Source organism: Halovivax asiaticus JCM 14624 (assembly GCF_000337515.1).
Taxonomy (GTDB): domain Archaea; phylum Halobacteriota; class Halobacteria; order Halobacteriales; family Natrialbaceae; genus Halovivax; species Halovivax asiaticus.
Genome location: NZ_AOIQ01000014.1, coordinates 280756 through 338426, shown reverse-complemented (window position 1 = coordinate 338426; position 57671 = coordinate 280756). Strand labels below are relative to the sequence as shown.

50 protein-coding genes and 1 pseudogene are annotated in these 57671 nt (G+C 65.4%); 22 read left to right on the top strand and 29 right to left on the bottom strand.

The annotated features are described in order from the left end of the window. The first annotated feature begins 228 nt into the window (after positions 1–228). Positions 229–396: a hypothetical protein gene (locus C479_RS09195; protein ID WP_007701338.1), complete on the top strand. Its 168-nt coding sequence runs from the start codon at positions 229–231 to the stop codon at positions 394–396. A gap of 152 nt (positions 397–548) precedes the next feature. On the opposite strand, the gene C479_RS09190 is transcribed toward C479_RS09195, so the two are convergent. Together C479_RS09190 and fni are read right to left on the bottom strand one after the other, a co-directional pair. Beyond that, complete coding sequence (locus tag C479_RS09190; RefSeq protein ID WP_007701334.1) at positions 549–1922, bottom strand: hypothetical protein; 1374 nt, start codon at positions 1920–1922, stop codon at positions 549–551. Positions 1923–2176: 254 nt separating this feature from the next. Beyond that, complete coding sequence (fni, locus tag C479_RS09185; protein ID WP_007701332.1) at positions 2177–3238, bottom strand: type 2 isopentenyl-diphosphate Delta-isomerase; 1062 nt, start codon at positions 3236–3238, stop codon at positions 2177–2179. Between the two features lie 214 nt (positions 3239–3452). Here fni and C479_RS09180 point away from each other — a divergent pair, with 214 nt between their 5' ends. Beyond that, positions 3453–4721 (top strand): RNA-guided endonuclease InsQ/TnpB family protein, encoded by a 1269-nt coding sequence (locus tag C479_RS09180; protein WP_007701329.1) that lies wholly within the window; start codon positions 3453–3455, stop codon positions 4719–4721. A gap of 158 nt (positions 4722–4879) precedes the next feature. Next, positions 4880–5344, top strand: coding sequence for a hypothetical protein (locus C479_RS09175; protein ID WP_049907186.1), 465 nt, complete (start codon positions 4880–4882; stop codon positions 5342–5344). 11 nt (positions 5345–5355) lie between these two features. Here C479_RS09175 and rpiA read toward each other — a convergent pair whose 3' ends face one another. Next, the gene (gene rpiA, locus C479_RS09170; protein WP_007701324.1) at positions 5356–6039 is read right to left on the bottom strand and encodes a ribose-5-phosphate isomerase RpiA; all 684 of its coding nucleotides are present in this window, start codon (positions 6037–6039) and stop codon (positions 5356–5358) included. Positions 6040–6110: 71 nt separating this feature from the next. Here rpiA and C479_RS09165 point away from each other — a divergent pair, with 71 nt between their 5' ends. Next, entirely contained in the window at positions 6111–7082 is a 972-nt protein-coding gene (locus C479_RS09165) for a DMT family transporter (protein ID WP_007701321.1), read from the top strand. Positions 7083–7112: 30 nt separating this feature from the next. On the opposite strand, the gene C479_RS09160 is transcribed toward C479_RS09165, so the two are convergent. Next, positions 7113–8771 carry a thiamine pyrophosphate-binding protein gene (locus tag C479_RS09160; protein WP_007701317.1) on the bottom strand — a complete coding sequence of 553 codons (1659 nt, stop codon included), beginning with the start codon at positions 8769–8771 and terminating at the stop codon, positions 7113–7115. A 116-nt stretch (positions 8772–8887) separates the two neighbouring features. Between C479_RS09160 and C479_RS09155 the strand changes: the two genes are divergently transcribed. After that, positions 8888–9316 (top strand): DUF6069 family protein, encoded by a 429-nt coding sequence (locus C479_RS09155; protein ID WP_007701314.1) that lies wholly within the window; start codon positions 8888–8890, stop codon positions 9314–9316. A 234-nt stretch (positions 9317–9550) separates the two neighbouring features. Here the strand turns inward: C479_RS09155 and C479_RS09150 are convergent, their stop codons facing one another. The 8 genes from C479_RS09150 to C479_RS09115 form a co-directional block, all read right to left on the bottom strand. Then, entirely contained in the window at positions 9551–10513 is a 963-nt protein-coding gene (locus tag C479_RS09150) for a glycosyltransferase family 2 protein (protein ID WP_007701312.1), read from the bottom strand. Positions 10514–10857: 344 nt separating this feature from the next. After that, the gene (locus tag C479_RS09145) at positions 10858–12348 is read right to left on the bottom strand and encodes a hypothetical protein (protein WP_007701309.1); all 1491 of its coding nucleotides are present in this window, start codon (positions 12346–12348) and stop codon (positions 10858–10860) included. 84 nt (positions 12349–12432) lie between these two features. Continuing rightward, complete coding sequence (locus C479_RS09140) at positions 12433–13029, bottom strand: metal-dependent hydrolase (RefSeq protein WP_007701307.1); 597 nt, start codon at positions 13027–13029, stop codon at positions 12433–12435. Next, positions 13029–14099 carry a DUF1616 domain-containing protein gene (locus C479_RS09135; RefSeq protein WP_007701305.1) on the bottom strand — a complete coding sequence of 357 codons (1071 nt, stop codon included), beginning with the start codon at positions 14097–14099 and terminating at the stop codon, positions 13029–13031. Before C479_RS09135 ends, C479_RS09140 begins: the two co-directional genes overlap by 1 nt. A gap of 53 nt (positions 14100–14152) precedes the next feature. After that, a complete protein-coding gene (locus tag C479_RS09130) occupies positions 14153–15574 on the bottom strand; it encodes a hypothetical protein (RefSeq protein WP_007701302.1) in 1422 nt (473 codons plus the stop codon). A gap of 321 nt (positions 15575–15895) precedes the next feature. Further along, positions 15896–16081, bottom strand: a complete 186-nt coding sequence (locus C479_RS09125) for a hypothetical protein (protein WP_007701299.1) — start codon at positions 16079–16081, stop codon at positions 15896–15898. Positions 16082–16430: 349 nt separating this feature from the next. Continuing rightward, positions 16431–17120 carry a helix-turn-helix domain-containing protein gene (locus C479_RS09120; RefSeq protein WP_007701296.1) on the bottom strand — a complete coding sequence of 230 codons (690 nt, stop codon included), beginning with the start codon at positions 17118–17120 and terminating at the stop codon, positions 16431–16433. 43 nt (positions 17121–17163) lie between these two features. Continuing rightward, positions 17164–17346 (bottom strand): hypothetical protein, encoded by a 183-nt coding sequence (locus C479_RS09115; RefSeq protein WP_007701293.1) that lies wholly within the window; start codon positions 17344–17346, stop codon positions 17164–17166. A 201-nt stretch (positions 17347–17547) separates the two neighbouring features. On the opposite strand from C479_RS09115, the gene C479_RS09110 reads away from it, so the two are divergent. Continuing rightward, positions 17548–17892 carry a hypothetical protein gene (locus tag C479_RS09110; RefSeq protein ID WP_152415849.1) on the top strand — a complete coding sequence of 115 codons (345 nt, stop codon included), beginning with the start codon at positions 17548–17550 and terminating at the stop codon, positions 17890–17892. A gap of 745 nt (positions 17893–18637) precedes the next feature. Here C479_RS09110 and C479_RS09100 read toward each other — a convergent pair. Continuing rightward, complete coding sequence (locus tag C479_RS09100; RefSeq protein ID WP_007701288.1) at positions 18638–19549, bottom strand: hypothetical protein; 912 nt, start codon at positions 19547–19549, stop codon at positions 18638–18640. A 659-nt stretch (positions 19550–20208) separates the two neighbouring features. On the opposite strand from C479_RS09100, the gene C479_RS09095 reads away from it, so the two are divergent. Both C479_RS09095 and C479_RS09085 read left to right on the top strand, forming a co-directional pair. Further along, a complete protein-coding gene (locus C479_RS09095) occupies positions 20209–21576 on the top strand; it encodes a helix-turn-helix transcriptional regulator (protein WP_007701279.1) in 1368 nt (455 codons plus the stop codon). 677 nt (positions 21577–22253) lie between these two features. Continuing rightward, positions 22254–22895 (top strand): DUF7344 domain-containing protein, encoded by a 642-nt coding sequence (locus C479_RS09085; protein WP_007701273.1) that lies wholly within the window; start codon positions 22254–22256, stop codon positions 22893–22895. Positions 22896–23741: 846 nt separating this feature from the next. On the opposite strand, the gene C479_RS09075 is transcribed toward C479_RS09085, so the two are convergent. Then, complete coding sequence (locus C479_RS09075; RefSeq protein ID WP_007701267.1) at positions 23742–23981, bottom strand: hypothetical protein; 240 nt, start codon at positions 23979–23981, stop codon at positions 23742–23744. A 116-nt stretch (positions 23982–24097) separates the two neighbouring features. On the opposite strand from C479_RS09075, the gene C479_RS09070 reads away from it, so the two are divergent. After that, positions 24098–25342 carry a sulfatase gene (locus C479_RS09070; protein WP_007701264.1) on the top strand — a complete coding sequence of 415 codons (1245 nt, stop codon included), beginning with the start codon at positions 24098–24100 and terminating at the stop codon, positions 25340–25342. 96 nt (positions 25343–25438) lie between these two features. Here C479_RS09070 and C479_RS09065 read toward each other — a convergent pair whose 3' ends face one another. Beyond that, positions 25439–25795, bottom strand: a complete 357-nt coding sequence (locus C479_RS09065) for a HalOD1 output domain-containing protein (RefSeq protein WP_161607168.1) — start codon at positions 25793–25795, stop codon at positions 25439–25441. Between the two features lie 167 nt (positions 25796–25962). On the opposite strand from C479_RS09065, the gene glmU reads away from it, so the two are divergent. Together glmU and C479_RS09055 are read left to right on the top strand one after the other, a co-directional pair. After that, positions 25963–27144 carry a bifunctional sugar-1-phosphate nucleotidylyltransferase/acetyltransferase gene (gene glmU / locus C479_RS09060; RefSeq protein ID WP_007701257.1) on the top strand — a complete coding sequence of 394 codons (1182 nt, stop codon included), beginning with the start codon at positions 25963–25965 and terminating at the stop codon, positions 27142–27144. A 37-nt stretch (positions 27145–27181) separates the two neighbouring features. Further along, positions 27182–29296 carry an oligosaccharide flippase family protein gene (locus tag C479_RS09055; protein ID WP_007701254.1) on the top strand — a complete coding sequence of 705 codons (2115 nt, stop codon included), beginning with the start codon at positions 27182–27184 and terminating at the stop codon, positions 29294–29296. Between the two features lie 175 nt (positions 29297–29471). On the opposite strand, the gene C479_RS09050 is transcribed toward C479_RS09055, so the two are convergent. The 3 genes from C479_RS09050 to C479_RS09040 form a co-directional block, all read right to left on the bottom strand. Then, entirely contained in the window at positions 29472–31175 is a 1704-nt protein-coding gene (locus C479_RS09050; protein WP_049907218.1) for a hypothetical protein, read from the bottom strand. 11 nt (positions 31176–31186) lie between these two features. Further along, positions 31187–32998 carry a glutamine--fructose-6-phosphate transaminase (isomerizing) gene (gene glmS / locus C479_RS09045; protein ID WP_007701250.1) on the bottom strand — a complete coding sequence of 604 codons (1812 nt, stop codon included), beginning with the start codon at positions 32996–32998 and terminating at the stop codon, positions 31187–31189. Positions 32999–33762: 764 nt separating this feature from the next. After that, positions 33763–34380 (bottom strand): helix-turn-helix transcriptional regulator, encoded by a 618-nt coding sequence (locus C479_RS09040; protein WP_007701249.1) that lies wholly within the window; start codon positions 34378–34380, stop codon positions 33763–33765. Between the two features lie 373 nt (positions 34381–34753). Between C479_RS09040 and wecB the strand changes: the two genes are divergently transcribed. The 7 genes from wecB to C479_RS09005 all read left to right on the top strand — a co-directional run bounded on the left by wecB (position 34754) and on the right by C479_RS09005 (position 43889). After that, positions 34754–35854, top strand: a complete 1101-nt coding sequence (gene wecB, locus C479_RS09035) for a non-hydrolyzing UDP-N-acetylglucosamine 2-epimerase (protein ID WP_007701248.1) — start codon at positions 34754–34756, stop codon at positions 35852–35854. After that, a complete protein-coding gene (locus C479_RS09030) occupies positions 35851–37104 on the top strand; it encodes a nucleotide sugar dehydrogenase (RefSeq protein ID WP_007701247.1) in 1254 nt (417 codons plus the stop codon). The genes wecB and C479_RS09030 overlap by 4 nt, the downstream gene beginning before the upstream one ends. Beyond that, the gene (locus C479_RS09025) at positions 37101–38147 is read left to right on the top strand and encodes a DUF354 domain-containing protein (protein ID WP_007701246.1); all 1047 of its coding nucleotides are present in this window, start codon (positions 37101–37103) and stop codon (positions 38145–38147) included. The genes C479_RS09030 and C479_RS09025 overlap by 4 nt, the downstream gene beginning before the upstream one ends. A 253-nt stretch (positions 38148–38400) precedes the next feature. Beyond that, positions 38401–39747, top strand: a complete 1347-nt coding sequence (locus tag C479_RS09020) for a nucleotide sugar dehydrogenase (RefSeq protein WP_007701245.1) — start codon at positions 38401–38403, stop codon at positions 39745–39747. A 1-nt stretch (position 39748) separates the two neighbouring features. Next, positions 39749–40945 carry a glycosyltransferase family 2 protein gene (locus C479_RS09015; RefSeq protein WP_007701244.1) on the top strand — a complete coding sequence of 399 codons (1197 nt, stop codon included), beginning with the start codon at positions 39749–39751 and terminating at the stop codon, positions 40943–40945. Further along, on the top strand, positions 40942–41898 hold the full coding sequence (locus C479_RS09010) for a glycosyltransferase (protein WP_007701241.1): 957 nt from the start codon (positions 40942–40944) through the stop codon (positions 41896–41898). The genes C479_RS09015 and C479_RS09010 overlap by 4 nt, the downstream gene beginning before the upstream one ends. Further along, complete coding sequence (locus tag C479_RS09005) at positions 41898–43889, top strand: hypothetical protein (RefSeq protein ID WP_049907182.1); 1992 nt, start codon at positions 41898–41900, stop codon at positions 43887–43889. The genes C479_RS09010 and C479_RS09005 overlap by 1 nt, the downstream gene beginning before the upstream one ends. Positions 43890–44111: 222 nt before the next feature. Here C479_RS09005 and C479_RS08995 read toward each other — a convergent pair whose 3' ends face one another. From C479_RS08995 to C479_RS17035, 5 genes and pseudogenes are all read right to left on the bottom strand, one after another. Further along, entirely contained in the window at positions 44112–44306 is a 195-nt protein-coding gene (locus C479_RS08995; protein WP_007701233.1) for a hypothetical protein, read from the bottom strand. 97 nt (positions 44307–44403) lie between these two features. Further along, positions 44404–44832, bottom strand: a complete 429-nt coding sequence (locus C479_RS08990; RefSeq protein ID WP_007701230.1) for a CBS domain-containing protein — start codon at positions 44830–44832, stop codon at positions 44404–44406. An 81-nt stretch (positions 44833–44913) separates the two neighbouring features. Then, positions 44914–45474, bottom strand: coding sequence for a hypothetical protein (locus tag C479_RS08985; protein WP_007701227.1), 561 nt, complete (start codon positions 45472–45474; stop codon positions 44914–44916). Positions 45475–45548: 74 nt separating this feature from the next. Next, positions 45549–47951: an ATP-dependent DNA helicase gene (locus C479_RS16805; RefSeq protein ID WP_049907216.1), complete on the bottom strand. Its 2403-nt coding sequence runs from the start codon at positions 47949–47951 to the stop codon at positions 45549–45551. Positions 47952–48065: 114 nt separating this feature from the next. Further along, positions 48066–49097: pseudogene (locus tag C479_RS17035) on the bottom strand (amino acid--tRNA ligase-related protein); the annotation flags it as partial. Positions 49098–49255: 158 nt separating this feature from the next. On the opposite strand from C479_RS17035, the gene C479_RS16070 reads away from it, so the two are divergent. From C479_RS16070 to C479_RS08970, 3 genes are all read left to right on the top strand, one after another. Then, complete coding sequence (locus tag C479_RS16070; RefSeq protein WP_152415847.1) at positions 49256–49465, top strand: hypothetical protein; 210 nt, start codon at positions 49256–49258, stop codon at positions 49463–49465. A 345-nt stretch (positions 49466–49810) separates the two neighbouring features. Beyond that, on the top strand, positions 49811–50449 hold the full coding sequence (locus C479_RS08975; RefSeq protein WP_007701223.1) for a hypothetical protein: 639 nt from the start codon (positions 49811–49813) through the stop codon (positions 50447–50449). A 228-nt stretch (positions 50450–50677) separates the two neighbouring features. Then, positions 50678–51253, top strand: a complete 576-nt coding sequence (locus tag C479_RS08970) for a DUF1684 domain-containing protein (RefSeq protein WP_007701220.1) — start codon at positions 50678–50680, stop codon at positions 51251–51253. Between the two features lie 449 nt (positions 51254–51702). Here the strand turns inward: C479_RS08970 and C479_RS08960 are convergent, their stop codons facing one another. After that, a complete protein-coding gene (locus C479_RS08960) occupies positions 51703–52383 on the bottom strand; it encodes a class I SAM-dependent methyltransferase (protein WP_007701214.1) in 681 nt (226 codons plus the stop codon). 295 nt (positions 52384–52678) lie between these two features. On the opposite strand from C479_RS08960, the gene C479_RS08955 reads away from it, so the two are divergent. Next, complete coding sequence (locus tag C479_RS08955; RefSeq protein ID WP_007701211.1) at positions 52679–53257, top strand: DUF7090 family protein; 579 nt, start codon at positions 52679–52681, stop codon at positions 53255–53257. Between the two features lie 133 nt (positions 53258–53390). On the opposite strand, the gene C479_RS08950 is transcribed toward C479_RS08955, so the two are convergent. The 5 genes from C479_RS08950 to C479_RS08935 form a co-directional block, all read right to left on the bottom strand. Further along, positions 53391–54173 (bottom strand): DUF7089 family protein, encoded by a 783-nt coding sequence (locus C479_RS08950; protein WP_007701208.1) that lies wholly within the window; start codon positions 54171–54173, stop codon positions 53391–53393. Further along, positions 54173–54262 (bottom strand): hypothetical protein, encoded by a 90-nt coding sequence (locus C479_RS17030; protein ID WP_015299366.1) that lies wholly within the window; start codon positions 54260–54262, stop codon positions 54173–54175. The genes C479_RS08950 and C479_RS17030 overlap by 1 nt, the downstream gene beginning before the upstream one ends. A 401-nt stretch (positions 54263–54663) precedes the next feature. Further along, a complete protein-coding gene (locus C479_RS08945) occupies positions 54664–55413 on the bottom strand; it encodes an OapC/ArvC family zinc-ribbon domain-containing protein (RefSeq protein ID WP_007701206.1) in 750 nt (249 codons plus the stop codon). After that, the gene (locus tag C479_RS08940) at positions 55413–55805 is read right to left on the bottom strand and encodes a DUF2073 domain-containing protein (RefSeq protein WP_007701204.1); all 393 of its coding nucleotides are present in this window, start codon (positions 55803–55805) and stop codon (positions 55413–55415) included. The genes C479_RS08945 and C479_RS08940 overlap by 1 nt, the downstream gene beginning before the upstream one ends. Before the next feature lie 3 nt (positions 55806–55808). After that, positions 55809–56447, bottom strand: a complete 639-nt coding sequence (locus C479_RS08935) for an Era-like GTP-binding protein (RefSeq protein ID WP_007701201.1) — start codon at positions 56445–56447, stop codon at positions 55809–55811. Positions 56448–57671 lie beyond the last annotated feature (1224 nt).

The following is a 57671-nucleotide window of genomic DNA, read 5'->3' as shown; positions in this document are numbered from 1 at the left end:
GTCGAGTGGACGGATGCACCGATCCCTCGCTCGGCGGTGCACGGGCCAGAGCGCGCGCGAGGAGTCGACACGCGACGTGACGGGCCAAGACTCGGCTGCATTCCTCATCCATCATATAGGTTTCGGTGGAAACGTGCCCCCAGACACCCGCTCGTGCCATCCTCAGGGGCGCTATAGCGTGTATTAAACAGAACGCTTATAAGGGGGTGCGCAGAACGGGATAACCGTATGGCAGACCTTATCGTCAAGGCCGCAGTGAAGGAAGCGCTCGATGACAAGAACGTCGCCTCGGACTTCTACGACGCACTCGACGAGGAAGTCGAAGCCCTCCTCGACGACGCCGCACGACGTGCCGAAGCGAACGACCGAAAGACCGTCCAGCCGCGCGACCTGTAAGGTCACTTCGACTGCGTTTTCCGTTCACCGACTCCCGAGCGACGGGCGGTGGACGCGTATTTTTCCCCGGTAGCCTCGGCTCGGCCAGTTAGTGTGCACTCGTCCAATCGACCGGGTAGCAGCCACTCGAATAGGGAGGCCCACTCGATCAGTTAGCGCCGAGTCACCCACTTTCGGAGGCGACGCCAGAGCGATCGAAGCGGTCCACTCGTGTTGGCGGGTTCCCGTCCACGTTCCTCGGTCCCTCGTTCTCCAGTCGCCGAACTGGCAGGCGATTCGGTCGACGCCGATCGACGGCGCCGGTCGGTCACCACGGAGTTGCGATCACCGGACTGCTCGGCCGTCGGGGCGAGGACCGTATCGACACTGACCACGACGGTTGACGGACTCGACGGGGCCCCTGTGGCCTCGTCCGTCACCCCGCTCGCTTCCCCACTACGGGCCGGGCCGACCGTTCTCGGCTCGGCCGAGGCGGAGTGGCCCGTTGCCGCTTCGGCCGAGTCGGGACGAGTCGGCGTCGATTCGGGTTCCGAGACGAGCGCGGCGATCTCTTCGAGTTCGGCCCGGGTGACGAGCGCCCCTGCATCGTCGGGTGTCGGTGGCTGTTCGGTGGTAACCGGTCCCGGATTCGCGTCGGACACGTCGGCTTCGTCCCCCGTTTCGTGTGGACCCCACTCGAACGAGCAGTCGGTCGCTTCCGCACGGGAATCGTCGGCGCCGTGATTCGACTCGGCGATATCACCGCCGTCGCCCGGAGCGTGCGTTTCGAGGGCCGAGACGGCGGCATCTACCGTGTTCGACGGTTCGACGCTCACCGACGCCTCGTCCGTCGCCTGTGATCGCTCCGGTTCATCGCACTCGCTCGACGGTTCGGTCGACCCAGTTGGTGGCTCGGCGTCGGCGAGTAACGATGCCAGCGCGTCGCCGGCGTCGTCCGGTCTGAGATCGGCGGCAGCCGCGTCCGAATCGGTCGTATCCGGCTCCTCGTCGTCGAGCAGCGAGAGGATGTCGTCGACGCTCTGCTCGGAGACCGTCCGTCGTGGGCCGCCACCGGAGAGCGACGCGACCGTCGTCGCCTCCGCGTGCTGCTGGCCGTCCACTTCGGCGAGCGAGGGAGTAGTAGACTCACCAGCCGCGTCGGCAGGTTCGCTGGTCGATTCGGACTCATTCGCAGTCGTCGAGGCGTCGGGTTCGGTGGCCGATTGTGACGCGGCGTCGCGAGCCGAGGCCGTCGAGAGCGGTGGTGCCTCCGATTCCAGTGTCTCGAACACCTCGTCGATACCGGTCGTCGAAATCGTACGTGTGGGACCGCCGGAGAGCGCGAACGCATCGTCGTCCGCAGCCTGCGGGCGCGAAGCCGTCTCGAGGACCTCGTCGACGCTCGACTCGGAGACGTGCCGTCGCGGGCCGCTCTCACGGAGCGCCTCGACGATCTCCTCCGTGTCCCGATCGGTCGCCTGGAGCAACGCCTCCAGCGAGTCGGTGCGCCGAATCGGCCCGTCGTCGCCCTCGGTTCGCGATCCCATGCTCCGGCGGAGACGACAGGAGAGAGGGTTATAAATATTCCCCACTGTCCGAATTAAAGTATTCAGATAACAAGTTCAAGGAGGGATTGAGGCGGGATCAGTAGCCCCTGTATCGGTTCAACGCTTCGAAGAATGAAGTCAACTGCCGATCGAGCCACCGGTCGATCGGCGGACGGCGATCGATTTTGGTTGGCAGATTAGATAGGAGGGAGATCGCGCGCAGGGGGTGAGTTCGCACGGGTGAGCCGACCTGCTCACGGCGCGCGTTCGGACAGGTACGTCTTCGTTCGACCGAGCACGACGTGCTCCGCCGTCCGGAGATCCGCCACCTGCTGCGAGCCCGTGACGAACATCGCGGTCTCGAGTTCCAGTTGCAGCGTCTCGATCAGGTCGACGACGGCGTCAGTCCCCTCGGCCGCCGGTCCAAGGAACGGTTTCGCGAGTCCGCCAGCCCGGGCGCCGAGCGTGATCGCCTTCGCGATGTCGAGACCGGAACGAACGCCACCGCTGGCGATCACGCAGTCGTGGACGTCGGCCGCCTCGATCGTGCTGACGGCCGTCGGCAGGCCCCAGCGCCGGAATCGCTCGCCGACCGCTGCCTGCCGATCCGCGCCCACAGCCCTGGCGCGGTAGGCCTCGATGCCGGACCAGGTCGTGCCGCCCCGCCCGGCGACGTCGATGGCGTCGACACCGGCATCGGTGAGTCGCTCGGCCGTCTTCCCCGAGATACCGTTGCCGGTCTCTTTGACGACGACGGGCACGGAGAGCCCCTCGGCAACCCGCTCGATCGCCTCGAGACAGCCGCGTGCGTCGACGTCACCCTCCGGCTGGACAGCCTCCTGAAGGAAGTTGAGGTGGATCGCCATCGCGTCGGCGTCGATCATCTCGACGGCGCGTTCGACCTCGGCCACGCCGTACTCGTCGAGCTGAGCCGCACCGATGTTGCCGTAGAGAACGGCATCCGGGGCGACGTCGCGCACGACGGTGTACGATTCGAGCAGGTCGGGGTCGTCGAGTTCGAGACCGGCGCGCTGGCTGCCGACGCCCATCGCGATTCCCGTCTCCTGGGCGGCCGCGGCCAGGTTACGGTTGAGCGCCGTCGTGTTCGGGTGGCCGCCCGTCATGCTCTCGATGACGATCGGCGCCGACAGTTCGTGCCCGAACAGCGTGACAGACTGGTCGATCTCGTCGCGGTGGATCTCCGGCAGCGCCTCATGCACCAGTTCCACGTCGGCGAAGCCGGTCCCGCTCGTCTCGACGTCTTCTTCTTCGATGATCCGAATGTGGTCGTCCTTTCGATCGGCTGTCTCGGGCATCTAGCCCACCGATCGGTACAACCCGGCAAAAACCGTTCGTTTCGGTGCCAAACCGATGATTATGGAATTTGCGAGGCTAAAACCTCGCCCCAAAGGGCGAGGATACAGCCGACAGGCCCTACCCTACCCACGCTCGATAGCTTCGCCGGATATTCCACGCCCAGTCGTTACTTTTAATATTCCTATATTAATAAGTACTTATGAGCACAGTTCGATGCTGGAGACAACCCGGACCTATCGAGCGAAAATCGTCAACCACACCCAAGTGAGTGACGACCTCGACGAGTGCGGGCACTCAGCATCGAAACTGTGGAACGTCGCCCGCTACCACACCCAACAAGAGTGGGACGATACCGGCGAGATTCCGTCTGAAGACGACCTCAAGCGCGAATTAAAAGATCACGAACGCTATAGTGACCTGCATTCGCAGTCAAGTCAGCGTGTTCTCGAAGAACTCGCTGAGGCGTTCAACGGTTGGTTCAAAAAGCGCAAGAACGGTGACACAGACGCGAATCCGCCTGGCTACCGCAAGCGAGGTGACACCCATCCACGTTCCACCGTGACGTGGAAGCAAATGGGCATCAAACACGATTCTAAGCACAGTCAACTCCGCCTGAGTAAGGGTTTCAACCTCAAACAGCACCGTTCAGACTTCATCCTCGCGGAGTACGAAACTCGGCCCGACGTGACCGTGGAGAATATCCAGCAGGTCAGAGCCGTGTGGAACGGCAACCGCTGGGAACTCCACCTCGTCTGCAACGTCAAAATCGCCGTCGAGGACGCACCCGGTGATAATACGGCGGGCATCGACCTCGGGATTAGCAACTACCTCGCGATCGCTTACGATGATGGTAACGCTGCGTTGTATCCGGGGAACGTGCTGAAACAGGACAAGCACTACTACACGCGAGACGAGTACGATACCGAAGGCGAGAACGGCCCCTCCCGCCGTGCCCTTCGTACCCGACAGAAACTCTCGCGTCGGAAAGACCATTTCCTGCACTCTCTCACCAAACACATCGTTGAGCGGTGTATCGACCACGGGATTGGTCGTATCGCAATCGGTGACTTGAGGGAGATTCGAGCGGATGCGAACGGCGACTCTCGCAACTGGGGGCGTAGTGGGAACAAGAAGCTCCACGGGTGGGAGTTCGACCGCTTCACCAGTCTGCTCGAATACAAGGCGGAGGAACACGGCATCCTCGTTGACCGAAAGGACGAGCGAGACACGTCGAAGACGTGCTCGTGTTGTGGTCGGAAGCGTGACGCGAATCGTGTGGAGCGTGGCCTGTACGTCTGTAAGTCGTGCGGTGCGACGATGAACGCAGACGTGAATGGTGCGGTGAACATTCGCAGAAAGATAACTCAGAATCCTCCAACCGAGGATATGAGTAACGGCCGTTTGGCACGGCCAGTAGCCTACCTGTTCAATCAAACCTCGGGGCGTTTCGCACCGAGCGAACAGGCGGGTTGCGAACCGTAATATCCCAACGCTCGGGAATCCTCGCCCTTCAGGGCGGGGAGGATGTCAAGCAGACAAGAGGCGGAAATCACGGTAGTTTAGCCGATCCGTTCGGACGGTGTTCCGTAGGGGCGTTTCCGTGGTCGGGCTTTTTCGCGCGGGTCGTGGTACCGCGGCGTATGGCTCGCCATCCGCTCTCGCGAGGGGCCAGAACGGTGTTGATCGCGTTCGGGCTCGTCGAGATCGTCGCCCCGCAGCCGGTGATCGACGCCTGTGAACGGATCGGGCTCGAAAATCCTGGTGACGGCCGGTTGCGCTCCGAGGTGCTCGCGCTCGCCCGGCTGGAAGGCGCCCTGTTCGTCTGGGAACTTCGCCGCGGCCGCCGCCGGACGCCGGTGACCAGCGGCGCGCTCACGATCGCCGGCCTCCTCGCCGTGCTCGCACCGCGACCGCTGATCCGATTCAGTCAGTCCTTCGCCTACGAGAATCCGCACGAGTTGAAACTGAAGTCGTGGGTCGTCCCCGCCACGCGGGCCCTGGGCGTGCTCTACCTGGCCGTCGTCGCGCTGGCCGCTCAGCGCGATACGGAAGCGGACGAACGAGACGCACAGGCGGACACCCTCGTCGAACGAGTCACACAGTAAGCCGCCCGAACTCACTGCAGTACGTCGACGCCGTCCGCGCTGCCGACGTAGATCTCGTCGGCGAGATCGACGAACAGGCCGTGTTCGACGACGCCCGGGATCGCCGAGAGGTCGGTCGCGAGTGCCTCCGGATCGTCGATCGGACCGAAGTCACAGTCGAGGACGAGGTGGCCGTCGTCGGTGACGACCGGGCCGTCCTTTCGCTCGGCCTCGCGCAGCGTGGGATCGCCGCCGAGTTCCCGAAGCCGTTCGGCAACGACCGACTCGGCCCCCTGGAGGACGGCGACGGGGACCGGCCAGTCGAGCCGATCGGCCAGCTTCGAGTCGTCGACGACCACGAGGAAGCGGTCTGCCGCCGCGTCGATCAGCTTCTCGCGCGTGTGGGCGGCCCCGCCGCCCTTGATCAGGTCGCCGTCGGCCACCTGGTCGGCGCCGTCGATCGCGAGATCAATACCGTCGACGGCCGCCAGCGTGGTCAGCGGGATCCCACATTCGCGGGCCAACTGGACCGATTCCGCGGAGGTCGCGACGCCGCGGACGTCCAGGCCGTTCTCGACGGCCCGGCCGATCGCCTCGATGGCGTAGGCCGCCGTGCTCCCGGTCCCGAGGCCGACGACCGTCCCATCCTCGACGGCGTCGGCCGCCGCGTGCCCCGCCCGGCGCTTCGCCTCGGCCGATCCGTCACCCGCTTTCATACGCGCCTAGGGGAAGGGGACCGGCAAAAAACCAGTCGTCTCGCGGCGAGACGACGGACCGGCCGGCGTCGATGGCGGCGATCCGTGCAGCCACCGCCAGCGCCTTGGAACTCCCGGCCCAACTCGTCGCCGTGTCACGATCGCTCGACGTCTCGCTCTTTCTGGTGCTGTCTGTCCTGTGGGGGCTGTCGTTTCCCGCGATCAGCGTGGGTCTCGACTCCCTACCGCCGCTTTTCTTCGCGGGGTTGCGCTACGACGTGGCTGCGATCCTCCTGCTCGCCGTCGCCGCGATTCGCATCGACGGGTGGGTTCCGACGCGTCGGGACGACCTTGCAGCGATCGCCGCCGGCGGCTGTTTTCTGGTCGCCGGTAACGGCCTGTTGTTCGTCGCCCAGCAGACCGTCCCGAGCGGCATCGCTGCCATCTTGCAATCGCTGGCCCCGATCGTGACGGCCCTGCTGGCGATCGTACTGCTCGACGAACACCTGACGAGGGTCGGCGTCGTCGGCGTCGCGATCGGATTCGTCGGCGTCGGGCTGGTCATCTCCCCCGATCCGGGCGCGCTGCTGGCCGGTGACACGGCGGCGCGACTGCTCGTCGTCGGACAGGTGTGCAGCATCGCCCTCGGCGGCGTCCTCGTGCAGCGCTTTTCCCCCGCAATCGACCGCGTCGCCCTGACCGGATGGTCGATGGCCGTCGGCGCACTCGTCCTCCACGCGGCGAGCGAGGTCGCGGGTGAACACCTCGTCGGCGAAGGAACGAACCCGACCGCCGTCGGCGCCGTCCTCTACCTCGGCGTCTTCTCGACCGCGGTCGCCTTCCTGATCTACTTCGCGATCCTCGAGAAGTACGGTGCGTTCGAGGTAGCACTGGTCTCGTACCTCGTCCCGGTCGTCGCGACGGTCGCCGGCGTCTTCGTCCTGGGCGAGACGATCGGCCCGGGCGCAGTCGCCGGGTTCTCGCTCGTCGCGCTCGGATTCGCTCTCCTGAAACGAAACGCGCTGGTCGATGTCGTCGACGTGGTAGCCGGGATCAGACCGTAAACTCGCCAGTGCGCGATCTCCGTTCGGCGGTCACTCCGCGAGCCACTCGCTGGCCTGCGGTTCGTGCGGGTCCGTCGGGACCTCGACGAGGACCGGCTCGTCAGCCGAAACGGCTTCCGAGACCGCCTCGGCCACCGCGTCCCGGCCCTCCGCGCGTCGAGCCGTCATCCCCATGCTCTCGGCCATCGCGACGAAGTCGATCGGCGCGTCGGGCCAGCCGTAGGCGCTCTCGGCGAGTGCGTAGGAGCGTTCGGCCTCCTCACTGATGATCGCGTAGTCCTCGTTGCGGAAGACGACGATCGTGAGCGGGAGGTCCTCGGCGACGGCGGTGTGGATCTCGTGGATGCACATCATGAACCCGCCGTCCCCGGTGAGGACGACGACGTCTTCGTCCGGGTTCGCGACCTGCGCACCGATCCCCGACGGGAGGCCGGTGCCCATGGTCGCCCAGGAGCCGGGGTTGACGTAGGATCGCGGGCCGTAGGCGGGGAAGGCGTTGAGTCCCCAGACGCGGAAGCCGCCGGCGTCGGCCGCGACGACGGTCTCGCGGGAGAGGGCGTCGCGGACCGTTTCGAGTGCAGTGACGGAGGTGAGTGGGGCGTCGGTCACCTCCAGCTCGGCGATGTGTTCGGCGAAATCGTCACGGACGGCCGCCGCGCGGTCGGAACCCGGCGTCTCGTCGGCACCGGTCGGGCCGGCGACGTCGCGCTCGGCGAGGGCCTCCCCGATGGCCGGGAGCGCGTCGGCGGCGTCCGCCAGAAGGCTGACGGCGGGTTCGTAGCCCGTTCCCAGATCGTCCGGATCGAGCGTGACGTGGACCAGCTCGTCGGGTACGTCGACGGACCAGGCGCGAGTCGCGACCGCGTCGAAGTTCGTCCCGACGGCGAGTGCGGCGTCAGCCTCGGCGAGTAAGGAGAGGAGTGCCGGCGGGGCGCTCCCCGAGAGCGTGCCGGCCGAGAGCGGGTGGTCGGCCGGGATCGTCCCCTTGCCCTTGTATGTAGTCACGACGGGCGCGTCTAGTCGCGTCGCGACGGCCTCCAGATCGACGCTCGCGTCCGCCGATCGGACGCCGCCGCCGGCGATGACGACCGGTTCGTCGGCGTCGGCGAGGAGGTCCGCGGCGGCCGCGACGTCTGCCTCCGCGGCGCCGGACGGCCCGTCCCGCGAAAACTCGGGCGGCTCGGCCACGGCCACATCCTTTCCGAGGAAGTTCTTCGGGATGCCCACCCGGACGGGACCCGTCGGGGCCGTCTCGGCGATAGCGATGGCCTCCTCGAGCGCGGCGACCGCGCCCTCCGGGCGTTCGACGAGGACGTTCTCCTTGACGACGTTGTCGTAGGTGTCCGGCGGCGTCTCGTGGATGCCCTCACCGCCGCGGATCTCGGGTTCCGTCTCGACGGCGATGTGGACCAGCGGCGTACAGTCGTTGTACGCGTTCTTCAGCCCGTTCATCGCGTTCATGTCACCCGGCCCCGGAACGACGACTGTCGCCGCAGTCTTGCCGCTGGTCTCGGCGTAGCCCCACGCCTGGTGCGAGACGGCGGTCTCGTGGCGAGCCATGACGAACCGGACGTCGTCGCGCCCACCGATCGCCTCGTTCAACGGCAGCGTTTGCTTCCCCGGGATCCCGAAGACGGCCTCGATCCCGCTCTCGGCGAGCCGGTCGACGACCGCAGTGCTCACGCGCATGCTCGGCCGTTCGGGAGGCGAGTATTTCAACGGCCGTGTTCGTCCCGAGGGTGGCTGGCGGCGAAGCGAAATGGGTACACTCTAACCGTCCTGCGTGCAACTCGCCGGACAGACACATGGCATCGCAATTCGACGCCGCCGGTGAATCGATCCCGACCGCGACGCTCGCCGTCAGAGGCGTCGTCGCTCTCGTCCTCGCGCTGGTGGGCAACGGCCTCCTGCTCGGCGCCGTCCTCGCGGCCGACCTCGTCGCGTCGATTCAACAGCTGTCCGTCGGCCCGGTCGCGCTCTTTACGGTCCTCGGCGTGCTCGGCGCAACGCTCGTCTTCGGCCTGCTCACGCGCCGGTCCGACCAGCCGGATCGGACGTTCGTGATCGTCGCCGCGGTCGTCCTCCTCCTGTCGTTCGGCCCGGATTACTGGGTGCTCCAGAACGAACCCGGCGCGACCGTCGGTGCCGTGGCGGTACTCGTCGGCATGCACATCGTCGCCGCCGCAGCCAGCGTCGTCGCGCTGACGGATCGGTTCTCGCCAATTGCGCGGTGAGCGGCCGTCGGTTCTCGGTGCGCATCGCGAATCCGATGACCGAGTAGTCGACTCGGGACGAGACGCACTATCGAGTACGCGAAGCTGATCCGAGTAGCGGGAGTGTTTCGGTTCTGAGACGTCGATCCTGCCGTCGGAGCGACCCACGACGACACGGTGGCGGTCTCGTTCCGGGAGTGACACGGCACGTCTGACGGTCGAGCCGCCGACGCATCGACGGCTGGTGAACGCGACTTATCGGCGTCGTCGGGCGAGCATCGCCCCGAACCCGACGACGGACGTCGCAAACAGCACCGACCGCCACCGTCGACCGCCTGACGCGGCGAACCACATCACCGACGGGACCTCTCGTGGGCCGACGGACGCTCGCCGGAGTTGGCGAAGTCCCGTCCGGAACCGTCCCTCCCGGAGGTAATACTTGGCGAGAATGAGCGCGTGCGAACCGTGTACGTCGTAGCCTCGTGACTCGGACTCCCGGACCAGGTCGTCGTGTTTCGCCAGGAATTCCTCGTCGGCCGCGGCCGCCGTGTCGGCGTCTGGCCACCCCGAGTAATGGCGCACGACTAACTCCGTGGGGACGTGGGCGAGTTTCCCCGCTTCGAGGACTCGCAACAGAAAGTCGGGATCCTGAAACCAGCCGAGCGACTCGTCGAAGCCGCCGATGCGCTGGGCGATCTCGGTCCGAACGAGCAACGTCGAACCGGCTCCGGTGTGGAACGTATCGGCCAGCGTCGGCCCCACGAGTTCGTCGCTCCCTTCGACCCGGTCGTCGCCGGCGCCGATCGAAAGCACGGTGGCGGCCGTCTCCCTGATGGAACCCTGAACACCGGGAATTTTGACGTCGTAATCGCAGTAGACTGCGACGAACTCGTCGTCAGTAGCGAGGCGGTCGAGCTGGGCTTCGAGCTTCCGGGGGCGCCACTCGTCGTCGGAATCGAGGAACGCGACGAAGTCGCCGTCGGCGGCGTCGATCCCGGTGTTTCGTGCCTGGTTCGCGCCGCGATTGGTGTCGTGCGCGATGTACCGAACCCGGTCGTCGCGGTAGCCCGTGACGACGGCCTCGGTGTCGTCCGTCGATCCGTCGTCGACCACGAGGAGCTCGAAATCGTCGGCCGTCTGCGCGAGGACGCTGTCGATGGCTCTGGAGAGTAACGCGGCTCGGTTGTACGTCGGGATAACGACCGAAACGGTGGGCATCGCCACGGTATACGAACAGTCCGGTCATTACTACGGACCGGCTAAGCCGTGCTGGGCGGGCGCGAACTGTCCGTTCTGCGTCGTCCAGCACGCTCGCCAGCAGACGGTCACGCCGATCAGGTCCGTACGCACGACGCGACCGCCGGTCCCCAATGTGAGACGGACGATCGACCGGGACGCTCGCCGTCTACGACGTATCGGCGCGTTCCGTGGCAACCGTCGCAGTGCCCTCGCGGCTCACGGGTCGCTTACGCTCCCCGCTCGACTATCTCGAGGCCCTCTCAGCACTCGGCCCTCGCGGCTCACGGGTTGCTTCGTTTACCGTTCGCAATTCCGAAGGCTCGCTACGGCTCCCTCTCTCGAATGCCGCCGTAGAGCGTGCAGTCGACGATCTCGATCCCGTCGCCGTCGAGCAGGTAGAGCGCGGGATACTCCCCCCACGAGTCGGCGGTCACACCGTGGAAGCGGGTTCGCGAGCCGGTGTTGTACAGGGGATAGTTACTCGCCATGTAGGTGCCGCCGGAGACGAGACAGTCGTCTCCGTGAACGTCGATGGCGCGCCGATCGGTTCCGGGCTGGTAGACTTCGAGGTCGTGAAACTCGCAGTGATCGCGATAACAGAGGACCGCAGGGCGACCCGCTTGGCCGGTCGCCCAGCCGGAAATCGACAGGTTTCGGGCGACGATGGGGCCAGGCGCGTCGCCGAAGATGGCCAGCCCGTATCCGCCGCCGTCGAGGTGGATCTCCGTGTCGTCGATCGAGACGTGGTTCGCGGTCGGTGAGACGACCATCGCGGTGTTCGGCCGGTCACCGACCGTGATCTCGACACCCTCGATGTGTGCCGTCTCGACGTCGTCCTGAACCGAAAGGGCGTACCCGTTGGGTCGGCTCAGGCCGATGCTGACGTTCTCAGCGCGGAGGTCCCGGCCTTCGTCGAGGCGAAGACCCCGCTGGTTGACGTCCTCGGGTCGATTTGCGTCGACTTCGATTCGAGTCCCCAAGACGGCGCTGCCGTCACCGGCGATGCGAACGTTCGCGACGTTGCTGTTCCGGAATCGACCGCCTTCGACCAGCACGCGACCGTCCGGCGTCGAGGCGTACAGCCCGTTGTCCGGGAAGCCCCCGATATCGAGGTCCCGCAGCCGGAGGGTCCCGCGATGGTAGGGACTCACGAGGACGCCGGTCGGTCCGACCTCGATATCGCCGGGCGTGTTCACGGAGTACTCGCCGCCGTCCGGGGCCGCGAACCGTTCGACCGTCCCCCAGCCGTCGGGGTCGAGGACGGTGAACAGCGCCGGGCCGAACGTGCCGCCGTCGTGCTCGCCGACGACTCGAACGTCGCGGACCGACAGTCCGGTCGTGACCTGGGCCTCGAGCGCCCGGACACCCGTGTCCGGCGCCCTGTAGTCGAACGTGAATCCCTCGAAGCGGAGGTTCCGGCCGGGGTTGGCAAGTACCCCAAGCCGGAAGAGCCACGGCGCGCTCGTATCGAAGTTCGGCGTCGGAACGATGGTCGCGTCGTCCCCGACGAACCCGATATGGTCGTAGCCGGCGGTTCGAAACATCTCGTCCATCGCGTACGTCCCCGGCGGGAACCGGAGAAGGGTATCCGTCGTCCCGACGCCGGCGAGTCGGTTCAGGACCGGGTTTATCGGTTCGCTCCCGGTGTTGTCGGCACCGGCCTCGACTACGTCCACGACGGTTCCGTACCCGCTGGACTGTGCGGAACTGGTACCCGTGATCGCGACCGAGGTCGCAGCTGTCGCTGCGGCCGTCGCCGTCGTCAGAAACGTTCGCCTGTTCGACCGGTTCGAGGTGTCGTCGTTGGGTTGCATCCACCGGCCGCCACTCATAAATTGCTATTATATGTTACATACCGTTTCGCCGAAGAAACTGTTGCACAACGATTGGCAATGCACTCAGCCGGTGTGTGAGGCCCCGTCTACCCAGTTGGCCAGGATCGACCGACACTCCGCGACGACGGGCGCGCCGTCGTATAGCCAGACGGCGACGACCGCCCCGGCCAGCGCGAGTTCGAACACGAAGAGCGGCCCGAGCTCGAGCGCCCGGAGGCGGACGACCCACTCCCGAAGGAAGAACGTCGTTCGGGCGATCAGTCCGGCCCCCGTCGGGGCCGGCGGCGACGGTAGTATCGGCCACAGCACGGCCGTGAGGGCCAATTCGTCGCCGAGGACGAACGGGTACACCACGTCGCCGACGAGGTGGGAGGCGTGGCCGACGAGGAACGCGACCGCGAGGGGCTCCGACCCGCGGCGGCCGAGCCGCGACCACACGAGCAACGCGAACACCGGGTAGACGAACGCGGAGTGTGCGACCGCGTATCCCGACGGAAACACGCCGACCGTCCACGAGAGAGGCTTGTCGACGAGGTCGGGAAAGAGGGCACCGAACCCGGCCGCGAGCGCCACCCGCCCGTCGGGGGATTTCCCGTAGACCCCGCGGCTGATCAGCGACGCCAGCAGGTATGCGAAGGCGACGTGCTCCCACGGCCACATCAGCGGTCGCTCCCCGGCGCCTGGCGCGCCGAACTAGCGGCGACAGAGTCGGACGCCGTGACGTCGACGGGGAGTCGAAGCGACCGGTAGGCGTTCTCGAGGCTCGGGTCCGCCGGCGCACCGTCGCGGTAGAGGAGAACGACGATTCGGACGTCGTCGCCGGTGGTCTCCGGCGTCACGTCCGCCGTAACGGTTCGGGTCTCGCCGTCGGCGAGTTCGAACTCGCCGCGCTCGGCCGCCCGCTCGTCGACGACGACCGGTTCCGCGTCGCTTCCGTCGAGATGTTGGAGAGCGACCACGTACTCGTACTCGACCGACGACCCCTCGTGATTGCCGACGGCGAACTCGAAGTCCGCCGCTTGCCCGTCGACGAGCGTCGACGGATACAGCGCGGTGGTCTCGTTAGTCACCTCGCCGGACTGGATAGAAAGTTCGGTGAAACGCTCGTCGTGGGGTGATGCGGCGAAGGCATAGCCGACCGACGACGCGAGCACCAGCAGACTCACGACGAGTAGCAGCCGCGCACCGGGGTGAGACGTCGACGACGCCTGCGTCCCGAGCGGTGACGATGCGCTCCCGAACCCGGACGATCGATCCGGGAGCCTCGGAAGCGAGGCGACGAACCGTTCGTTCGCGGGGTGGCGAGCGCGGGCTACGGTGGCCGCGACCAACAATGCGGCCGTCACGCCGAAGACTCCAGCCTGTAACGGCTCGGCCGCGATGGGGGACGGCGAGAAGTGGACTCCCAGTGCGATTCCGGGGACGACGACGAGACTCCAGACGATCGCGAGCGGGATTCGCTCGACGCCGCCGATCGCGTGATTGTCGCGTGCGAACCTGGCTCGAAGGCCGGCATTCGACCCGCCGTTGGCCGACTCCGTCGTCGGCGAGCCGGCGGTCGGATACGACAGCGAGACGACGGCGTATCCGGGGAGAAACACCACGATCGGGACGAGAAGAACGAGACGCACGATTCCGTGGAGGGAAACGGCGACCACAGCTGCGGCGAGTACCACCCACGAGAGCGCGACCAGCAGGTCGAGATATCCGCGGAGGTTGCGTAGCTCCATCAGCGGGAAGCGACGAACACTCGCCCCATTATTATCGGTCAGCTAAGACGGGATTAGATCGCGTTTCCGGACATCGAAAGCCCGTCGCAGCCGAGGTCGAGGACGCCCCCGACCAGCGTGTTGGCTTTGAGTCTGACGTCCGCGCTCGTATCGGTCAATCGGATCGCCTCGTATCCGTCGTAGGAGTTCATCTCAGCCGACTCTATCCACGTCCCCGTGCCGGTGACCACGATGGGGTGGTGGGTCGATTCGTACGTGCCCTCGTAGACGAGGCAGTCGTCGGCGTTGATCTCGAGGGCGCGGCGGTAGTCGCTCCCGGGCTGGTCGATGTCCAGCCCACGGAACTCGCAGTTGTCGCGTTCACACCGGATCGCGTTCCGGAAGACCGCCCCCGACGCGGGGCCCGTGATGGTGACGTCCGAGCAGCCCACCTCGCCGGGCTCGCCGACGCCTTTGATCTCGATCGCGTTTCCGCCTCCGTGCATCTCCACGCGGGACTGCTGGACGTAGGTCGGGCCGGCGAACTCCTCGACCACGATGGCCTGGTTGGTGCGGTCGGTGTGTTGGGTCACCGAGGAATTGTGAATGCGGGCCGATTCGACCCCGTCGAGGACGGTGATGCCGTTACCGTTCGGTTGTTCGAGCACGACCGCCGTGTCGAGCACCTGGAGCCACGACCCCTGGTCGAGGCGAATACCGCGCTGGTTCGTGAAGTACTCGTGATTGTCGTCGACGATGACGGTCGCGCCCACGATCCGGCTCCCGTCCCCGCCGATTCGGAGGTTACTGGCGTGGCTGTTGCGGTAGACGCCGCGCCGGACGATCACGGTCCCGTTGGCGTTTCCAGCGTAGACGCCGTTGTCGGGGAAGCCGCCGAGCTGGCAGTCGGCGAGTTCGACCGTCCCGCGGTGGTACCGACTCACCATGATACCGGTGGGGCCGCGCCAGAGGTTGCCGGCGTTGGGCGTGTTCGACACCCACTCCGCACCCGCGGGTGCCCGGAACCCCTCGACGATCCCGGTTCCGTCCGGGTCCGTCACGTCGAACAGGCCGGGGCCCCAGGTCCCGCTGTCGTGTGTTCCGTTGATCGTCACGTCGCGGACGGTGAGCCCGTCGGAGATTTGGGCCTCGATAGCTCGAATGCCGGTGTCGGGAGCCGTCTGGTCGATGGTGAACCCTTCGACCAGCAGGTCGTGGCCCGGGTCGTGGTAGACGCCGAGACGGAAGAGCCGGCGGTTGAACCACTCGAACTCGTAGTAGTCGCCCGGAACGATGGTGGCGTCGGTGCCAACCATCCCGAAGTGGTCGAAGCCGGTGTGACGGAACTCCTCGTTCATTCGGTATCGGCCCGGCGGGAAGACGAAGAGCGTATCGTCGCCCGCGTGTGCGTCGAGAACCCACGTGATCGATTCGGTCCCCGTCGTGTCGGCGCCGGCGTCGGCCACGTTCACGACGGTGCCGTATTCGTCGCTCAATTGATCGATTCTGTCGGTCGACGCCGCAGTGGCCCGCTCGACGAGCGGAGGCGCTGCGCTGGCGAGAAGACCAGTCGAACCAAGCGCCGCGAGATATTCCCGCCGAGGAACGGAACTCGTCGATTGGTCGGTCGCTGATTCGTTGCGCTTCGTTGCTGAAGTATCGTCTGAATTACCTCTCCATGCCATAATGATATCCACACGTCATAGTCTGTGAACGGTGAATATCACGTATTCGAGAACAATGGTCGCTTGCATTAGACTAGCCACCTTTTAAACATCGGACCAGGGCGTTTCGTCGATCCGACTGGTTCGTGCCGATCACGACCCGTCCGACTCAACGACGATTCTGACGTCGTCGCCATCCTTGCGGCGGTACGTCGCGGGATCGACTTCGTTTCCGTTGACCGTGATGGAGACGGTGGTGCCGGACTCGTCGCCGCGGTAGGTCGTCCCGTCGTCCGCCAGGGAGTCAGACCGGGCGTCGACGTAGAACGATCCAAGCACCTCCGACTCGAGAGCCGCACAGCCGGTGCGATCAGTACGCCGATCGCGGCCACAATGCCGACGCGCCGGAGTGTCCGGCCATCGGGTGGCAAGATAGCCGTGTCTCAGATGGGGTGCGTTCGGGATTTACTATCAGGCCCCTATTCGGTGGTTTAGGCGGTATCAAGGTCGTCTCCTGGTGGATCTTGCAGTGGACACGGGATCGTACCGACGCGCCCGCCGAAGAACGGGCCGAGCGATTTGGTACCCGTGGTGCCGCGGACGGACGCCGTCCTCACGGCGATCCTCGCACCACTGGGCAGTCGTCGCGGGTTCCTCGCACGCGGTTGTGTAGTCGCCGCGGGAGGGGTCAGTACTCACGCCGGGCGAGGAGGGTGCCTCCGATGAGTTCCGCCGTCGCGCGGCGGAGTTGCTGCGAGACCGCCGAGGTCGAGCGGTCGAACGACTCGGCCAGGTTGGTCTGGGAGACTTTTCGCGGAATGTCGAAGTATCCGGTCTCGTACGCGACCCGAAGGATGCGTTCCTGTTCGGGGCTGAGTCCGTAGGCGTGGCGGTGCTCGACGCCGTCGGTGTCCCGTACCCGCCGGATCGACGGGTCGACGCCGGCGTTCCGACACGCGCGAACGAACTCGATGAGCGAGTCGCGGTCCGGGACCTCCATCCGAAGTCGCCAGCCGTCGTGTGCCCCTTCGGCATCGTGCACGTAGGCGTCCGCAACATCGATCGGAGAGAGCCGTTTCCGTCCCCGAGCCGAGAGGCCGAGACGGTAGATTCGCCGATCCGCGAGCGCTCTCACGAGCGCGGGATCGGTGACTGTCGGGTCGTCGGCGAGACCGGACTCGAATGCCGCCACGTCGCCGCCGAATACGGAGACGAAGAGCCGCTGCGTACCGAGGATCGGCGATCGGGGCCGGACGTGCGTCTCCGGGGCATCGGCCAGCGCGGGCAGCAGCGGCAGCGTCGGGTGGTCGAGTCGAACGCGGACGAAGAGCGCGTACGGTCGGCGAGCGACGTCCGACTCGTCGGGATCACTACTCATGAAAGGGGATCGCGGCTAGGTGTTCGCACACGGCCAGTCCGGTTCACCGACGCCGGTCGAGCCGGGTGATCTCGACCATCCACTCGATGCCATCGGCTTCGTCCGTGACGTCCAACGCTCGCGGGGTCTGAACGTTGCTCCGCTTCGCAGTCTGTATCAGGTCCGCCAGCGCGGACTCGAACTCTTCAGCGGTCCAGTCGGTCGTGTCTATCTCGGTGTTGGTCACGGGCGTTCTCTTCGGCGTGATCGTCGTGTACAGGTAAATGGGCTCGATCGTTGCGTCCGTCGCAACAACTTAGCGACCACATAGTCGGCCGTCGGGATCACCGGGTGAGTGCGCCAGTAGCGCTTTGCGGTGGGTACGCTCCGTTGAAATTTGCAACGACACACCATATTTATCCCCGGGCACAGAGACGTCCGCCTATAGATGAGCTGGCAGGAGTCCCCCTCAGATTCGAATTCTAGACCGGTGAGCGGCCCGATACGCACGGAATTACCGCCAGACACGTCGATCGGGTACGAGGCGTTCCGCCGACGCGTTCGAACGGCCGTCGAGCAGTCCCGGACGCCGATCACCGTGGGCGAACTCGCCGAACGGCTCATCGCGACCGCGGACGTGAATGCGTACGCCGTCATCCACGATGCACTGTACCGCGACCACCTCCAGTCCCTCGACGTGGAGGGAGCACTCGTCTTCGACATGGACGTCGGACTCGTCTATTCGGCGGGAACGACCGACGACCGGCGGGCTGACGGGTCGCCGGGGAAATAACGACAGTTCATCGTCGCCACGGAGTCGATGTCGATCGGGCGTCCAACGGTCTTTTCGCTCGGTCCGGCGGGCGACGCCAGTCCTGTCCGTCGTTTCGATCAGCGTCGCCGGCACGAGTTTCGGCTTGGTACGATCTGGGAGTGTGCGTCGTCTGCCTGCAAGTGTTTTCGGTGACGAGGCAGCAGCGGCGCCAAACCCGGACGGGTCGAGAACGAACCGGCGACCGGTCTCGGCCGAGACGCTGTAGTGGTCGGCTCACGCGGGACGGCGTCCGACGCCCCGTCGGCGCTTCGCCATCCGGGCTGGCTCACACCGCGACCGGCCCTCCTCACCGACTCTTACAGTGTCGCACCCGCTGGGGACGTTGCCACGGTGATTGAGTGGTTCGATAGACCGGGTCGACGGCCACCACTAACGGGTCCGTGTCTCGACCTGAGACGCGCCCGTTCGCGGGGAGACGACGCACGCATCGAACCGGTCATGGTGGTCCCCGCGTCCGTCGTCTCTTCCCGTGACGCACCGTTCGGCCCCGTGCGACTGGCCGGGGTGATCGATGGGCCGGTCGGCCTCATAGTCGTACGGAACCGGAACACGGTACGATCGCCGTGATAAGATCGCTCGGTAGCCAGTGTGGTCCCTCGCCACGAGCGCCGCTTGGCCGAAGAAAGCGTGGTGGATCCACGATGCGTCGTTGTGGATCCAACGATACCACCCGCGAGCCGTCGTGGAAGACGGTTCTCGGTCGTTACTCGTCCTCTTCGACGACGATCTCTACGGCATCACCGTCTTTGAGGATGTACGTAGTGGGGTCGACCGACTCGCCGTTCACGGTAACGTCGATCTCGGCGTCGTCACCTGCCTCGTAGGTCGTATTATCGTACGTGATGCTGTCCTCCGTCACTTCTATGCCGGGGAGCGTCGACAGCGCGTACTCGATCGTGACGTTGATCGAGTGACCGTGCCATCGACCCGGCTCCTCGCCGCTGTGGAAGTGGAAGTAATCGTCGGCGTGAGTGTACTTCTCTTCGGAGAAGTCGACGGTGGTGTCGTCGACGGTTAGCTCGAGGGTCCCGTGGGGATGGGGATGGCTCTCCTCGAAGTACGCTCCGGGCGTCTCCGTGTTCTCCGTGTGGACGGTGACGAAGACGGCGTCGCCGTCCTCGAGTTCGTATTCGGCTGGGTCGACCGATTCACCGTTCACTCGATAGCTGACGGTCGTCTCGTCTCCGTCCTCGTAGGTCGTCCCGTCGTAGGTCAGCGAGTCGGCTTCGGCGTCGATATCCAACTGCCCTAGCGCCCCGTCGAGGGTGACCGACGCGTCCCCGGCGTGCCAGGTGTGCTCGCCGTCACCGCCGAGCCAGAAACTCGCGTTCGCACTCGACTCGTCGTCGGCCGACTCGGCTTCGGGGTGGGTATCGACCCCGTCCACCGCGAGCAGGATCGAACCGCTCGCTGCGGCGTCCGCGTCGCCCGACGACTCGTTCGTCGCTCCGTCATCCGACTCGTTGTCCGTTTCGTTATCGAGACCGTCACCGGCCGTTTCGTTCGACTCCGGCGTCGCTCCGTCGCCGCCGCCGAGACCGGCGCAGCCCGCCAGCACGAGCATGAGGCTCATCGCCACGGCGATGCCGACGGATCGGTTTATTCGTAGTTTCATGCGATTGGTCCTCCGGTTCGGGTCGCCCTTACTATTCAGCTGGTAAGTGGCGACGACGCGAGCGTTCGACCGATTCGTTGCCGACGCACGCGCCCAGTGACAGATCCGCCAGCCGCTGGAGGCGATCGTGAATCGGCAGCCGGTCGATCCGGGTCAGTTCCCGATCGATATCGGCCGAAACTATCTTTAGCAGGTAACTAAGCCAAGTCTTAGCGCCCTACTAAGGCGATCTCGAAGCTTCTCGAGGGTCAAATTACTAGCGAGCGCTGTAACCGATGCTCGTTCGCTCATCGTCTCGGCGCTTCGGCGATCGAGAGCCGATTCTGTCCAGCTGGAACCGGATAATTTTCCTGATACAGGCCGGAAAATAGACGCCGAGCGTCTGACAATTGAAAATCAATATATAAAACAATAGTATAAATACTGTTTCGTGGACGTATGAGTGAAAACCGAGAAGTGAATGGCTAATCGTCTGTTTTATTGATCAGAAGGTATATAGTCGTGGAATAAGAGTCTCTCACAATCAGAATATGAGAGTCGAAATCACTCGGAGAAGGGTAACCGTCGTACTCATTCTCCTCCTCACCGCGGGGATACTACCTCACGCCGCTGTAGCCAGCGGCGCGACTCCCGACGCGAACGCGACGAATGGTTCGGCCGTGCAGATCAACGGATCGATCGCGGTCAACGCAACGGACGCTACCATCACGACAGCAGCAGACGAGTTCGCGACCGTGAACGGAACGCAGTACTTCTGGCTGTCGACGAGCGATCGATTCAACGCCACTGGCTCGGTGCAGTCGCCCGGAGCGTACGCGCTCTGTCTCTCCGACGATTCGAACGATACGGCACCCACGTGCGAGCAGTTCGTCACGACCGAAAGCGGGGCGAACGCTACCACGACCACCGTCTCTCTCTCACAGAACCACACGCAACCGGTCGACTCGACTCAACTGACTCTCAGTCTGAAAAACGCGACCACCGACGCAACGCTCGACTCTCAACAGATCACCTTCGTCGAGAAGTCGGGGGACCTCGACGACGACGGACTGTCCAACGAGCAAGAACGAAACCACTCCACGAACGTGACGGTGCCAGACAGCGACGGCGACGGTCTCGCGGACGGGCCGGAGGTCTACGAACACGGCTCCGACCCGACGACCGCCGATACCGATGGCGACGGCCTCGCGGATAGGGCGGAGGTCTACGAACACGGCACCGACCCGGCGACCGCCGATACCGACGGCGACGGCCTCGCGGATGCGACGGAATTAGAAGCCGGCACCGTCCCGTATCGGGCGGATACGGACGACGACGGTCTCGTGGATGGGAAGGAACTTGCCGTCGGCTCGGATCCGACTGACGCAGACACCGACGGCGACGGGCTGACCGATGACGAAGAGATAAATCTGTACGGAACGGACCCGATGCTCACCGACAGCGACGGTGACATGCTGAACGACAGGATAGAAGTGACGTACGGCACCGACCCGATGGACCGGCTCTCACCCGCGTGGCTCCCGGTTCTCCTCGGGTTCCTCGGTGGCGTCGCTCTCACGGTCGTCGCGACCAGACGCGGTCTCGCGTCGATGGGCTCCAGCCTGCGAGAGCTCGCAGCGAACCCCCTCCGACGCGCCCCGACGATCGTGGGCGACGAACGTCCGGAGGCCGTCGAATTGGAATCCGACCTGTACACGCCGACGGAATCCGACGGGGAGTCCGCAACCGACGTCGTCGAGCGGGCCGAGGATCGGCTCGTCTCCGACGAGGAACTCATCGAGCGGATGCTTCGCGCCGAAACCGGACGAATGCGACAGAGCGAGATCGTCGAGATCACGGACTGGTCGAAAGCCAAGGTCAGCAGGCGCCTCTCCGAGATGGCCGACGGCGGCTCCATCACCAAGGTCCGGGTCGGCCGCGAGAACCTCATCTGCCTCGGGGACGCGGTGCCGGAGATCGCGATTTCCAGGCAGGCGTCCGCGCCGAGCGGGCCTGGTAGACTAACCGCTACCACGACCCGACCGTAGGCCGGTAGCGGCGGCGATACGACCGCGCGACACGCCTATGCTGGGCTGGCGTAGGTCGCGACGGCCCTGTCTGACATCGCTACCGATGGGGCCGTCTGACACCAGATTCCACGCGGGGGCGACCCGACCGCCGTCCGTCATCGAAGCGTTTCACGGGGTCGCGGCAATCGCGCTGAACCGTTCCGTCCGTCGATATAGCGGCACGTGGGTCCAGCCCGCGGCTCGAATTCGCCGGGACGGCCGTGGCCGCCACGAGCGGTGCGAACAGGCGTCCAGTCATCCGACGCGACGCCCCGATTCGACCGATTGACGGCACCTTCGGGATGGAGAACGTACCGATCCGGAGCGGTACTGGAGAGACTGGGCCGACCGATACGGATGAACGCCCCCTCTTCGACGGATTCGACCGCGAAGACGAGCGTGGGGGCCCGGTCGTCGACATCAGGCGGCCGCGACCCGCTCGATGCCGTCGAGTTTCAGTTTCTCCGATCGCGACGTCGCGCGAACGGACTGGCTCGGCTATCGCGCTCGGAACGGAGGTGATAGGGGCCAGTAGCGCCGGAGACACCGATGAAACGATCGGAACGGTCCGAAACAACGGTTCCGAAACAGTCTCACATCGGTAACAGTCTGCCTTATATTAGCTCCCGGCTCGGAAAGGCAGGTCTTGTCTGCCCATGACAGTGAATACGGAATCGGTTGACGTACAGGCCGTCGAAGAGTCCGACGCCGACGACGTCACCGAGAACACGATCGCACGCGACGAAATCTTCCACATACTCCAGTGTCGCCGCCGTCGGCTCGTCCTCAAGTACCTGCAGGAGTTCGACACGCCGGCCAAGATGACCGACATCACCGAGCGCATTGCGGCCTTCGAACACGATACGACGGTCGCCGCGCTCAAGTCACAGGAACGCCAGCGCGTCTACATCGCGCTCTACCAATCTCACCTCCCGAAGCTAGACGACGAGGGAATCATCGAGTACCAGCAAAACCGCGGCATCGTCGAACGGACCGAACGTGCCGCCGCCTTCGACCGCTACCTCGACGAGGAACCGTCGCTGCGCGACGACGTGTCCGAACGCCCGATGCACGACGCCGGTGATGCCACCCGCGAACGCGACACGCCCGACACGCAGACCGAGGCGTTCAGCTGGGAGCCAGCTCACGCGTACGTGGGCGCCAGTGTCGCCCTCGTCGCCGGTATCTACGCGACTCTCGCGAACACCATCGTCCCGTCGGGAGTCGGCGCCGCGATCGCCGTGATCGCCGTCGCCGTGTTCGCTGCGAACTGGATCGCGAGTCACTCGGACGAGTAATTGCCCGCCGAAGCGCACTCACTCGGTGTCGTTTTCCTCGACCCGTCCCGCACGCACCTCCCGCGGACGCCGCTCTTCGATTCGATAGCCATGTCGACGAGCGACGCAGATCGTCGCCGGGCACGTCGTTCATCTCGTGACGACGTGCCCGGCGACCGATCGAAGTCCGGCGAGGGACGATGGGAAGAGGGAGCTCTACGGAATTACCGACGGGCGACCGAGGCTTCCGTCTCCGACGGGGACACGAACCCGTCGACCTCGAACGCTACGCACCCCCAGAATGAATGTGGCGCGGCCCAATACCGCCCGTCGGCGTGTCGGCCGATCAGATACGAGTCACGATTCGTTGCGGATATCACCTCCTGGAGCGGGACGCTCCGACTCGAAAGATGTCGGTATCCGTTCTCCCTATTCACGTGCTAATGGCGACCGTTTCGTGGTCGGACGAAGCCGTTACCGGTCGAGTACGCCATCAAGACGCGGATGCGAGACGAGGTACCGGAAGTAGCAGTCGAACGCCCCCGTCGACGGAGTGACGGGCTGGACGGCGGCCGCCCCAGCGTGTCGAACCCCGGCGACGCGTCCCGAATGGGCGGTAGCGACGACGAGGTCGACGCCCAGGACGCGGGCCGGACCGAGGTGGACGGCGTGTTTTCTCGTCCGTGCACGAAAAAGCGGACTGCTCGGCTGCACGACGCCGTGACAGGACGACGACTCCGGGCGCCCGGTGTCGCAGTCGGGGGACGGCACGGTCGAAGCGGCCGCGCAGATCGAGGCGGCCGATCTCGATCGGCCTGGACGTCCTCCGTGCGGTGTCTCGCGTCGCACGAGGCGACGCGACGACGATCACTCGAGGTAGCCGAGTGACTTGAGCCGGTCTTCGACTTCGTCGCCGTCCACCTGCTCGTAGCCGTCGTCGGTCTCCGACTCGACCTGTGCCAGTACTTCCTCGAGGACGTACGAGGCGTACGCCTCGGGCGTCTCGAAGTCGGTTCGTGCGAGGCGTCGCTCGATCCGATCGACGAGTCGGTCGGGAATCTCGATGCTGCGAGTGGGTTCGGGCGTCGATCCGTGGACTTGTTCCATACCTCGCCACCCGATCGCCGACCACAAAAGCTCAGGTCATCGTTATCTCCGGTTCAGCTGCGGCTGACGACCTTAGCGACGGGATAATAAACCCGGTGACGCGCAGGCGGTAGGCCATGTCCGACAGCCGAAGCGTCGTTCTGGTGACGATCGACAGCATCCGCGCCGATCACTGCGGGTTCGGTGGTAACGATGGCGGGCTCACCCCGAATCTGGACGAGCTCGCGGCCGACGGGCTCGTGTTCGAGAACGCCGTCGCGCCGGCGCCGGCAACCCACGGCTCGGCGACCACGTTCTTGACCGGCGAGTTCCCCGTCGAGCGCGACGGTGCTCGCGGCAGCGATCGGGCCTCGATGAAAGCCTACATCCGAGAGCACCTCGCGGCCCGTGACACCGTCGCCCAGCGGTTCTCGCGGATGGGGTACGAGACCGCCGCGTTCACCGCGAACCCGTGGACGTCCCGATACTTCGGCTTCAACGACGGTTTCGACCACTTCGAGGATTTCATGGAGACCGACGCCTCGAAGGGGTTTCTCGCGGACGGCGAACGATCGAATCCGCTCTCGTCGCTGGTTCTGAAGGCGATGAACTGGTGGCAGGGCCAGGACATGTTCATGTCGTGGGAAGCGTTCTACGACGACATCGTCGCGTGGACCGAATCCGCCGACGAACCGTACTTCCTGTGGGTGTTCCTGGTCGACGCGCACCTACCGTACCTGCCGCCGACGGGGTATCGATCCCGATCGTCGCTGGTGACCTATCCGGCGAACCTCGCGCTGTTCGCCGACCGTGCCGGCGACGGCCTCGTACGGCCGTTCCACGGCGTCCTGACGCAGACGTACGAGGATACGATCCGGTACACCGACGAATTCGTCGGCCGCGCGACCGCCGAGTTCGGCGGCGACCCGCTCTTCGTCGTTCACGGCGACCACGGCGAAGCCTTCGGTGACCACGGGATGTACGGTCACGGTCGAGACCTCTACGACGAACTGATCGACGTGCCGCTGGTCGTGGCCAACGGTCCGACGGGTCGTGTCGAGCGACCGCTGCCCCTTCGGAACCTGCCCGAGTTACTCACGTCGCTCGCCCGCGAAGAGGACTACGAGGCCGCCCTCGACACGTACGCCTTCTCGCACAACCGAATGCCGAAAGTCGCCGTCACGGGCGAGACCTGGAAGTACATCTGGCAACCCGACGGCGACGAACTGTACGATCGCTCGACCGGTGAGACGACCGAGTGTGACGCCCCCGAACTGCGCGAACTCGGTGCTCGGCTGGTCGACGACTGGCACGAATCGCACGCAGAGCGCGAGCGCATCGCCGCGGCTGCGACCCGACTCGCCGCAGCTGACCACCTCTAGCTCCCGACGCTGTCGGCGTCTCTCACTCCTGCTGCGGCCGACCCCTCTTGCTCCCGCTGCGGTCGATTTTCGCTACCTCTCGGCACGACCGCCCCTCTAGTGCCGGTCGAGCGGTCGATCGAAGTACCCGTTGTCGTCGAGGGAATCGAGCGCCTCCCGGAGGTCGGAATCGGAGAAGGCGACGCCGTCGACGGAGACCGTTCCGCTGCTCGTCACCGCGACGGTGTGTACGCCGGTGTCGAACTCGAACTGCCACGCTCGGCTGTCTCGCGTCTCCAGCGCTTCCAGCGCCTCCAGGACGCCGTGGTCGATCGCGTCGTACAGCGGCGACGACTCCCACGGGTGCACGTCGTCCGCCGCCGCCAGCGCCAGACACACCCGGGTACTCACCGAGGGAGGAGTCGGTTGCTCGCAGGTGGTGTGTTTCGAACGCACGGTGGGTTTCGAACTCATTCGATGGATGGCTACGACCGTTCATCGAATACTTATATCGTGGATAACCGGCTCTGACACCCCACTCGATGGTGAGGGCACGTCGATGGCGCCGGGATATCGGGCGGCGGCCGACCCGGTTAGCTGTCGAATAGTAAACCCACTCGTGACGGAACTGACGACCTAGGATGCAAGCCGTAATTCTGGCAGCAGGGAAGGGGACGCGCATGCGTCCGCTGTCCGACGAGACTGCGAAACCGATGCTCCCCGTCGTCGACCGGCCGCTCGTCGCGCACGTCGCCGATGCGGCGGTCGAGGCGGGCGCCGACGAACTCGTGCTGGTCGTCGGCTACGGGGCCGACCAGGTACGCGAGTATTTCGGCGAAGAGTACGCTGGCACCCCGGTCGCGTACGCGGTCCAGACCGAACAGGCGGGGACCGCCGACGCCGTCCGGGCTGCGAGCGACCACCTCCGTAGAGAGTTCGCCGTCCTCAACGGCGACAACCTCTACGACGTCGAGAGTATTCGAACCCTCTTCGAGTCGGGGCCCGCGGTCGGTGCGCACCAGGTCGCGGATCCGACGAACTACGGCGTCCTGTCGACCGACGGGCGGACCGTCACTGACATCGTCGAGAAACCGGACGACCCGCCCACCGACCTCGCCAACGCGGGGGCGTACGTCTTTCCCGAGGTGGCGATCTCCTGGCTCGACGTTCCGGAGAGCGAGCGTGGCGAGCACGAACTCACCGACGTGCTCTCGCGCGTGATCGAGGCCTACGACGTGACCGCGGTCGAACTCGACGAGTGGCTCGACGTCGGCCGGCCGTGGGAACTGCTCGAAGCGAACGAGCGACGCCTGGGCGACATCGAGCGCCGAGTCGACGGCGACGTGAACGACGACGCGACGCTCGACGGGTCGGTCGTCGTCGAGGCGGGAGCGATCGTCAAGCCTGGCGTCGTCGTCGAGGGGCCGGCGATCCTTCGACAGGGCGCGACGGTCGGGCCGAACGCCTACGTCCGGGGCGGGACGGTCGTCGGACCGGACGCGACGGTGGGACACGCGGTCGAGGTGAAAAACAGCGTCCTCCGGCGCGGAGCCACGATCGGTCACCTCGCCTACGTCGGCGACAGCGTGCTCGGGCGCGACGTGAACTTCGGTGCGGGGACGAACGTCGCCAACCTTCGCCACGACGAACGCGACGTTAAGCTGACCGTGAAGGGCGAGCGGATCTCGACCGGCCGGCGGAAGTTCGGCGTCGTCGTCGGCGACGACGCGAAGACGGGCATCGACACCAACCTCCAGCCGGGGGTGCGACTGTCCCCAGGAACGACGACGCTCCCGGGGGCGGACGTCGACCGGGATGCATAGTGGTCCACCATGACCGAACGCCGCAGCCGGTAACCGAATGAGTCGAAGTATTACCCGCGGCTTCGTGTCGATCCTCGGAACGAAGGTGCTCGTATTGGCACTCGGTATCGTCACGTCTCCACTGTTAGCGACGCTGCTCGGCGAATCCGACTACGGTGATTACAGTTTCCTGCTGTCGGCGTTCTCCATCTTCATGATATTCGTCAGCTCGGGCGTGACCGATGGCGTCCAGAAGTTTCTGGGCGAGAACCGGTCGGAAGCGGCGTGGAGCGAGCACGTCGTCGGGTTCTACTTTCGGCTAGCGATCCTGCTCGGGCTGGCGGGTTCGGGGCTGATGGTGTGGTTCGCGGGCTCTGACCTGCTGCCGAGGCTGGTCGAAGGCGAGCGGTTCCGGCGGTACTTCGTCCTCCTCGCGGGCCTCGTCGTTGCTGCGCAGTTTCGTTCCTACGTCAAACGGACGTTGATGGGATTCGGTCTCGAACCGTACGCGGAGTCGCTCACGATACTCCATCGGTTTACGTTCGTGGGGATCGCGCTGGGACTCGCCGCCCTCGGCTACGGTGTCGAGGGAGTCCTGGTCGGGCACATCGTCGGCAGCACGGTGCCGGCGCTCGTCGGCTTCGTTCTCGTCGCCCGGCGCGTCTCGATCCTCGAGACGCTTCGCATCCCGCCCCGGTCGTTTCCCCGGCGCGAACTCCTCTCGTTCAACGGGATGAGCATCGTCCTGGTGGCGTTGCTGATGTCGCTGTACCACGTCGACGTGATGATGATTCGCGTGTTCGTCGACGGACCGTCGACCGCGTTCTACAAGGTCGCGCTGGTCCTCGCGGAGTTCCTCTGGGTCGTTCCGATGGCGCTGCAGACGGTCCTGCTGCACTCGACGTCGGAGCTCTGGTCACGGGGCGATCACGAACGCGTCAGTCGGATGGCCGCGAAGATCACGCGGTACACCCTGCTGCTCACCGCCTTGCTCGCGGTCGGTATCGCAACGCTCGCACCGATCGCGATCCCGCTGCTCTGGCCGGACGAGTACGTCGCCTCGCTCGCCCCGCTGTACCTGTTGCTTCCGGGTGCGGTCGGGTTCGCGATCGCCCGCCCCGTCCTCGCGATCGCACAGGCCAACGGCAACCTCCGACCGCTCATCGCGGCGACCGGCGTGGTCGCCCTCGTCAACGTCGTCCTCAATTGGGTCCTGATCGCCCAGTTCGGCATGCACGGGGCGGCGGTGGCGACGAGCGTCAGCTACGGGCTGATGTTCTTCTTGCACGTCTGGAGCGCCCGCCGTCTCGGGTTCGACCCGCTGGCCGACGCGCGCCCCCTTCGCGTCGGGGTCACGATCGGCCTGAGCGCTCCGCTGGTCGTCGCCCTCTCGATGTACGTCGAGGCGCCGTTACTCTCGCTCGCGATCGTCCCCGTCGGTGGGGCGGCCATCTTCGCCATCCTCGCGCTTCTGACCGGGGCGATCGGTTTCACCGAAGTGCTCGCGATCGCCTCGTCGCTCCCCGTCGTCGGATCGGGAGCGGCATCGCTCAAGCGCCGAGTCGAGTTCTCGTCCGGCGCTGACGCAGTCCGGTTGTTCCAGCGCGTTCTGATGCTCGCGGGCGTGGTCATGATCGTCGTCGGCGCGAGTTCGACCATGCTCGGCACGCCGATACCGATGGGTGACGACGATATCGAGATCACGTTGCCCGATCTGACGTCGGAACCAACCGACCCGACCGAGAACGCGACGGGCGATACCGCCACCGGTGAGGAGGGGACGAGCGAGAATTCGACCGATGGCGACGACACCGTCTCGGATGGTGATGACAACCAATCCGACGGCGGCGGCATCGGTGACGGAAACGAGTCGGATGATGGTGGCATCGGCGACGGCAACGAATCAGACGACGGCGGCAGCATCGGTGACGGAAATGAATCAGACGACGGCGGCAGCATCGGTGACGGCAATGAATCAGACGACGGCGGAAGTATCGGCGACGGAAACGAGTCGGATGATGGCGGAAGTATCGGCGATGGCAACGAATCAGACGACGACGGCAGCATCGGAGACGGAAACGAGTCGGACGATGGCTCTGGCGACAGCAACGAGTCGGACGGCCTGTTCGGTTCCCTGATCGACGATATTCTGGCTGACGATTCAGACGGGTGAACTCCCTGCGCCCTTCAGGACGGGGGTTTAGCCGAGTGATGATTTCCGTACCGACACGGCCGACGAAGCGGCCGCCACGTCTCAACCGACAGTGACGGAAGAACTGACGATCACCGAGGACAAACTGACGGTCAGCCACTGCGCGACCGAACCGCTGAAACGGGTTCCGGGCAACTCACTCCGACCGAAGCCGAAACTGCTCGGCGGGCGGCGAGAGGAGACGGGCCGGTTCGGGTTCCGTGTCGCACTCCAGGCGCCCGAGCCACGTCGTCGCGTCGTTGATTCGGAGCTTCAGTAACACCGGAAGGCCGTGGAGGGACGGTTGGTCCGGGAACAGTTCGTCGTCGAGATTCGCCCGCTCGTACTCTTCGCGCCGATCGGGCCACGCGTTCTCGAAGGCGTCGAGAAACGGCGCTCGCTCCCGGACGAACTGCTCGACCTCGTTGAGGGTAACCGAGTCGTGCGGACGGTCCGGCGGGCGGTGGCGGAGGACGTCGCCGTCGATCCGCTCCAGCGCCCGGCGGAACGTTCGCGTGTTGCGATATTCTGGCGGCGTCCGGAGGTGCCAGTCGACGAGTTCACCGTCAGCCGCGGGGAACGACTCGAGGAAGTGATCCGCCAGGTGCGTCCGGAACGGCGCCGTCGGCTGATTCGCGATGCCGACGACCGCACAGCCGTCGTAGGTCGAGTCGTAGCGACCTGCGAGTCGGCTGAACTCCCGGCCGACGGCATCTCGTGCGAATGCCAGGCTCTCCGCGGGCAGTTCGCCGTCCAGCCCATCGCACTCGCTTATCGGAACGAACCCGAACGAATCGGTCACGAGACTCGTCGCCGGGTCGAAGTCGGTCGCGAGCCGGGACCGTGGGAGCGCGTGACCAAGCGCGGAAAACTCGTCTCTGGGCAGGTAGTGACCGCGCAGGAACGTATCGAACAGCAATCCGTGGTACATCGTCTCCACGTCCATCCGGTCGGCGAAGGCCGCGTGATGTGCGTGAATGGACTCGCGGATACCGTTGCCGTACCGGACGGTCGAAAACCCGGTGGTCAGGTAGTCGCCGTCGGCCTCGAACGCGGTATGATCGCTCCCGTACTGGTCGGCGATTCGGGCTGCGACCGCCGCTTCCCGGCCGTTCTGACGGGTTACCGTGTAACAGGCGTCGACGTCCGTCGGCCCGGCGAGGAACGCCCGCGAGTCGTAACCCGCACTCAACAACAGTCCTTTTCGACCCGGCAGGTGACGCCGGCGTTCGAGCGCCCGTTCGAGCCTGCCGGCGAGCGCCTCGACGTAGTCGAACTCGGTCGGTCGGTAGACGAACCGGTCGAACGTCCCGGTCCCGTCGGCGTGGAGTCTCCCGTCGAACGGCGCCCGATGGAGTTCGCTCACGAGCGTCTTGTCGCCGAGGACGACGCCCAAGTGGAGGAACTCGAGCAGACTGTCACGCCGAACGGTCGAGTCCGGGATGGTCCGGGCCACCTCGAACGCGTCGGTCCCGAACACCCGCACACCGGAGGCGTCGGCGTAGAAACACTCGACGGTCCGAGCCGGGTCGGTGGCGACGTAGGCGGTCTCGCCGGTGTCGACCGCGGCGAGGTACGAGCCGCTCACGTCGGCCATCGCATCGAATCCGGACGCGTCCCTGCGCTCTAGCGCCAGCGCCGCCGGTGACGTAGCCGACCCGGGAGCGTACGCCTCCCCCACGAGTGTACATACTCGATCGCCGTCGGCGTGAACGGCGGTCCGTCCCGGCATTCCGATTCCGACGTCCCGGACGCCGACGGTGATCGACCGCCCCTCGACGACGCGATCGAACGACGACGGCGACCGAAAGCGCGAAAACGTCTCGCTGTCGCCAAACACTCCGAAAAGTTCCCTGTTCATCGAATCAGTCGTCACTCGACGGTGACGCTCTTGGCGAGGTTGCGCGGCTTATCGATCGCGCGGCCCAGTCGATCGGCGGTGTGATAGGAGAGGAGCTGGAGCTGGACGTTGGCGAGCAACCCGGCGAGGTCGGGATGCGACGCCGGGATCTGCAAGCTGGCGTCGGCCACGTCGTCGATCCGGTGGCCGGGCGCGGATACCGCCACGATGGGCGCACCCCTGGTCTGGGCTTCCTCGGCGTTCGTCACCGTGGTGCCGTTGTCGTCACCAGTGACGACGGTGAACACGGGCGTCCGGGGCGTAACGAGCGCGAGCGGCCCGTGCTTGAGTTCCCCGGCGGCGAAGCCCTCGGCGTGTTCGTAGGTGATCTCCTTGAACTTCAGCGCCCCTTCGATGGCGACCGGGTAGCCGGGACCTCGACCGATGAAGAAGAACGCGTCGCTCCCGAGGAACTCCTCGGCGACGCGCTCGGCATCGCCACGGTCGAGGACGGTACGGACGTCCTCGGGGAGCCGTTCGAGCGCGTCGTAGAACGCAGCCGGGTCGTCCCACGGGGCGACGTCGGCGACGTCGGCGGAGACCCGATGCGCGAGCAGGGAGAGCACGACCACCTGCGAGGAGAACGTCTTCGTCGCGGCCACTCCGATCTCGGGTCCGGCGCGGATAAACAGCGCGTCGTCGGCCTCGCGGGCCGCGGTCGACCCGACCACGTTCGTCACCGCGACGGTGCGTGCACCCCCCGATGCCGCGCACTCGAACGCCCGAAGCGTGTCGGCCGTCTCGCCGCTCTGGGTCACCGCCACGACCAGCGTCTGCTCGTCCACCGGAATCGAGTCGTCGTACTCACTCGCGCGGAACGACTGGGCCGGGATCCCGGCGTTGTTCAGCAACTGCGCGCCGTACTTGGCCGCGTGGAAGGACGTCCCGCACGCGACGAACTGGATGCGCTCGATAGCCGCGAAGGTCCCCGGCGGAAATGGATCGAGGTCGGGGGTGGTCCCATCGTCGTCGATGCGACCCTGGATAGCGTTCGCCAGCGAGACGTCCTGCATCTCGATCTCCTTTCGCATGTAGTGGGGATACTCGCCTTTGCTGGTTTCTTCTGCGTCCCACGCCACCACCTCGCTCGCGCGCTCGACGGGACGGCCGTCGAGCGTCGTGATCTCGACGTGGTCGGGCGTGATGACGCCGATCTCGTCGTCCTCGAAGTAGATCACCTCGTCGGTGTGTTCGAGGAACGCGGGAACGTCGCTGGCGAGGAAGTATTCCTCGTCGCTCACTCCCAGGACGAGCGGTGAGCCGCGCCTGGCCGCGAAGACCGCGTCGACACCCTCGACCATCGCCGCGATGGCGTAACTCCCGTCGAGATCGCGGACCGTCTTTCGGAACGCTTCCTCCGGCGGATGGGCCGACAGGTAGCGCTCGAAGCGGTGCGGAACCACTTCGGTGTCCGTGTCGCTGGTGAACTCACAGCCCGCCGCTTCGAGCTCCCGGCGGAGGGCGGCGTGGTTGTCGATGACCCCGTTGTGGACGACGGCGACCTCGCCGGTCGTGTCGGTGTGCGGGTGAGCGTTATCGTCGGTCGGCGGGCCGTGCGTGGACCACCGGGTGTGGCCGATACCGATCCCGCCGTGGATCCGGCTGGCTGACACCGACTGTTTGAGGTCGGTCACCTCGCCGCTGGCTTTCCGGACCGCAAGGCCCGTTCCGTTCTCCACCGCGATCCCCGCGGAGTCGTAGCCGCGGTATTCGAGGCGTTCGAGGCCGCCGAGCAACCGGTCGACGCCGTCGTCCTCGCCCACGCGCGCGATAATTCCGCACATCTCAGATCCACCCTCCGTCGGTGGTGGCTCGGCCGCCGATGTCTAGCGAACCCGTCGAAGACCGTCCGGGGATGGACCGCGTTCGTTTCTGCTCACTGTTGTGCCTACTGGTCGGTTCCATGCTCGTTCGGTCGGCCGCCCTTCCTATTCCTATAGAGCGGGTAAGCACCGGGTTATCGCTCGAATAAGATCTGGCGGGTCGCCGGGAGAGTTCACCGATCTGATCGTTGCATCGAGTTCTCTCGACGCCCCGGTTTCGAGTTCGGTGTACGGTCCCACTCCGTACGGGACCTGACGGTGCACGTCGTGTCCCCTCGAACGCGCCGTCGACGGCCGGCTGTGCGATCGAATCGTTCGTCGACGCATCGACAGGCCGTCGGATTCCGCGCTCTGTCCGCTCTCGACGGGGAAGCACGTCCCGGTGTCTGTCCCCACGAGTCGGGCCGCACCGGGATCGAAGCGCTGGCGCCCGGAATCGAGCAGTACTGGTCGTCCATCGTGAGGGTGTTCGCCAACCGGCCGCCCGAGCGCTACGAGCGGCCACGACCGAGTGATTTGGTTGGTTCGCGGGGCGCTGCGGGTATCGATGGCGCCGATGCCGTGGGAAGGGAGTACGCGCTGCCATCACCGGGGCCGTCCGAGAGACGACAGAGCGAGCGAGCGCGAGTCGGGCGGCTCGCCCCTCGACGAAGAAACGAGTGATCGTTTCGAAGGCGACGTCGAACCGACAGCGACGGCGAGCGAGTGGCGACCGATACCGCGTGTCAAATCCCATCGCCGTCTGGCAGCACGTGCGGCTCGTCGGGTTCCGATCCGGGCAGGACGATGATGTTCTGTCGACCGGCGTTTACCTTTCGGACCTGGTCGTTGTCGTTCATCCGGGTGAGGAGCCGGCTCACTTTCGACTTCGACCACGGCGTCCGCGCGACGATCTCGCTCTGCGGGAGTTTCCCCTCGTTCTCTTCGAGGAGTCGGACCACCCGCTCGAAATCGGTCAGGGGCCTCGACGGCTGCTCCCGATCGGGGGCCGGATCGTAAGATCGCTCGGTTTCGCGGTTCGATTCGGGCCGGTCCAGCGGCTCCGAACCGTCTTCCGACGGACGGCGGTCCGCACCGATCCGCGGCTCGTACCGGTAGGCGAGGCCCGCCGTCACGACGGCCAGTGCCAGTACGGCGCCGCCGAGGACGAACACCAGCTCGCGACTCGAGATACCCGCGCCGACCCCGAGGGCGAGATTCTGGGCCGTGGCCGCTGTAACGCCGTCGAGAACGGCTGCGTTTCCGTGGGTCGCGCCGACCGGGGTCGCGGTTGCGATGGGTACGACGAGTCCGCCGAGTACTGAGCGAAGAGGTGCCGAAATAGCGCGCGATCGTCCGATCATCGCTTTCCTCCGGCTCTCTCCGTTCTCGAGGGGCCCTCCTGGACCGGCTCCATTCGAGACCGCACTCCCGACCGTCGGTTCTGTCCGTCGTCCGTCGGATGTGGCGCCAGCGTCCTGTCGTGCGTGTCCGCACTCATTTGCATCTCACTCCGGAGTCGCCGTGAAATACTATAGAGCAGCTAAACGCCACGCTCGACGGAGCGCCACGCTCGAAACGCCCGACAGGCGGTCGAGAGACACCCTGTGGGGACACTTCGCCGGAGATGGCTCCGTTGATTCGCTTATCAGCTCGGTAATAAAGCCGGTTCCGTGGCTTCCGAGAAACCAGCGTGTACGTTCGAAATCCCACCGTCATCGGACGGATGATATCCATATGACCTCCGCACAACTGGCCATCGTTCTGGGAACGAGACCCGAGATCATCAAGCTCGCGCCGATCATCCAGGAGTGTCGTCGGCGCGATATTGCACATACCGTCGTCCACACCGGACAGCACTACTCCCCGCGACTCACGGAGGTGTTCTTCGAGGAGCTCCAACTCCCCTCGCCGGATCACACCCTCGGCGTCGGCTCGGACACGCACGGGGAACAGACCGGGAGCATGATCGCCGGCATCGAATCGGTCCTTCTGGACGTCGACCCGCGGACGGTGCTGGTCCAGGGCGACACCAACACCACGCTCGCCGCCACCATCGCGGCGAGCAAACTCGACGTCGAGCTCGCCCACGTCGAGGCCGGTCTCCGGAGTGACGACCGCCAGATGCCCGAAGAGGTAAACCGCATCATCTGTGACCACACCGCCGACCAGTTGTTCGCCCCGACCACCGAGGCGGCGACGAACCTCCGGGACGAAGGCATCGAGGCCGACCGGATCACCGTCACGGGGAACACGGTCGTCGACGCGTTACAGCGCCACCGTCGAATCGCGCTCGAACGGAACACCCTGCCCGAGGGTCTCGGCGACGTCCCTGGCGAGTACGGCCTCGTCACGCTCCACCGGGCCGAGAACGTCGACGAACCCGAGCGCTTCGCCGACATTCTGTCCGGTATCGACCGCGTGGCCCGGGCGTTCGACCTGGAGCTGATCTATCCGGTTCACCCGCGCGCACGGGAGGTTCTATCCGACCTGCCGGTCCCCGACACGGTGCGGCCGGTGGAACCGCTCGAGTACCTCGACTTCCTGCGACTCGAAGCCGAGGCGAGGCTGATCCTGACCGACTCGGGCGGCGTCCAGGAGGAAGCCTGCGTGCTGGGCGTGCCGTGTGTCACCCTCCGGGAGAACACCGAGCGGCCCGAGACGATCGCGGTCGGGGCCAACAGACTCGGCGGCGTGTCGCCCGAACGGATCGCCGAGGCCGCCCGCGTCGTGCTCGCGGCCGACGACGAGTGGGACAATCCGTTCGGCGATGGCGACGCGGCGCGTCGGATCCTCGAAGCGTCCGCCGCGACCCCTGCCAGGGAGGTGGTCCAGTGACGTCCGTCTGCGTCCACGGACTCGGCTACATCGGTCTCCCGACCGCCGCGGTGCTTGCCGACGCCGGCCACGCGGTCACCGGTTACGACACCGACGAGGCCGTCCGAGAGACGGTTCAAAACGGCGACATCCACTACGAAGAGCACGGACTGGCCGACCTCGTCGCCGCGGTTCGAGCCGATGGCGCACTCAGCGTGGCCGCCGAGGTGCCGACGGCCGACTATCACCTCGTCTGCGTTCCAACCCCGTTCGACGAGGCGGCCCGCGAAGCCGACCTCCGGTACGTCCGGAGCGCGGCGCAGGGGATCGGCGAGGTGCTCCGTGCCGACGACGTCGTGGTTCTCGAATCGACGGTACCGCCGGGGACCACGATCGGCCCGTTCCTCGAGGCGCTCGAAGCGCCGTCCGATCTCGAAGCGGGGGCCGACTTCTCGCTCGCGTACAGCCCGGAGACGGTGATGCCCGGCCGAGCGCTCGCCGAGCTTCGAACGAACGACCGGCTCGTCGGCGGCTTCACCGACGTCTCGACCGAGGCGACGCGACGGCTGTACGAGTCCGTCGTGACGGGCGAGATCGCGACCGTGCGCGACCCGACGACCGCGGAGTTCGTCAAACTCCTGCAGAACACCTATCGGGACGCGAACGTCGCCCTCGCGAACGAGATCGCGAAACTCGCCGACGATTACGGCATCGACGCTCGGGCCGCCATCGAAGACGCTAATCGCCACCCACGGGTCGACCTCCTCCAGCCCGGCCCCGGCGTCGGTGGCCACTGCCTCCCGGTAGATCCGTGGTTCCTGGGCCACGGCTCGAACCAGCTGGACCTCGTCGAACGAGCTCGGGAGATCAACGACGGGATGCCCGCGTACGTGGCCGACAAGGTCTCCCGCCGACTCGGCTCGCTCGACGGTCGCCACGTTGCGGTTCTCGGCGTCGCCTACAAGGGGAACGTCGACGACCTCCGTGGGAGTCCGGGAATCGCACTCGCCGAGGAACTCGAGTCTCACGGCGGCCCGACGGTCGCGCTCCACGATCCGCACGTCTCCGACTCGACGCACCGCCTCGAATCGCTCGACGGTGCGACCCGAGACGCGGACGCGCTGGTGGTAACGGCGGCCCACGACGAGTACGCGTCGCTGGCTCCCGATACCGTGACGGCCCGAATGGCGGACGACGTCGTCGTCGACGCCTGCGACGTCCTCGACCGGGAGCGCTGGCGCGACGCCGGTGCGACGGTGGTGACGCTATGACCGAGCGCCACGCCGCGTGGGTGGACCTCGTGAGTCCGTCCCACCCGTTCCTGTTCGGCGCCCTCACCGACGCACTCCCCGAGATCGCGGTGACGACGACGGTCCGTCGGAAGACCGAGACCGTCTCGCTGGCCGACGAGGTGGGATTCGACTTCGAGGTTCGCGGCCGCGACTTCGACAACCCGCACCTCCGGAAGGTCGGCATCCCGTATCGAACCGCACGGCTCGCGATCGACACGCCGAAAGCGGACGTCTCGCTGTCGTCGCGCAATGCCATGTGCGTCCTCGCGTCGAAGGCGCGCAACATCCCGTCTATTCACTTTACGGACAACGACATCACCGCCCACGTCGACGGGCTGTGGGCCGAAGAACTGTACAACTGGCTCGAAGCCCGGGCCACCTACACCGTCGTCCCGGCGGCGTTCGAGACGGCGGAGCTCGAAAAGTACGGCGCCGACTCGTCGTCCGTCTACACGTACCCCGGCTACAAGGAGGACATCTACGTCGCCGATTTCGACGTCGATCCGACGTTCGTCGATCGGCTTCCGTTCGAGGAGTACGTCGTAGTTCGTCCCGAGGCGCTCGACGCGGCGTACGTCGACGCCCGGTCGATCGTCCCGGACCTCCTCGACGCCCTGGTCGAAGACGGGACCAACGTGGTCTACCTCCCAAGGGGTCGCGGGGACGAGACGTACGCCGAGCCGTTCAGCCCGGAGCGCGTGCACGTTCCGTCGGACGCCTACGACGGTCTCCAACTTGCGGCACACGCCCGATGCGTCCTCACGGGTTCGGGAACGATGGCCCGCGAGGCCGCCTGCATGGGCAAACCGGCGGTGTCGTTCTTCCCAAACACGCTCCTCTCGGTCGACCAGGAACTGGTCGACGAGGGTCGGATCCATCACTCGCGCGATCCCGAAGCCATCGCCGACCACGTCGCCGGCCTGGACGCCGACGACGTCAGTCTCGACCGATCGCGCTCGCGACGGGTGCGAGACGAGGTGGTTTCGCTGACCAGCACGCTCGTCGAGAGGGCCGCGAAATGAACGGGGTTCGTCGGCGCCGCGAGATGGACGGAGTACAACGGCGCAGTGAGATAGCTGGAGTTCAACGGCGCCGCGAGATGGACGGGATCCAACGGTGCAATGAGGTGGATGGGGTCCAACGACGCCGCGAGCCCGACGGAGTCCACGAATTCGGGCGGCTCAGGCTGCTTATCAGTCATATAATAATGACCGCTGGACCGCTTGCGACGCACGACGAGACGACTGTGGAGAAATTCACTTCAGAGACACTATCATGAGTTCGTACAACGAGAACCCAGAGCGAGCGTCGAGGATCGAGCGACAGCAGCACAGCCCGAAGTCGGTTCCCATCTGCCTGGTGGGTCTCGGCTACGTCGGTCTCCCGCTGGCGATCGAGTTCGACCACGCGGGACAGCAAGTGCACGGATACGACATCGACGAAGCGAGAATTCGGCAACTCGATCGGGACGTCGACGTGACCGGCGAAGTCGGCGACGCGGCGATAGCCGAAAGCAACGTCCAGTTCACCGCCGACCCCGCTGCCATCGCCGAGGTCGAGTACGTCTTCATCACGGTCCCGACGCCGGTCGACGCGTTCCAGAATCCCGACTTCAGGTACGTCGAGCGCGCGGGACACACCATCGGCGAGTGGATGACGCCGGGAACCACGGTCGTCCTCGAGTCGACGGTATACCCGGGTGCGACCCGGGACGTGCTGGTCCCGGCGCTCGAATCGTCCTCGGAACTGACGGCCGGTGAGGGGTTCCACGTGGCGTACTCGCCGGAACGTGCCTCGCCGGGCGACGACGACCACGGCCTCCGCGACGTCGTCAAAGTGGTGGGCGCCGACGAACCCGAGGTCCGCGACGACGTGGCGACCCTCTACGAGTCGGTCGTCGGCGCGGGCGTCCACCGGGTGGGTTCGATCGAGGCCGCGGAGGCGACGAAGTGCATCGAGAACGTCCAGCGGGACATCAACATCGCGCTGGTCAACGAACTCTCGATCGTGTTTCACCAAATGGGCCTCGACACCCAGGAAGTCCTCGACGCGGCCCGGACGAAGTGGAACTTCCACGACTACTCGCCCGGCCTCGTCGGCGGCCACTGCATCCCGGTCGATCCCTTCTACTTCGCGTACGGGTCGGAGATGCAGGGCTACACGCCGAAGCTCACCCTCAAGGGCCGGGAGATAAACGAGTACATGCCGAAACACGTCGGCGAGGTCACGCTGAAGGCGCTGAACGACGTGGGGAAGGTGCTCGGTGAGAGCGAGGTGCTCGTTCTCGGACTGGCGTACAAGCCGAACGTCACGGATATCCGCACCTCGCAGGTTCGAGGCGTCATCGACGTCCTGCGGAAGTACGACATCGATGTCGCGGGTCACGACCCCCACGCGGCCGACGACGTGATCCGCGACCACTTCGACATCGAGGTCCACGAGGTGCCCTCGTTCGACGGCGTCGACTGCGTGTTGCTGGCGACCGCACACGACGCGTTCGAACGCCTCGATCTCGCGGCCGCGGCCGACGCCGCGGCCGACGACCCCGTACTGATGGACGTCAACGGCGTGTTCGACGCCGACGACGTGACCGACCACGGGTTCACCTACCGGAGGCTGTGAGATGTACCGGGATGCTCGCGTGGGGGTCGTCGTTCCGGCGTACAACGAGTCGGCGCTCGTCGCCACCGTCGTCGAGACGATGCCGGCGTTCGTCGACCGGATCTACGTGGTCGACGACTGTTCGACCGACGATACGTGGGACCACGTTCGTCGCGCCGTCGAACAGGCCAGTCGGTCACCAGACGAGTCCGACGAGGGGTCCCGGGAGTCGGCCGACGCGGCGTCTGCGTCCCGCCGATCCGACGGCGAATCGGACCAGCCCGCCAGCAAATTCGACCGAACGTCCCGAGAACCCGGCCACCTCACCTCCGACGAGGAGACGGACCGATCCGTCGACGACCTGCTCCGGTCCGCCGAGCACGCGGACCGACCCGTCGGGGAGGCCACCAAAACCGACGGCGGGATCGACGTCGGTGAGCGCGCCGTGGCGATCCGTCACGCGGAAAACCAGGGCGTCGGCGGCGCGGTCACGACCGGCTACGAACGGGCGCTCTCGGACGACGTCGACGTGGTCGCGGTGATGAACGGCGACGCCCAGATGGATCCCGACGAACTCCCGCGGCTCCTCGACCCGATCGTCGAGGACGAGGCCGACTATGCGAAGGGCAATCGCCTCCTCGAATCGGAGTTCCGAGAGGGCATGACGCGGTGGCGGCTCTTCGGTAACTGGTCACTGACGCTTCTCACGAAGATTGCCAGCGGGTACTGGAAGACGATGGACCCGCAGAACGGCTACACCGCCATCACGCGGGAGGCGCTCGAGACCCTCGGACCGTCCGATCTCTACCAGGACTACGGCTTCTGTAACGACGTCCTGGTGCAACTCAACGCGAACGACTATACGGTCGCAGACGTGCCGATGGCCGCGGTGTACGGAGACGAGACGAGCAGCATCGAGTACTCGTCGTTCATCCCGCGACTGTCTGGGCTTCTGCTCGATCGATTCTTTTGGCGACTCCGCGTCAAGTACCTCGTCAGGGACTTTCACCCGCTCGCGCTGTTCTACTGCTTCGGCATCTGCACTGTGGTCGCGGGCGCGATCGGGGGGATAGCCGCGGTGGCCAGCGACGGCGACCGACGCGGGACGATCACCGGCGTGGCGGGCGTGGTACTGATTCCGATCGGCGGACTGGCGTTGCTGATCGCGATGACGCTCGACATGCGAGCCAACCGCGATCGGGAGGTGTGCGCCGAATGAAGGTCCTCCAGCTGGTCACCAATCACCGGCCCTTCTTCGACGACCAGGTCACCGCGCTCGAAGGCGTCGGCGTCGAATCGACGGTGCTCGAGGTGCCGGGGTCCTACCGGCCCGACGAGCCGCGCTCGGTGGCGGAGTACGCTCGCTACTACCCACAGGTCCTCGCTGCGATCGACGATCACGACCTCGTCCACGCCAACTACGGGCTGACCGCCCCGTTCGCCCTCGCGGCGACCCGGCGGCCGGTCGTCGTCACCTTCTGGGGGACCGACCTGATGAGCGAACGCGAGTGGCTGTGCCGCCTGAGCAGGATGGCGGCCGGGCTCGCCGACGCGACGATCCTCCCGAGTCGCCGGATGGCCGAGGCGCTCGGTCGCCCCTATACGTTCGTCCCGTTCGGCGTCGACGCGGACCGGTTCCGTCAGATTCCACGCGATCGCGCCCGCGACCGAGTCGGCTGGAGCGACGACGAGACGATCGTCCTCTTTCCGTACGCGCCCGAACGCCCGGAGAAGGACTTTCCTCGCGCCGAGCGCGTGGTCGAAGCGGCCGACGCGGACGCCGACCTCCGGACCGTGACTGGCGTCCCCCACCACGAAATGTCGCACTATCTAAACGCCAGTGACGCGCTGCTCGTCACGTCCCGACGCGAGAGCGGCCCGATGGTCGTCAAGGAGGCGGCGGCGTGTGGCGTTCCGGTCGTCTCCACCGACGTGGGCTTCGTCGACGACGTGCCGGGGACCGCGGTGTGCAGTAGTACCGACGAACTCGCGGCCGAACTCGACCGCGTCCTCGAAGCGCCGCGGCCGGCGGGGGCGACCCTCCCGCCGGAGTGGCAACTCGAAGCCACCGGCGCGCGACTTCGAGCGGTCTACGAACGGGTGTGTGCCGATCGGAACGCGACGCGGAGCGGCGCCGATTCGCTCGGGACGCAACTGGGGGGCGCGACCTGATGTCGATTCGATCCGGCGGCCGGTTCGACGGCATTCCCCTTGACGAGGCGGCCGCCATCGCCGGCGTCCTCCTCGCGCTCGCGTTGGTGCCGCTGCGGTTTTTCGTCTCCCAGATCTACATCGAGACGATTCCGATCGTCCTCGGCGTCGCCTGCGCGCTCTACCTCGTCGGGATGTACACCGGGACGAGCGATCGCCACCCGCACCACCGCTCGCTCCCTCGACTCCCCACCCGCGCTTCGGCGATCCTCCCGAGCGCGGTCTTCTTCGGCGTGGCACTGATGATCGTCGTCGCGGTCCACTCGGGTGGACGGTCGCCACTGTTCTACGCTATCGCGGGCGTTCTCGGAACGCTCCTGATCGGACAGGTCCTGTTCGTCCGCGAGGAGGATCTCAGCCGCGACTGGCTGCTCCTGCAGATCGTCGTTCTCGCGGCGGCGATCCGACTTCCGGCGCTGTACCTGAACCCGGGGTTCATCGGGATCGACATCTGGACCCACGTTCCGCGACTCGCCGATGCGATCCTGACCGAGGGGACGCTGGCGGCGATCGACGACGACAAGCACTACGCGGCTCCTTTCTACCACCTCTACGTGGTGACCGGCGCGGCGCTGTTCGACACCTCGCTCCGAACCGCACTCTACCTCACGCTCGGTCCCATCATGGTGCTGTCGTCGCTGTTCGTGTACGCGACGGCAAACCTGCTCGTGGCCGAGCGGTGGGCGATCCTCGCGGCCGCACTGTACGCGTTGGCTGACTACGCCGTCGAGTGGAGCATCCACCTCATCCCGACGAGCCAGGGCCTTGTCGTGTTCCTCGCCATCACCTACATGCTCGTCCGATTGATGCGGATCGAGTACCGACTTCGGGACTTCGTGCTCCTGATACTCGCGTCCATGGCACTCATCCTCACCCATCAGGTGTCGACGTTCATCATGCTCGTGCTACTCGGGTCGACGCTCGTCGCACGGTTCCTCGTCGAGCACGGCCCCTTCGCCAGTTCGCCGACCATCTTCACCCCGTTCGAGGGGGAGCAGACCGTCCGGATCGCGGGCGTGCTGGTGTTCGACGCGGGATTCACCCTGTTCATGTGGTCGTTCACGCCGTATGCGGGTTCCGACCAGCCGTTCCTCTCGCTGGTGTTGAGTTACCTCGTCGAGACGCTCTCGTCGAGTGCCGGCCTCCTGAATCTCATCGGCGGATCGAGCGCCGCCGGCGGTAGCGGCGCGAGCGGTGGCGGCCCGTCGTTCGTCGAGGAGGTCGCCCTCTACATGGATACGGTGGGGTTCCTCCTGCTCCTGTTCGCCGCGCTCGCGGGGTGTCTCTACGTACTCCACCGCAACCGGGCCTCTCAGGCGACGATGACGCTGGTCGTCACGACCGCGATCATGCTGGTGTTCGTTCTCGGCCTCCCGATATTCGGCATCAACAACTTCGTTCCGCAGCGCTGGATCGCGTTCCTGTACGCGCCGATGGCGATCCTCGGCGTCGTCGGCCTCGGCTACCTCGCACGAGCTCTGGACCCGCGGGTGTTCGTCGCCGTTGCGGTGGTATTCGCGCTCGCGTTCCCGAGCGTAATGGTGATGTCGAGTAACGGAACCGTCGACGACCCGGTGTTCCCGGGCGAGCGCGAGCGACTGAGCTACACCGAGCAGGAGCTCGCGGCGGTCGATACCATCGGCGCGATGACGGGATCGCCCGAGCGCGAGGAACTGACCGCTCGGCAGTTGGTCTACACCGACCATCCGTATCAGACCGTCTTCACGCGCACACGGTCGCATCCGGCCAGTCCGGCGATACTCAACGAAACGCAACCCAGGCAGCACGATATCGTCGTCTATCGGGACTACCAGCGGGCGGGAGCGTCGTACTTCCTGACCGAGGAGATGGGCCAGGGGGTAATCCAGGACGTACCGAAGTCGCGCCTGTGCGGACCATCGATGGGCGAAGTGTACGCGAACGGCGACGTGGTGATGTGTTCGTCGCCCTGAAGCGCCTGACCAACGTGGCGATATCGAGCGGCTTCAACCCGCTCCGGGTTGGCAGGCGCCCGGGGCCGTATTCCAGCATCGTCCGCAACGCAGCGGTCACACTCGTCGCCGCGGCGGCCAGCGTCGTCGCACTTACCGACCGCTACTCGCCGATCGCACGATAGTCACACGCGGATCATTCGGCGCTCGTCAACTCAGTCACCCCACTTCTCTCGAATCGGCTCACTCGTAGGCCTCGTATTCGATCGCGCGAACACCACGATAGACCAGATAGCACAGGTACGCGAGAAGGCCGAGAACCGCGGGTGGGCCGAAGGGAATACCGAAGAGTGTGTAGAGGCCCGTCCCAACCACGAGGAACCCGATTACGAGGAAGTGGACGAGTGGCACACTGGCTGTCGGCCGTCGCTGTGTCATACGAAAATATTCGACGTTGAACAAATACGGATTTCGGTGCAGGCTGTGCAATTCGGCCGGTGGCAGCGCACCGGTGGCCACCCATCCGCGGAATCGATCACCGATCGTCCGGTCGTCGCCCCTGCCGACGCGTCGACAGGCCCGGCCGCTCTCGCAACCGGTCGGGCAGATGCCAGGCGATGTCGGTGAGCGTGACGATGCCGAGGGGCTTCGTGCCGCCGCGGATCGGGAGTCGTTTGATCCCCTCGGCCTCCATCGTGCGGAGGGCGGCTTTGACGCTGGTCGTCGACGTGGTCGTCACCAACTCGGTGCTCATTACGTCGGCGACGGCGAGCGCCGAGAGCGTCGCTTCCGCCTCGAACAGCGCGGCCAGGATATCCGACTCCGTGACGATTCCCACGAGACCGTCGTCTACGACGAGGACGCTGCCGACGCGGTTGACGAGCATCGTCTCGACCGCCTCGTCGAGCGTGGCGTCGACGCCGACCGTCACCACCGGCGACGACATTATCTCACGAACCTCCATGCGATAGGGTGGCACGGATCGGCAATAATTCTTCGCCCGCGGATCACGGCCAGGAAAGCGCATCCGAGTCGTGATCGACGATCAGCCGGACCGCCAAGTCGTGTGCATCGCGACACCGAGAGAGAGCGCCGCGTCGACGAGTTCGTCGTCCGAGCCTTCCGGGTCGGTTCGTGACACGGCGCCCATCGCGTTCGCGTCCCGAAAGAGGACGATGCCTTCGTTTCCATCGACTGATCCGGAGATGCTCTCGACCGCAATGTCACGGTCTTCGAATCCGTATCCGGTCTGGTAGCCGTGGCCGTCGAACGCCTCGCGTGCCGCGTCAACGGTGTCGAACGTCCAGACTCCGGCGGTAATCCATCCGGCTGGACCGTCTTCGGACATGGAATACAATCCGATGGTGGCGTCGGCTCCTCGCGTGATCATCGACCGCTCGTGGGGGTCTGAAGGGTCCCAATCACCGCCGACTGCTTCGTTCGCGCCGTCCTGGGTAAGTAAGAGTGCCTCGGCATCTGCTGCGATCGGTTCGTCATCGTTTCCGTCGGTGGCGTGGTCCGGCGACGACGAGTTGCTGTCCGTACACCCGGGCAGGAAAACCAGACCCGCAGAGATGCCGAGCTGGAGGGTTGTTCGGCGTTGCATACCCGACGAGTCCATCGTATCGGTAAAAAGATTTTGACGTTTATCTGCCATTATTGCGCGTGGAGTTCACGGCCTCAGCCGTCCCCGAGCCGCTCACGGACGCGGTCAAGGCCCAGTTCGAGCATGTCCGGACTCACGGGCTGGTACTCGTCGGCGTTGGGGAGATAGCCCCGAACCGAATCCCACGACTCGCGCGCGTAGCGTTCGTCGAGAAAGACCCGAGCGCCGACGTCCTCGGGGCTTCGAATGACGCGTCCGAGCGCCTGTCTCGCCTTTCGAACCGCCGGAACCGTCAGCGCGTACTCGAAACCCGCGCCGAATTCGTCGTCGTATGCGCGTCGAACCGCCTGCGTGCGCGGACTCGACGTGTTGACGATCGGGACGCCGCAGACGACCGCCGCGTTCAGCCGGTCGCCGCCGTAGTCGACGCCCTCGGTGAGCGTTCCACGGAGACTGGTGACCAGCACCTTCCCATCACCCGCGAAGAACTCGTCTTTCAGCGACTCGGTGGCCACGTCGTCGCTGGCCACGTCGAGGAGGACGGGTTTGCCGTCGAGATTGGACTCGAGCGTGCCCGCCGCCCACTCGGCTTCGGCGTAGCTCGGCATCCCGACGAGGACGTTGCCGGGCAGGGCGGCGATTTCGGCCAGGGCGTCGGCGTACACGCGGCGAGTCGGGGTCGTGTCGCCCGCGACACCGTTGGCCTCGTCGCCAGCCCCGCCCGGGGACCCGCGGTTGTCGTAGGTGAACTTGGGTGCGGCGACGGCGAAACTCTCGCGGTTTTCCTCGGGGAAGTGGAGGCCGTAGCGGCGTTCCACGATCGGGCGATCCGCCTCGTCTTCGAGATATCGTAGACCCGTCACCTCGGCGAAGGCGTCCATCGGGGCGAGCGTCGCGCTCATCAGGACGCCGCCGCCGAACGCGGCCAACCGTTCGCCGATAGCACCGCTCGGGACGCAGTTGTGCAGGGAGAGTCTGGCCGTGTACGCGCGTCGCCACGAGTCGTCGGGTTCGGTCTCGTCCCACGTCCGTTCGAGTTCGATCTCGCGGAAGTAGTCGGTGTGGCCCCGTCGGTTCCACTCACCCAGGAGCCGCCCGACGGCGGGTGCGGCCCTCGTCCGCTCTTCGTCTTCGGCCTCGTTCAGGATGCGAGAGACGACGGCCCCGACGGACTCCGACCGGACCCAGTGGATATCGGTGTAGCCCGCCCGCTCGGCCCACTCGGAGAGGGAATCGACGGCCGGCTCTGACGGGTCCCGAAGAGGGATTTCGTCGTCCGAGAGCGTCGTCAGGTCGGAGCGCCAGCCCGGCGACTCGGTGTCGAGGTGGGCCTCGACCCGGCGATCGAGTTCCGTGCGCAGATCCTGCAGGAACTCGAGGGTGGCCTCCAGTTCCTCGAACGAGACGTCGGAGCCGGCCAGTTCCGCGCGGACGAGTTCCGCATCCGCCGTCTTCGACCCGCCTTCCGTCTCCCGGCCCTCGCGCTCGTAGCGGACGGGCCGGATCACCCGCGAGAGTTCCGTGACGGCGTCGCGGATCGTCGCGTCGGCCACGCCGTCGCTCACGAGGTCTCGCACGCGCGGTTCGAGCATATGTGCCTCGTCGCAGACGACGAAGGTCTCCTCGCTGGCGAGCGCGCCCGTAAAGGCCGAGAGTGTCGTCGGATCGAACGCGTGGTAGTAGTTGCCGATCACGACCTCGACCTCGCCGAGGGCCGCACCCATCACCGAGTGGGGGCAGGTCCCGTGTCGGACCGACTTCGCCACGAGGTCGTCCGGCGTCACCATCCCTGCGCTCGTCAGATCGAACGGCACCGCCTCGGCGGGCGAGCCCTCGCCCTCGGCGGGCAGATCGTCTAGATACTGCGCGTAGAACGGGCAGTACTCGACGCCGCTTCGCCCGTCGTCGTACTCGGGCATGTCGGGAGCGAATGGGGCGGTCTCGCCGGCCGTCTCGAGGAGGCGAACGCCGAGATCGTGTCGGCCGCTGTCGGCGAGACCGACCTGCTGGCTGCGCGCCTGGGCGGTGAGGTCGCCAGTCGTGGTCGACCCGCCCTCGCCCGTCAGATCGCGGGTGCGGTCGCGGAGGGTCTCACACCGATCGTAGACGACGCTGTCGTCGAAGCCGGCGGCGTGTTCGCGATTGTACGGACAGACGTCCGCCTTTCCGACCAGCGTGAGCCCCGAGACCGGCTCGTGCTCGTCGGGCAGGTTCTCGTTGATCGTCTGTAGATCGGTCTCGAACTGGCGTAACTGCTGCTTGACGCTCGTCAGGACGAGGACGCGCTCGTACGTCGAGTCGGGGTCGCGCACCAGCGAGAGCCCGGCCGACAGCGAGAGCATCGTCTTGCCCGTCCCGCAGGCGCCCTCGATCACGGTGTAGCCACCGTCACGAGCCGTCTCGATCGCGGTCTCGATGCCGTCGACCTGCTCGTCGTAGGGCTCGTCGTGACCGAACAGCGCCCGCCACGCTTCCATCTCTTCCGTACTCATCGATGGGCAGCCATAGGGTTGACGGAGTGGGCTTGCTTCGTCCTCGTGTATAAATGGCCGGACCACCCCCGATCGAGGCGGTACTCCCACGCAGAGCGCCAGCCGGTCCGGATCTCGCGGGAAGAGGATCGCCTCCGACACGTGGTCGAGGTCGGCGATCTGCTGGACGAGCCGGTCGATACCGAGTCCGAAGCCGCCGTGGGGTGGGGTCCCGTAACTGAGTCCCTCCAGGTAGAACTCGAAGTCCGCGAGGTCGAGGCCGCGTTCGACCATCCGCTCGCGGAGCCGGTCGACATTGTGTTCGTGCTGGCCGCCCGAGGAGAGTTCGAGCCCCCGATAGAGCAGGTCGAACTTTCGTGAGGCGATCTCGTCGGTCGCGACGTCCTGTCGGTAGTAGAACTTCTCCTCGGGATACCCGACCACGAACACGGCCGGCTGACCGCGTTCGGCGAAGTACTCCCCCAGCAGGCGTTCGCCGCGGGTGTCGAGATCCGTCGAGTCCTCGGGTTCGTGATCGTACTCCGTCGCGAGGAGATCCAGTGCCTCCTCGAAGGTGATCCGGGGGAACGGGTCCGCAGGAACGGTGAGGTCGACGTCCAGCCGTGTCAGTTCGCGGTCGACCCGCGTCCGGAGCTCACCGAGCGCGTGTCGCAGGGACGCCTCCTGAACGTCCATCACGTCGTGGTGGTCCTCGATGTAGCCGAGTTCTACGTCGAGCATCGAGATTTCCGAGACGTGGCGAACGCCTCCGCGCGGAACGCGGTGCCGACCTCGAAGAGCCGGTCGAAGCCCGCGGCGACGAGGACCTGCTTGTACAGCTGGGGCTCTGTGAGAGTACCGCCTCCCGGTCGTAGTAGGCCACGGGGAACAATTCCGCCCCGCCCTCGGCGCCTGCTCGGCAGCGACGAGCTTGCCGGTGACGCGAACGACGTCTTCCCGTCCCAGATCGTCGACCCGACCGGTGAGAGCCGGGTGCTCGTCGGCTTTCACGATCACCTGACAGCGGCCGGTTCGATCCCTGACCAGGACGAACTGAATGCTGCCGAGGTCGCGGATCTCGTGGACGTGGCCCGCGATGGTCGTCGTCGATTCGGTCGGTTCACTGTCGTCGATATACGTTCTGTCTTGCATCGTCGTCTCGTGCAGGTGGCCGAGCGACTGCGCCCGGCCGTCGCACGAGTCGGTCGCGCGGTCCGGGTAGCTGGCCGCACCGTCGTCACGGAGCCCGTCGCTCGCCGCGACGACGTCGGGACTGGACGACGTCGGATCGAGCGGCGAAGTCTCGGAAAATGGGATGGAACACCTGCTCACGCAAGTGCATTCGTCGCGGCGGTGACGTCCTCGCGGTGCCGCCGCTCGAGTCGAACGGCGGCGACTTCGGGCGAGACGAGTGTCACCATCTCGACTGTGGGCTGCTGCCCGAATCCGATACCGATTTCGATCTCGTGGGCCAGCGTCTCGATGGGTGGATCGACGCGCTGTCGCCGGACCGCCGGTGAGAGCGCTCCAGGCTGTCAGTTCCCGTGGGACCGCCGAGCACGTCCGGTTCGAGAGGACGCGGAACCGACCGACAGACCGGTCTTCACCCCGCTATTTATTCATAAAATTCACCCATTCTTTCCCAACACAAACCGTACCGATATCCGGAAAATTATATATCCTTACTCGTCGGCACTGATAACGACGTATAATTCACTTTTAGAAAGTATTCTCCGGAGTCTTGCTTCCGTACTGTGATTCCCAGTAGTGATAGCAACCCGTATGGTACTGTTTCCATTGGTAACATTCATCAATACATATCAATTCAAAAATATTATATCGGGGTTCGTGGAACCGCCGAATGCATGTCGCAACAGACCCGCCGAAGGTTCCTGCGCATCGCCACCGCAACCGCCACCGGCTCGATCGTGGGCGTCGCCGCCGCGGACGACGCCGCGACGGTCTCTCACCACGAGACCTTCGCCAACGGACTCGACGGATGGTCGATCGATGCCGATGTCGCCGACGGGGTGGAGGAAGGCACGGACTGGTCCGTCGGCGTCACCGAGGACCGATCGCTCGTCGACGGGCGCGCTGCCTCGCTAACACTCGACGCGACCGCCGGCCACGGCGGCATCTGGATCGCACGCGAGTTCGACGTGGAGCCCGGCACCGCCTACTACGGCGATATCGGCGTCTCCGGGTGGAGCCCGGTCGAGAGTGAGATCGATCTCTCGCGGATCCGCGTCTACGCCGGTCCCGAATCGCCGACGTCCCTCGAGGACTTCCCGACCGCGCTCGAAGCCTGGCGCCTTCACGGCGAGGTCGGCGGCCTCGTCGAACCGCTCAACCGGACCGAGGGCTGGGACGAGTTCCAGACCGGCTGGGAGACCCCAGCGCTGTCGACGGACACGATCACCCTCGCCGTCGGCATCCAGTCCGCCTGGGAGATCGATCTCGAACACGCAATCGACGACGTCGTCATCGAACTCGAACCGCGGTGACGGCGCCGACGGACGGCGGCACCGACCCTCGATCGCCGCTGGGACCGGCGATCGAGCGAACCGGGGGGCCATTCGGCGGTGGGTTCGTCCGCTTTTTTTTCCGAACGCCACGTCGGGGAGCTGTGCGGCCGCGAGGAACGGCGATCTGTCGACGGGCCGAGTCTCCACATCGGTGATCGGCCCCGCGAGAACGCAACGCATTCCCGTGGCGGCGGTCAATCACGCTCCATGACCGACGACGTGGACGTAGATCGGTGGCGCCGCGAACTCGCTGCAAAGCGCGCTGAGAAAGACGATTTCTTCGCCGACCATCCCCAGTCGCCGATCCCGCCGGACGAACGCGACGAGTTCGACGGGCTCGCGTACTTCGAGCCGGACCCCGCCTACCGTGTCACGGCCGACGTGACCGTCCACGACGACCCCGACGTGGCCTACATGGACACGCAGACCGGCGGGGAGATGCGGTACCTCGCGGTCGCGACACTGTCGACGACACTCCCCGCCGCAGATCCCGATCGGGACGACGTTCCCGTCGAGATCGATAGCTATCGCCAGGAAGGCGCGAACGACGAGACGTTGTTCGTCCCGTTCCGCGACAAGACGACCGGACAGCAAACCTACGATGGCGGGCGGTACATCGAGCTGGCCGCCGAGCGGTCGCTCGAGACGGGCGACGAGATCGTCGTCGACTTCAACCTCGCGTACACGCCCTTCTGCGCCTTCTCGGAGGCATTCGAGTGTCCGAAACCGCCCGAGACCAACTGGCTCGACATCGCGATTCCGGCCGGCGAGCGGACGCCCTGAACTGGGGTCCGTCCCGCCGAGACTGAGACGGCAGCCTTCGATGCAGTGGTCGCACGAGGCTGGGAACTGTCGAACCTTCTTGTATTGTCTGAAAAGATGTCTACACCCACATTTCCAGTGGACGTCAGCCGTGCGTCAGACGCCGAGTGAGACCCCCTGCGTCGAGTTCACACGCCCCTCGTGTCATGATGGCGTAGTTCCAGTCGAAGTAAAGGGGTTCTGTGCGTCGATATTCGGCCGAATTTGCCCAGTTGACGGTGTGTAACGACGATTCGTTCGACTGGAGTGTCAGACGGACGACCGACGGAGAGGGAAGAGTCGTGGGCGTCGATTTCGGTGACATGAGCTAGTCTGTCCCGATATTCCACGTGAAATGAGGGGGTATCGCAAGTGAATCGCCGTCGGTTGCCGAGGGTGCTCGTCCGAGGCGACTTTCCGGACCGGTACCCTCACTCGGCGACGCCGACCGTCAGCAGCGTCCCGAACTCGCGATAGCGTTCGACCATGTCCTCGCGGCGCTCCCAGTCGTCAGTGGGGAAGGCCGACTCGTCGGGAATATCGACCTCGCGGTCGGGAATCGTGTCCTGCTCGGCGACGTGAAGGCCCGCGTCGCGGAACGCCTCGCGGTACGTCGTCGCGTCCCAGCGGGTCATCTCCACGGAGATCCGATCCTGCCACTCGTGAGAGTGAACGTTCTCCTCGTAGAAGTTGACGCCGCAGTAGAAGGTGCCGCCAGGACGGAGCACGCGGGCGATTTCTCGGAGGGTTTCGTGTGGATCGGCGGCGTAGTAGAACGCCTCCATCGACCAGACGTGATCGATCGCGTCCGTGGCGAACGGCAGCGAACCGAAGTCGCCGACGACGTAGCCGACCTGCGGATCGTCGGTGTAACTCGCGGCGTTTTCGGCCATCTTCGGCGCCCCGTCGAGGCCGTAAACGGTGCCGGCGTCGTAGGTATCGCGAATCGCCCGGCCGGCGTAGCCGCTTCCACAGCCGAGATCGAGGACGACGTCGCCGGGTTCGACCGGCAGCCGCCCGAGCGCGTGTTTGGCGGTCGCCCAGTGGCGGTCTTCCATCCCTCTGTCGCGACCGTCGGCCGCCCACGCGTCGAACTCCGCACGTACGCTCATAACGGGACAGTCGGCGTGACCGTTGAAAGTCCGTTCGACATGGATCGGAAGGAGTGGTCGACGTGGGCCGGGTGGAGTGGTCGACGTGGGCCGGGTGGAGTGGTCGACGTGGATCGGAAGGAATGGGCGCCGTTGGTCGGACGGTGTGTTCGAGGTGAATCGAGCGTCGGAGAAACGCCCGTAGTGCGGTTCGGAACCACCTGTGGCGCGGTTCGGAACCACCCACCCACGACGGGCCATACGTCACCCCGGATCCACACCGTTTATGGTCTGGCCCGTTCCTCTTTCGCGCACTATGGAGTACGCGCTCGACATCGACGGCGCACCCGAAACCGTTCCGGGGGGAACGGGGATTCTCTTGTTACACCCGAGTACCGGTGAAACAGATCGTATCGACACCGACTTTCTGAAGTCAGACACCGATCGCTTTCTCGTCGTTTCGACCCGAACGACCGCTCGCGAGGTGAGCCAAAAGCTAGAACACTACGACGTGGACGAGCGCTGTGCTGACATCCTCGACACCCTGAGCATCGAACGCGGCTACTCCCGGCGCTCGAAAGACCACGTCTCCTACGTCTCGGCACCCGACCACGTCGACGGGATCGTCTCCGGCGTCGCCGACTTCTTCGAACGGACCGACGGAAAACGCCGGCTCAGCTTCGACTCGCTCACCGAGCTCGCTTACTACGCCGACGAGGACGAGGCGCTCACCGCGGCCGAACGCATCCTCGCACTCCTCGAAGACAACGACGCCGTCGGCCTCTTTCACCTCTCCGTCGAGGTGCACGACCAGGACGTCTTAGACGAGTTCGCGACGCTCTTCGACGTCGTGATCGAACTCGACGAAGATGGGACCACCAGCGTGGAGTATTGAGCAGCGGGCTCGGGCGAACGACCCTCAGCGGACGACGAGAGTAAATCTGACCCCCCGAGAGTACGTCGTATCACGTCGGGAGTTCGTCCCATCAGTCCGAGAGCGTGTCGTATCACGTCGAAAATGCGTCCTCTCAGTCCGAGAGTGCCGCGAACGTCCGGTCGGCCCACTCGATCGCGAACGCACTGGCGTGGTCCCGGTAGGCCTCGGTGTCCAGTGCGTCGAAGGGCTTCGGCAGGTCGAGCCCGTGTTTGATGGCGCTACAGGCTAGCTCCGTCGCATCGGCGAACGAGGTTTCGCCCCGTGCGACAGCACCGGGGAGCGATTCCACCCGTCCTTCGAGTCGAGCGCCGGCGTCGCGCCACTGTGCGGCGAGGTCGGGTCGATCCGATTCCCAGGAGGAAAACTCCTCACGCGTGTGAAGGCCGATCCAGCCGTCGTACAACGCGGCCGCGATCTGGTAGGTTCCGGCCGGACCGAGATCGACGGCCGCGTCGAGGTCGCGATAGCCGGACTCGAAGAAGCCGAGAAAGTGTTCGGGAACGTCCAGTGAACACTCGACGATCGCTTCAGCCAGCAGGAAGTCGACGAAGCCCTCTGGCGACCCCTCGAGACGAGGTTTGACCAGGACGATCGGTGGGGTCGTCTGTCGCGTCCAGACGACGCTGCCGTCGCCGGGCATGCCGATAGTGAACGTCGTACTCGCGTATCGCTCGAGGACGTCCGGCCCCGTCGGCGGGATCCACTCGGTCGGGTAGTGACTCGGCTCGAGTGCGTCGACGAGGAGGCCGAGTTCCTCTGCCTGTGCCGGCGGCAGGGTCTCGAAATCACCCGCCGCATCGTAGACGAGCAGTTCCGGCGCGTACGCAGCTCGGACCGAGTCGACCGGCGGTGAGAGCGTTCGCTCGCTGAACATCACAGCAGTCCGAGCTGGACGACGAGTGCGACCGAAACGACCGCAGCGACGGCGACGGTCGAGAGGACGATTTTGGTTGCCTGACTCATGACTGAATGGAGTCGATCCGGTCGCATAAATCCATCCGTTCGCCGGCTCACCCGCCAGTCGTCGGTTCGATCTGGCCACCTGTTCACCGGGTCGGACTGGCGACGAACTCTGAACGCGTTGGGATCGCCCCAGGACTCCGAACGGACCCCTCCGTTTCGACTGGAAATTCAGATCGATCGCCAATAGGCCGGATACGGCGAATCTATTCCTCGACCGTCGGCGTATCTCCAGGTGAAATGAAGGGGTGGGTTCCGGCGTTAGTCGGCTCCGGCACCTGGAGCTGACGAACGATCGAAGATAGAGACACGTGACGGCCGCAAGAAGCGATCGATGGACCGATACCAGTCGGCGCAGCGATGCCGTTCGCGGATGAAGTGCGAACGGATCGGAGAACGGGCCGTCAGGAGTCGTGCCAGCTCTCGGGGACGTTGATCACGTATCGACCGTCTTCCTGGAGGGAGACGATGTGTTCTTCCCGATCGTACAGCTCCATCAGGTTGAGTTCGTACTGCCCGGGGTTGACGATCTTGATGCTCTCGAACTGCTGGTTGAGTTCCTCTCTGAGCTGGTCGATCGAGGGTTGGTCGGTTTCCGGTTCGCTCACGACGCGACCGTCGTCTGGACGGTCCCGCGCGTCGGTTTCTCGGGTGCCGTCGGACGCGTCGGTCGTTGCCCCCTCGGTTCGACTGGAGACGGCTTCAGTGTCGGTGGCGGTTCGGGGGAGTTCGTCGGGCGAGACGACGTCGCTTCGGGCGGTTGCCTGTGCGTCGTCTTCCTCGCCGTTCACCCACTCGAAATCGTCCGCCATCGCGTCCGTACCCGCTTCCGCAGGCGACTCGTCTGCGAACGAGCCGTCGAGCCGACCATCCTTCTCGGCCGGTCGGCGCGCCGTCTCGGGCCACTCGCGATCAGGGGCCTGTCCCGAGGTAGCACTGGCCGACGCCGGATCCTGGTCCGCCGTCGCCGTCGCGTCTGCCGGTTGCTTCGATTCCGTCGCTGGGGTCGCCTCGCCACTGGAGGCGTCGTCCGATGCCTCGCTCGTAGCGGGCGCGAACTGGAACTTGTTGCCACCGCAGTCCGGACAGCCAGAGAGCATCTCCTTCGAGCCGTCGGGAAATCGTCGGTCGCAGTTCGTACACTGGTGTGGCATCAGTTGCGAGAGACGAGCGCGCTGATGAGCGTTTCGTCCTTGTGGAGTGTCTCGATCTGGTTCGCCGGGCCGATCGCGGTCAGTTTGGCGTTCGAGGAGTCGCCGCCGACGAGGCGACCCAGGAACGACGAATCGCGGGTATCTGACCGGGGATAGGTTTCGATCTCGATGCCGTTGAACTCGTCCGGGCTGATCTCGGCCATCGTCACCTCGATGAGTTTACTCTCCTCGTCGGGCGAGAGTCCCTCCTCCAGGATGACGATGTTGCCGTCGTGGACGCCATCTAAGATCAGGCGGATCTTCTCCATGCTGGTCAGCCCATCCATGCGTGCACCGCTCACGAGGTCGATCTGGACGCCGTCGCCGTCGTCCGGTTGTTTGGCCTGTGGCATGGTTCACCCGAAGTACTCCGCGATGTTGTCGTAAACCTCGTCCATGTTGTCGCCTTCCTTCGCCGAGAGGGGGACGGTCTGGTGCTGCGGGAAGGCGTCCTCGATCCGCTTGATGCTCGAGTCGTCGAGGTCGATCTTGTTCGCGAAGATCAGGACGGGCAGGTCTCGCGATTCGATGATCCCGATGAGCATCGTGTTGACCTGCGTGATCGGATCCTCCGCACTATCCAGGACGTAGATGACGCCGTCGACGTCTTCGCGAAGCCAGTGCATCGCCTCGGCGACTCCTTCGGTCGCTTCGCGAGATCGGCGGACGGCGTCGTCCTTCTCCATCTCGTCGGTGAACTCCTCGTAATCGACCTTCGTCGTGACACCGGGCGTGTCGACGATATCGATCGTCACCGTCTTGCCGTTGCGTTCGATCTCGACGTTCTCCTTGCGTCGCGCGCGACGCGTTTCGTGTGGAATGTGGCTCTCGGTTCCGACGGCATCGCCAGTCCAGTCGCGCGCGATCCGATTCGCGAGCGTCGTCTTTCCGGCGTTCGGTGGACCGTAGATACCGATGCGCTTGGGCTCTTCGTCGGAGAAGAGCCGATCGGTGGCCCGAGAGATACTATCTTTCAATCCTTTGAGCAGACCCATCTATGGCAACCTCCTGCACCCGCGGGTGCGTCTGGCCAAACGACAGGTTCGCATTCACTTAAGCCTACGTCAGACGATAGTCTCACGAATCGGTGAGTGAGCGAGAATTCCGACCGATAACCTGGGTGAGTGGATATTCGCTGGTGTGCGGAACTCTCGACTGGGATCGGAGACGGCGACGGATGTGTGACCGGAATCGATGATGGATCTGTGATCCTCGGGAGTTGTCAGTGGCCTCCCCAACCCCCCAGTTTCGCGTGGAGTCGTGATCAGACAGAACAGAATTCGGCCGAGAGAGTCGACTGCCGGGGAGTCTCACCGACTGTAGCACTTACGAGAATCAGATCTATATTGAGAGGAGAAGCCGCAATACTGACGAATTCGGCTTTGGTCGAGTGAGTTCCATCGATAACACCGCAACGCTTCGGGAGAATGGGCTGTGCGCCGTTCAGTTGTCCGGATCGGCGAGACGTTCCACGTGAATTGTACCCACAGATCGTTCCCAGCGATCGATCGGTGAGGAACCAACAGTCGAGATTCGATCACGGCAGTATCCCAATCGTAGCGTGGACAAGACGATAATCCTTACCACGACATATGGTGTCGTCCGCCAGTGATAGATCCCCCACCCCACCATTTCGAGTGGAACAGAAAACTCCCCTACCAGTCGATGAGCGGTGGACCGGCTGCCATGATTGAATCCCCAGCGGAGGAATGGGCCTTCAGCGGCGCTACACACGATATTCCGACAGCTCTACGAGTCGTATCAACGAAATCTAGATAATCGATCGAACAACAGCGACCGGAGCAGATTATCCTCTACAACAACACCACCCACCAACTCATCTTCTTCTAGTTGGTTTACGGATACTGTTTCAACCATACCATGATAAGTGTTCCTGTGTTAATAGCCTCTCGTCGAGGGTGGCCGTTTCACCGTTCCAGTCGAAACGAAGGGGATGGGGGGTCCACCGTTTCACCTCGAATAGCTTCGGAGACGTCCAGCCGCTTGTTCCGTCTTTCTCTCGTTTCCCTTCTCTCGTCTCTCCGGGGACTCTCGGCAGAGTCCCTCTCCGAGACAGCAACCTCTTCGAGACAGCAGCATCTGGACGAGCTGACCGCTCTGCGTAGGTGATTCCTGCCGTCGTCTCTCGTCCAGGTGCGGAGAACGGGTCGAAGTGGCGGTTCACCAGTCCCGGCACGGTTCGGGTGGACAGCGTTCAC

Excerpts from the sequence above, each read along its gene's own strand:
- C479_RS08985 (WP_007701227.1), bottom strand. The coding sequence starts at position 45,474 with ATGCAACGCCGAACAACCCTCCAGCTCGGCATCTCTGCGGGTCTGGTT.
- C479_RS08970 (WP_007701220.1), top strand. The coding sequence starts at position 50,678 with ATGACCGACGACGTGGACGTAGATCGGTGGCGCCGCGAACTCGCTGCA.
- glmU (WP_007701257.1), top strand. The coding sequence starts at position 25,963 with ATGCAAGCCGTAATTCTGGCAGCAGGGAAGGGGACGCGCATGCGTCCG.
- C479_RS17030 (WP_015299366.1), bottom strand. The coding sequence starts at position 54,262 with ATGAGTCAGGCAACCAAAATCGTCCTCTCGACCGTCGCCGTCGCTGCG.
- C479_RS08955 (WP_007701211.1), top strand. The coding sequence starts at position 52,679 with ATGGAGTACGCGCTCGACATCGACGGCGCACCCGAAACCGTTCCGGGG.
- rpiA (WP_007701324.1), bottom strand. The coding sequence starts at position 6,039 with ATGAAAGCGGGTGACGGATCGGCCGAGGCGAAGCGCCGGGCGGGGCAC.
- C479_RS09190 (WP_007701334.1), bottom strand. The coding sequence starts at position 1,922 with ATGGGATCGCGAACCGAGGGCGACGACGGGCCGATTCGGCGCACCGAC.
- C479_RS08945 (WP_007701206.1), bottom strand. The coding sequence starts at position 55,413 with ATGCCACACCAGTGTACGAACTGCGACCGACGATTTCCCGACGGCTCG.
- C479_RS09110 (WP_152415849.1), top strand. The coding sequence starts at position 17,548 with ATGAGCTGGCAGGAGTCCCCCTCAGATTCGAATTCTAGACCGGTGAGC.
- C479_RS09005 (WP_049907182.1), top strand. The coding sequence starts at position 41,898 with ATGTCGATTCGATCCGGCGGCCGGTTCGACGGCATTCCCCTTGACGAG.
- glmS (WP_007701250.1), bottom strand. The coding sequence starts at position 32,998 with ATGTGCGGAATTATCGCGCGCGTGGGCGAGGACGACGGCGTCGACCGG.
- C479_RS09180 (WP_007701329.1), top strand. The coding sequence starts at position 3,453 with ATGCTGGAGACAACCCGGACCTATCGAGCGAAAATCGTCAACCACACC.
- C479_RS09065 (WP_161607168.1), bottom strand. The coding sequence starts at position 25,795 with ATGAGTTCGAAACCCACCGTGCGTTCGAAACACACCACCTGCGAGCAA.
- C479_RS09155 (WP_007701314.1), top strand. The coding sequence starts at position 8,888 with ATGGCATCGCAATTCGACGCCGCCGGTGAATCGATCCCGACCGCGACG.
- C479_RS09135 (WP_007701305.1), bottom strand. The coding sequence starts at position 14,099 with ATGGAGCTACGCAACCTCCGCGGATATCTCGACCTGCTGGTCGCGCTC.
- C479_RS08960 (WP_007701214.1), bottom strand. The coding sequence starts at position 52,383 with ATGAGCGTACGTGCGGAGTTCGACGCGTGGGCGGCCGACGGTCGCGAC.
- C479_RS09165 (WP_007701321.1), top strand. The coding sequence starts at position 6,111 with ATGGCGGCGATCCGTGCAGCCACCGCCAGCGCCTTGGAACTCCCGGCC.
- C479_RS09195 (WP_007701338.1), top strand. The coding sequence starts at position 229 with ATGGCAGACCTTATCGTCAAGGCCGCAGTGAAGGAAGCGCTCGATGAC.
- C479_RS09160 (WP_007701317.1), bottom strand. The coding sequence starts at position 8,771 with ATGCGCGTGAGCACTGCGGTCGTCGACCGGCTCGCCGAGAGCGGGATC.
- C479_RS16070 (WP_152415847.1), top strand. The coding sequence starts at position 49,256 with ATGGGATGGAACACCTGCTCACGCAAGTGCATTCGTCGCGGCGGTGAC.
- C479_RS09015 (WP_007701244.1), top strand. The coding sequence starts at position 39,749 with ATGTACCGGGATGCTCGCGTGGGGGTCGTCGTTCCGGCGTACAACGAG.
- C479_RS09100 (WP_007701288.1), bottom strand. The coding sequence starts at position 19,549 with ATGAAACTACGAATAAACCGATCCGTCGGCATCGCCGTGGCGATGAGC.
- C479_RS16805 (WP_049907216.1), bottom strand. The coding sequence starts at position 47,951 with ATGGAAGCGTGGCGGGCGCTGTTCGGTCACGACGAGCCCTACGACGAG.
- C479_RS09140 (WP_007701307.1), bottom strand. The coding sequence starts at position 13,029 with ATGTGGCCGTGGGAGCACGTCGCCTTCGCATACCTGCTGGCGTCGCTG.
- C479_RS08935 (WP_007701201.1), bottom strand. The coding sequence starts at position 56,447 with ATGGGTCTGCTCAAAGGATTGAAAGATAGTATCTCTCGGGCCACCGAT.
- C479_RS09040 (WP_007701249.1), bottom strand. The coding sequence starts at position 34,380 with ATGATCGGACGATCGCGCGCTATTTCGGCACCTCTTCGCTCAGTACTC.
- C479_RS08950 (WP_007701208.1), bottom strand. The coding sequence starts at position 54,173 with ATGTTCAGCGAGCGAACGCTCTCACCGCCGGTCGACTCGGTCCGAGCT.
- fni (WP_007701332.1), bottom strand. The coding sequence starts at position 3,238 with ATGCCCGAGACAGCCGATCGAAAGGACGACCACATTCGGATCATCGAA.
- wecB (WP_007701248.1), top strand. The coding sequence starts at position 34,754 with ATGACCTCCGCACAACTGGCCATCGTTCTGGGAACGAGACCCGAGATC.
- C479_RS08995 (WP_007701233.1), bottom strand. The coding sequence starts at position 44,306 with ATGACACAGCGACGGCCGACAGCCAGTGTGCCACTCGTCCACTTCCTC.
- C479_RS09145 (WP_007701309.1), bottom strand. The coding sequence starts at position 12,348 with ATGCAACCCAACGACGACACCTCGAACCGGTCGAACAGGCGAACGTTT.
- C479_RS08940 (WP_007701204.1), bottom strand. The coding sequence starts at position 55,805 with ATGCCACAGGCCAAACAACCGGACGACGGCGACGGCGTCCAGATCGAC.
- C479_RS09025 (WP_007701246.1), top strand. The coding sequence starts at position 37,101 with ATGACCGAGCGCCACGCCGCGTGGGTGGACCTCGTGAGTCCGTCCCAC.
- C479_RS09050 (WP_049907218.1), bottom strand. The coding sequence starts at position 31,175 with ATGAACAGGGAACTTTTCGGAGTGTTTGGCGACAGCGAGACGTTTTCG.
- C479_RS09075 (WP_007701267.1), bottom strand. The coding sequence starts at position 23,981 with ATGGAACAAGTCCACGGATCGACGCCCGAACCCACTCGCAGCATCGAG.
- C479_RS09055 (WP_007701254.1), top strand. The coding sequence starts at position 27,182 with ATGAGTCGAAGTATTACCCGCGGCTTCGTGTCGATCCTCGGAACGAAG.
- C479_RS09150 (WP_007701312.1), bottom strand. The coding sequence starts at position 10,513 with ATGCCCACCGTTTCGGTCGTTATCCCGACGTACAACCGAGCCGCGTTA.
- C479_RS08990 (WP_007701230.1), bottom strand. The coding sequence starts at position 44,832 with ATGGAGGTTCGTGAGATAATGTCGTCGCCGGTGGTGACGGTCGGCGTC.
- C479_RS08975 (WP_007701223.1), top strand. The coding sequence starts at position 49,811 with ATGTCGCAACAGACCCGCCGAAGGTTCCTGCGCATCGCCACCGCAACC.
- C479_RS09085 (WP_007701273.1), top strand. The coding sequence starts at position 22,254 with ATGACAGTGAATACGGAATCGGTTGACGTACAGGCCGTCGAAGAGTCC.
- C479_RS09175 (WP_049907186.1), top strand. The coding sequence starts at position 4,880 with ATGGCTCGCCATCCGCTCTCGCGAGGGGCCAGAACGGTGTTGATCGCG.
- C479_RS09120 (WP_007701296.1), bottom strand. The coding sequence starts at position 17,120 with ATGAGTAGTGATCCCGACGAGTCGGACGTCGCTCGCCGACCGTACGCG.
- C479_RS09070 (WP_007701264.1), top strand. The coding sequence starts at position 24,098 with ATGTCCGACAGCCGAAGCGTCGTTCTGGTGACGATCGACAGCATCCGC.
- C479_RS09010 (WP_007701241.1), top strand. The coding sequence starts at position 40,942 with ATGAAGGTCCTCCAGCTGGTCACCAATCACCGGCCCTTCTTCGACGAC.
- C479_RS09020 (WP_007701245.1), top strand. The coding sequence starts at position 38,401 with ATGAGTTCGTACAACGAGAACCCAGAGCGAGCGTCGAGGATCGAGCGA.